Source organism: Streptomyces sp. NPDC001348 (assembly GCF_053597535.1).
Genome location: NZ_JBSFIK010000026.1, coordinates 1 through 57,671, shown reverse-complemented (window position 1 = coordinate 57,671; position 57,671 = coordinate 1). Strand labels below are relative to the sequence as shown.

Annotated in this window: 46 protein-coding genes and 1 pseudogene (1 of these 47 running past the window's edge); 22 read left to right on the top strand and 25 right to left on the bottom strand. The window is 70.4% G+C overall.

The features are described 5' to 3' along the window. Positions 1-87: the final stretch of a DUF397 domain-containing protein gene (locus tag ACWC21_RS25530; RefSeq protein ID WP_450885145.1), read on the top strand. 123 nt of this gene lie to the left of the window's left edge; 87 of the gene's 210 nt are visible here — the last part of the coding sequence; its start codon lies off the left edge, out of view; it ends in the stop codon at positions 85-87. Between the two features lie 308 nt (positions 88-395). Here ACWC21_RS25530 and ACWC21_RS25525 read toward each other — a convergent pair whose 3' ends face one another. After that, entirely contained in the window at positions 396-590 is a 195-nt protein-coding gene (locus tag ACWC21_RS25525) for a hypothetical protein (protein WP_450885144.1), read from the bottom strand. Between the two features lie 189 nt (positions 591-779). On the opposite strand from ACWC21_RS25525, the gene ACWC21_RS25520 reads away from it, so the two are divergent. After that, the gene (locus ACWC21_RS25520) at positions 780-2,921 is read left to right on the top strand and encodes a prolyl oligopeptidase family serine peptidase (protein WP_450885143.1); all 2,142 of its coding nucleotides are present in this window, start codon (positions 780-782) and stop codon (positions 2,919-2,921) included. Between the two features lie 120 nt (positions 2,922-3,041). On the opposite strand, the gene ACWC21_RS25515 is transcribed toward ACWC21_RS25520, so the two are convergent. The 5 genes from ACWC21_RS25515 to ACWC21_RS25495 are packed head-to-tail and all read right to left on the bottom strand — an operon-like array spanning position 3,042 to position 8,623. After that, on the bottom strand, positions 3,042-4,124 hold the full coding sequence (locus ACWC21_RS25515; protein WP_450885142.1) for an ABC transporter ATP-binding protein: 1,083 nt from the start codon (positions 4,122-4,124) through the stop codon (positions 3,042-3,044). Further along, positions 4,105-5,091 (bottom strand): ABC transporter ATP-binding protein, encoded by a 987-nt coding sequence (locus ACWC21_RS25510; protein WP_450885141.1) that lies wholly within the window; start codon positions 5,089-5,091, stop codon positions 4,105-4,107. Before ACWC21_RS25510 ends, ACWC21_RS25515 begins: the two co-directional genes overlap by 20 nt. Before the next feature lie 6 nt (positions 5,092-5,097). Next, positions 5,098-6,078 (bottom strand): ABC transporter permease, encoded by a 981-nt coding sequence (locus tag ACWC21_RS25505; protein WP_450885140.1) that lies wholly within the window; start codon positions 6,076-6,078, stop codon positions 5,098-5,100. Further along, positions 6,071-6,994, bottom strand: coding sequence for an ABC transporter permease (locus ACWC21_RS25500; protein WP_450885139.1), 924 nt, complete (start codon positions 6,992-6,994; stop codon positions 6,071-6,073). Before ACWC21_RS25500 ends, ACWC21_RS25505 begins: the two co-directional genes overlap by 8 nt. 6 nt (positions 6,995-7,000) lie before the next feature. Continuing rightward, the gene (locus ACWC21_RS25495; RefSeq protein WP_450885138.1) at positions 7,001-8,623 is read right to left on the bottom strand and encodes a peptide ABC transporter substrate-binding protein; all 1,623 of its coding nucleotides are present in this window, start codon (positions 8,621-8,623) and stop codon (positions 7,001-7,003) included. A gap of 471 nt (positions 8,624-9,094) precedes the next feature. On the opposite strand from ACWC21_RS25495, the gene ACWC21_RS25490 reads away from it, so the two are divergent. The 5 genes from ACWC21_RS25490 to ACWC21_RS25470 all read left to right on the top strand — a co-directional run bounded on the left by ACWC21_RS25490 (position 9,095) and on the right by ACWC21_RS25470 (position 15,211). Next, positions 9,095-10,123, top strand: coding sequence for an ABC transporter permease (locus ACWC21_RS25490; protein WP_450885137.1), 1,029 nt, complete (start codon positions 9,095-9,097; stop codon positions 10,121-10,123). Between the two features lie 77 nt (positions 10,124-10,200). Continuing rightward, positions 10,201-11,961 carry an ABC transporter substrate-binding protein gene (locus ACWC21_RS25485; protein ID WP_450885136.1) on the top strand — a complete coding sequence of 587 codons (1,761 nt, stop codon included), beginning with the start codon at positions 10,201-10,203 and terminating at the stop codon, positions 11,959-11,961. Positions 11,962-12,073: 112 nt separating this feature from the next. Then, positions 12,074-13,057 (top strand): ABC transporter permease, encoded by a 984-nt coding sequence (locus ACWC21_RS25480; RefSeq protein ID WP_450885135.1) that lies wholly within the window; start codon positions 12,074-12,076, stop codon positions 13,055-13,057. A gap of 46 nt (positions 13,058-13,103) precedes the next feature. Further along, positions 13,104-14,141 (top strand): ABC transporter ATP-binding protein, encoded by a 1,038-nt coding sequence (locus ACWC21_RS25475; protein WP_450885134.1) that lies wholly within the window; start codon positions 13,104-13,106, stop codon positions 14,139-14,141. Between the two features lie 26 nt (positions 14,142-14,167). Beyond that, a complete protein-coding gene (locus ACWC21_RS25470; protein WP_450885133.1) occupies positions 14,168-15,211 on the top strand; it encodes an ABC transporter ATP-binding protein in 1,044 nt (347 codons plus the stop codon). Between the two features lie 184 nt (positions 15,212-15,395). Here the strand turns inward: ACWC21_RS25470 and ACWC21_RS25465 are convergent, their stop codons facing one another. From ACWC21_RS25465 to ACWC21_RS25435, 7 genes are all read right to left on the bottom strand, one after another. Beyond that, positions 15,396-16,511 (bottom strand): ABC transporter ATP-binding protein, encoded by a 1,116-nt coding sequence (locus ACWC21_RS25465; protein ID WP_450885132.1) that lies wholly within the window; start codon positions 16,509-16,511, stop codon positions 15,396-15,398. Between the two features lie 27 nt (positions 16,512-16,538). Continuing rightward, positions 16,539-17,603, bottom strand: coding sequence for an ABC transporter ATP-binding protein (locus tag ACWC21_RS25460; protein ID WP_450885131.1), 1,065 nt, complete (start codon positions 17,601-17,603; stop codon positions 16,539-16,541). Positions 17,604-17,625: 22 nt separating this feature from the next. Then, complete coding sequence (locus tag ACWC21_RS25455) at positions 17,626-18,606, bottom strand: ABC transporter permease (RefSeq protein WP_450885130.1); 981 nt, start codon at positions 18,604-18,606, stop codon at positions 17,626-17,628. Positions 18,607-18,698: 92 nt separating this feature from the next. Continuing rightward, positions 18,699-20,507 (bottom strand): ABC transporter substrate-binding protein, encoded by a 1,809-nt coding sequence (locus ACWC21_RS25450; RefSeq protein WP_450885207.1) that lies wholly within the window; start codon positions 20,505-20,507, stop codon positions 18,699-18,701. Positions 20,508-20,589: 82 nt separating this feature from the next. After that, positions 20,590-21,624, bottom strand: a complete 1,035-nt coding sequence (locus ACWC21_RS25445; protein ID WP_450885129.1) for an ABC transporter permease — start codon at positions 21,622-21,624, stop codon at positions 20,590-20,592. Between the two features lie 446 nt (positions 21,625-22,070). Further along, positions 22,071-23,978 (bottom strand): translational GTPase TypA, encoded by a 1,908-nt coding sequence (gene typA / locus ACWC21_RS25440; protein WP_450885128.1) that lies wholly within the window; start codon positions 23,976-23,978, stop codon positions 22,071-22,073. A gap of 263 nt (positions 23,979-24,241) precedes the next feature. Next, complete coding sequence (locus ACWC21_RS25435) at positions 24,242-26,401, bottom strand: ABC transporter family substrate-binding protein (RefSeq protein WP_450885127.1); 2,160 nt, start codon at positions 26,399-26,401, stop codon at positions 24,242-24,244. 288 nt (positions 26,402-26,689) lie between these two features. Here ACWC21_RS25435 and ACWC21_RS25430 point away from each other — a divergent pair, with 288 nt between their 5' ends. The 4 genes from ACWC21_RS25430 to ACWC21_RS25415 all read left to right on the top strand — a co-directional run bounded on the left by ACWC21_RS25430 (position 26,690) and on the right by ACWC21_RS25415 (position 30,710). Further along, positions 26,690-26,980 carry a hypothetical protein gene (locus tag ACWC21_RS25430; protein ID WP_450885126.1) on the top strand — a complete coding sequence of 97 codons (291 nt, stop codon included), beginning with the start codon at positions 26,690-26,692 and terminating at the stop codon, positions 26,978-26,980. A 159-nt stretch (positions 26,981-27,139) separates the two neighbouring features. Next, positions 27,140-27,961 carry a hypothetical protein gene (locus ACWC21_RS25425; protein WP_450885125.1) on the top strand — a complete coding sequence of 274 codons (822 nt, stop codon included), beginning with the start codon at positions 27,140-27,142 and terminating at the stop codon, positions 27,959-27,961. A gap of 17 nt (positions 27,962-27,978) precedes the next feature. Then, complete coding sequence (locus tag ACWC21_RS25420; RefSeq protein WP_450885124.1) at positions 27,979-29,943, top strand: fumarate reductase/succinate dehydrogenase flavoprotein subunit; 1,965 nt, start codon at positions 27,979-27,981, stop codon at positions 29,941-29,943. Then, complete coding sequence (locus ACWC21_RS25415) at positions 29,940-30,710, top strand: succinate dehydrogenase/fumarate reductase iron-sulfur subunit (RefSeq protein WP_450885123.1); 771 nt, start codon at positions 29,940-29,942, stop codon at positions 30,708-30,710. The genes ACWC21_RS25420 and ACWC21_RS25415 overlap by 4 nt, the downstream gene beginning before the upstream one ends. Here the strand turns inward: ACWC21_RS25415 and ACWC21_RS25410 are convergent. Next, a complete protein-coding gene (locus ACWC21_RS25410) occupies positions 30,691-30,999 on the bottom strand; it encodes a hypothetical protein (RefSeq protein ID WP_450885122.1) in 309 nt (102 codons plus the stop codon). The two genes, ACWC21_RS25415 and ACWC21_RS25410, sit on opposite strands and share 20 nt — an antisense overlap. 41 nt (positions 31,000-31,040) lie before the next feature. Continuing rightward, a complete protein-coding gene (locus tag ACWC21_RS25405; RefSeq protein ID WP_450885121.1) occupies positions 31,041-32,159 on the bottom strand; it encodes a hypothetical protein in 1,119 nt (372 codons plus the stop codon). A gap of 212 nt (positions 32,160-32,371) precedes the next feature. Here ACWC21_RS25405 and ACWC21_RS25400 point away from each other — a divergent pair, with 212 nt between their 5' ends. Then, the gene (locus ACWC21_RS25400; protein WP_450885206.1) at positions 32,372-33,820 is read left to right on the top strand and encodes a hypothetical protein; all 1,449 of its coding nucleotides are present in this window, start codon (positions 32,372-32,374) and stop codon (positions 33,818-33,820) included. Positions 33,821-34,215: 395 nt separating this feature from the next. Here the strand turns inward: ACWC21_RS25400 and ACWC21_RS25395 are convergent, their stop codons facing one another. From ACWC21_RS25395 to ACWC21_RS25370, 6 genes are all read right to left on the bottom strand, one after another. After that, positions 34,216-36,801, bottom strand: a complete 2,586-nt coding sequence (locus ACWC21_RS25395) for a SpoIIE family protein phosphatase (RefSeq protein ID WP_450885120.1) — start codon at positions 36,799-36,801, stop codon at positions 34,216-34,218. Between the two features lie 280 nt (positions 36,802-37,081). Then, complete coding sequence (locus ACWC21_RS25390) at positions 37,082-37,510, bottom strand: ATP-binding protein (protein WP_450885119.1); 429 nt, start codon at positions 37,508-37,510, stop codon at positions 37,082-37,084. Between the two features lie 100 nt (positions 37,511-37,610). Further along, positions 37,611-38,009, bottom strand: a complete 399-nt coding sequence (locus ACWC21_RS25385; protein ID WP_450885118.1) for an NUDIX domain-containing protein — start codon at positions 38,007-38,009, stop codon at positions 37,611-37,613. A 47-nt stretch (positions 38,010-38,056) separates the two neighbouring features. Continuing rightward, a complete protein-coding gene (locus ACWC21_RS25380) occupies positions 38,057-38,254 on the bottom strand; it encodes an SPOR domain-containing protein (RefSeq protein WP_450885117.1) in 198 nt (65 codons plus the stop codon). A gap of 330 nt (positions 38,255-38,584) precedes the next feature. After that, complete coding sequence (locus ACWC21_RS25375; protein WP_450885116.1) at positions 38,585-39,337, bottom strand: GntR family transcriptional regulator; 753 nt, start codon at positions 39,335-39,337, stop codon at positions 38,585-38,587. Between the two features lie 135 nt (positions 39,338-39,472). Then, the gene (locus tag ACWC21_RS25370; protein WP_450885115.1) at positions 39,473-39,655 is read right to left on the bottom strand and encodes a hypothetical protein; all 183 of its coding nucleotides are present in this window, start codon (positions 39,653-39,655) and stop codon (positions 39,473-39,475) included. A 208-nt stretch (positions 39,656-39,863) separates the two neighbouring features. On the opposite strand from ACWC21_RS25370, the gene ACWC21_RS25365 reads away from it, so the two are divergent. Further along, positions 39,864-41,069, top strand: coding sequence for a serpin family protein (locus ACWC21_RS25365; RefSeq protein ID WP_450885205.1), 1,206 nt, complete (start codon positions 39,864-39,866; stop codon positions 41,067-41,069). A 31-nt stretch (positions 41,070-41,100) separates the two neighbouring features. Here the strand turns inward: ACWC21_RS25365 and ACWC21_RS25360 are convergent, their stop codons facing one another. After that, a complete protein-coding gene (locus tag ACWC21_RS25360; RefSeq protein WP_450885114.1) occupies positions 41,101-41,640 on the bottom strand; it encodes a phenolic acid decarboxylase in 540 nt (179 codons plus the stop codon). A 101-nt stretch (positions 41,641-41,741) separates the two neighbouring features. Here ACWC21_RS25360 and ACWC21_RS25355 point away from each other — a divergent pair, with 101 nt between their 5' ends. The 6 genes and pseudogenes from ACWC21_RS25355 to ACWC21_RS25330 all read left to right on the top strand — a co-directional run bounded on the left by ACWC21_RS25355 (position 41,742) and on the right by ACWC21_RS25330 (position 46,120). Next, complete coding sequence (locus ACWC21_RS25355) at positions 41,742-42,182, top strand: MarR family winged helix-turn-helix transcriptional regulator (RefSeq protein ID WP_450885113.1); 441 nt, start codon at positions 41,742-41,744, stop codon at positions 42,180-42,182. A gap of 137 nt (positions 42,183-42,319) precedes the next feature. Then, positions 42,320-43,378 carry a sugar ABC transporter substrate-binding protein gene (locus ACWC21_RS25350; RefSeq protein ID WP_450885112.1) on the top strand — a complete coding sequence of 353 codons (1,059 nt, stop codon included), beginning with the start codon at positions 42,320-42,322 and terminating at the stop codon, positions 43,376-43,378. Between the two features lie 148 nt (positions 43,379-43,526). Continuing rightward, the gene (locus ACWC21_RS25345) at positions 43,527-44,108 is read left to right on the top strand and encodes a Uma2 family endonuclease (protein WP_450885111.1); all 582 of its coding nucleotides are present in this window, start codon (positions 43,527-43,529) and stop codon (positions 44,106-44,108) included. A gap of 265 nt (positions 44,109-44,373) precedes the next feature. After that, positions 44,374-44,760: a CPCC family cysteine-rich protein gene (locus tag ACWC21_RS25340; RefSeq protein WP_450885110.1), complete on the top strand. Its 387-nt coding sequence runs from the start codon at positions 44,374-44,376 to the stop codon at positions 44,758-44,760. Then, positions 44,757-45,488, top strand: coding sequence for a HEAT repeat domain-containing protein (locus ACWC21_RS25335; RefSeq protein WP_450885109.1), 732 nt, complete (start codon positions 44,757-44,759; stop codon positions 45,486-45,488). Before ACWC21_RS25340 ends, ACWC21_RS25335 begins: the two co-directional genes overlap by 4 nt. A 3-nt stretch (positions 45,489-45,491) precedes the next feature. After that, a pseudogene (locus tag ACWC21_RS25330) lies at positions 45,492-46,120 on the top strand (DUF6000 family protein). Between the two features lie 39 nt (positions 46,121-46,159). Here the strand turns inward: ACWC21_RS25330 and ACWC21_RS25325 are convergent. Both ACWC21_RS25325 and ACWC21_RS25320 read right to left on the bottom strand, forming a co-directional pair. Continuing rightward, positions 46,160-47,623 carry a tetratricopeptide repeat protein gene (locus tag ACWC21_RS25325; protein WP_450885108.1) on the bottom strand — a complete coding sequence of 488 codons (1,464 nt, stop codon included), beginning with the start codon at positions 47,621-47,623 and terminating at the stop codon, positions 46,160-46,162. A 3-nt stretch (positions 47,624-47,626) separates the two neighbouring features. Then, positions 47,627-51,202, bottom strand: a complete 3,576-nt coding sequence (locus tag ACWC21_RS25320; protein WP_450885107.1) for a CHAT domain-containing protein — start codon at positions 51,200-51,202, stop codon at positions 47,627-47,629. Positions 51,203-51,310: 108 nt separating this feature from the next. On the opposite strand from ACWC21_RS25320, the gene ACWC21_RS25315 reads away from it, so the two are divergent. Beyond that, positions 51,311-51,742: a hypothetical protein gene (locus ACWC21_RS25315; RefSeq protein WP_450885106.1), complete on the top strand. Its 432-nt coding sequence runs from the start codon at positions 51,311-51,313 to the stop codon at positions 51,740-51,742. After that, on the top strand, positions 51,739-52,656 hold the full coding sequence (locus tag ACWC21_RS25310) for a hypothetical protein (protein ID WP_450885105.1): 918 nt from the start codon (positions 51,739-51,741) through the stop codon (positions 52,654-52,656). The genes ACWC21_RS25315 and ACWC21_RS25310 overlap by 4 nt, the downstream gene beginning before the upstream one ends. A 196-nt stretch (positions 52,657-52,852) precedes the next feature. Here ACWC21_RS25310 and ACWC21_RS25305 read toward each other — a convergent pair whose 3' ends face one another. After that, on the bottom strand, positions 52,853-56,920 hold the full coding sequence (locus tag ACWC21_RS25305) for a hypothetical protein (protein WP_450885104.1): 4,068 nt from the start codon (positions 56,918-56,920) through the stop codon (positions 52,853-52,855). Positions 56,921-57,041: 121 nt separating this feature from the next. Between ACWC21_RS25305 and ACWC21_RS25300 the strand changes: the two genes are divergently transcribed. Next, positions 57,042-57,584: a hypothetical protein gene (locus ACWC21_RS25300; protein ID WP_450885103.1), complete on the top strand. Its 543-nt coding sequence runs from the start codon at positions 57,042-57,044 to the stop codon at positions 57,582-57,584. Positions 57,585-57,671 lie beyond the last annotated feature (87 nt).

Genomic DNA, 57,671 nt, shown 5'->3' with positions numbered 1-57,671 from the left:
CGCGACTCCAAGAACGTCGAGGGCCCCCGCCTCGTGCTGACGCGAGGGGCCTGGGCTCGCTTCGTGTCGTACGCGTCCGAAGGCTGAGCGGAGACGCCTGCTCGACCTCGGCCTCCGGTACGTCCACTTCCCCGCCCAGGGAGCGGGCGATGGCCGTGAACTCGTTCAGGGCGGACTGGAGGTCGCGGACGGTCTCCTCGACGATCACCTCGGGCGGCAGACCGCTGTCGGCGTCGTCGAGGTCCGGATCCTTCGTCCACGGCGGGACGACAGGGACTCGCCCCGACGGTAGGCCGTCACGAAGTCGTCCAGGTGGGCGCGGGTGAGTACGCGACAGCCGAAGGACCTGGCTCGGTCCCAGACCCTGTCGGCTGCCCCGTCTCAGCGCCGCCTCGTCAGAACTTGATGCTGCCGATCATGCTCGCCACATTGGTCGTCAACTCGTTGATCGTCGGGGCGACCGTCGAGGAGGCGAGGTAGAAGCCGAGGAGGACGCAGACGACCGCATGGCCGCCCTTCAGGCCCGATTTCTTGACCAGCAGGAAGACGACGATCGCCAGCAGCACCACCGCCGAAATCGAGAGTGCCACGGCGGCTCACCTCCAAAGATCCCAGGGATGTGGGGGGTCGGACTATGGGGGGTGTAGACGGGTCCAGCAAATCCATACTGTAGCCAGCAGGTTCATACCCACATAGCGGTAGTGATCATAACTATCGGTGCTCGAGCATCGCTGGGCGCACGGCCGCACAAGGGGGCGCATGGCCAATATGGTCAGGGCATGACGACCGAGCCTGTCTCCTTCCCCCGACGGCACGCCCGCACCCAGCGGTTCACCCTCGGCGCGCCGCGCTCGTTCACCGTGGCGCCCGACGGTTCACGTGTCGCGTTCCTGCGCTCGCGCTCCGGCACGGACCGGGCGAACTCCCTCTGGGTCCTGGACCTGGCGGACGGCGGCGAGCGCGTGGCGGCCGACCCGCGCACCCTGCTCGAAGGCGCCTCGGAAGAGCTCTCGCCCGAGGAGCGGGCGCGCCGCGAGCGCAGCCGTGAGGGGGGCGCCGGCATCGTCGGCTACGCCACCGACGCGGCCCTGGAGTTGGCCTCTTTCGCCTTGTCAGGGCGGCTTTTCGCGGCTGAGCTGCGGGCGGGCACGGCACGTGAACTGCCGGTCCCCGGGCCGGTGATCGACCCGCGGCCGGCGCCCGACGGACGGCACGTGGCGTACGTCGCCCAGGGCGCCCTGCGGGTCGTGGGTGCCGAGGGCGAGGGCGACCGGGCGCTCGCGGAACCGGAGTCGGAGGGCGTCACCTACGGACTGGCGGAGTTCATCGCGGCGGAGGAGATGGCCCGTTCGCGCGGGTTCTGGTGGTCCCCGGAGGCGGACCGGCTGCTCGTGGCGCGCGTGGACGACACGCCGGTGCGGCGGTGGTGGATCGCCGATCCGGCCCACCCGGAGCGTGAGCCCAACCAGGTCGCGTACCCGGCTGCGGGGACGGACAACGCGGAAGTGCGCCTGTTCGTGATCGGGCTCGACGGTGGGCGCACGGAGGTCGTATGGGACCGGGCCCGCTATCCGTATCTGGCGCGTGTGCACTGGTCGGACGCGGGGGCCCCGCTGCTTCTGGTGCAGGCGCGGGACCAGCGCAGCCAGCTGTTCCTCGCCGCGGACCCGGAGTCGGGGGCGACTCGGATGGTCCATGCCGATGAAGATCCAACATGGCTCGATCTTTTCCCCGGGGTTCCCTGCTGGAGTCCTTCGGGGCAACTCGTCCGGATCGCGGACGAGGGCGGGGCGCGGGTGCTGTCGGTGGGCGGACGCCCTTTGACCGGACAGCAGTTGCACATCCGTGCGGTGCTGGACGTGACCGCCGACGACGTACTGGTCTCGGCCTCGGCGGGCGAGGAGGCCGAGGCGCCGGAGATCGGCGAGGTGCACGTCTACCGGGTCAACGAGCTCGGTGTGGAGCGTGTGTCCCGGGGGCCCGGCGTGCACTCGGCGGTACGCGCCGGGGGCGTGACGGTGCTGGTCTCCGCCACGCTTGACCGCCCGGGCGCTGCCGTCCAGGTACTGCGTGACGGAAAACAGGTGGCGACTGTCACGTCGTACGCCGAAGATCCCGGTTTGTCCCCCCGCGTGACACTCACCCAGGGGGGCGCACGCCGAATTCCATGCGCCGTGCTTATGCCTACGGACTACCCCGGCGACACTGGCGCGGGCGCTCCCCTCCCCGTACTGCTCGACCCCTACGGCGGCCCGCACGGCCAGCGCGTGGCGGCCGCCCACAACGTGCACCTGACCTCGCAGTGGTTCGCCGACCAGGGCTTCGCGGTGGTCGTCGCCGACGGCCGCGGCACCCCGGGCCGCTCCCCCGCCTGGGAGAAGGCGGTGCACCACGACTTCACCGTCACCCTGGACGACCAGATCGAGGCGCTCCAGGACCTCGCGAAGCGGTATCCCCTCGACCTGACCCGGGTGGCGATCCGGGGCTGGTCCTTCGGTGGTTATCTGGCCGCCCTCGCCGTGCTGCGCCGCCCGGACGTCTTCCACGCGGGCATCGCCGGCGCCCCGGTGACGGACTGGCGGCTGTACGACACCCACTACACCGAGCGGTACCTGGGCGACCCGGCCGCGGACCCCCGCTCGTACGCGAGCAGCGGTCTCGTCACCGACGAGGGCCTGTCCGCGCCCGCCGGGCCGCACCGCCCGCTGATGATCGTGCACGGGCTCGCCGACGACAACGTGGTGGTCGCGCACGCCCTGCGCCTGTCCTCCGCCCTGCTCGCCGCCGGCCGCCCGCACGAGGTGCTCCCGCTGTCCGGGGTCACCCACATCACCCCGCAGGAGCAGGTCGCGGAGAACCTGCTCCTGTTGCAGGTGGACTTCCTGCGGCGTTCGCTGGCACAGGCGGGCAAACCCGTGTGAACCACCGCGAACTGCGTTAACACGCAGGCAACTTCACGGAAGCGGTACCGATATACGGACGCGCGAGGCTGAACAGCGTACGGCCGTGCGGGTGCCGTGAACGGGCCGGGGTGCACCATGTCACCCCGGCCCGTTGCCCTGCTCCTCCAACGGTGCCCCCCGCCCCGTCGGGCACGCGTCCGACACGTCCTCCGCGAAGTGGCACGCCGAGTCGTGCGCGGCCGGACCGCTCGTGTGACGGAACCCGGCCGGGACCGCGAGGGCCGGCACCTCCAGGGCGCAGCGCTCCCGTGCCTTCCAGCAGCGGGTGCGGAAGCGGCAGCCGGAGGGGATGTCCGTGGGCGACGGAACGTCACCCGAGAGGATGATCCGTGCGCGGTGTTCGCGGGCCTCGGGGTCGGGGACGGGCACGGCGGACAGCAGTGCCTGGGTGTAGGGGTGCGTCGGATGGTCGTAGATCTCCGTCTCCGTGCCGGTCTCCACGATCCGCCCGAGGTACATCACCCCCACCCGGTCGGAGATGTGCCGCACGATCGACAGGTCGTGCGCGATGAAGACGTAGGAGAGCTCGAACTCCGTCTGGAGCCGGTCCAGCAGGTTGATCACCTGGGCCTGGACCGAGACGTCCAGGGCCGAGACCGGTTCGTCGGCGACGATCACCTCGGGGCGGAGCGCCAGCCCCCGGGCGATGCCGATGCGCTGGCGCTGGCCGCCGGAGAACTGGTGCGGGTAGCGGTTGACGTACTCCGGGTCGAGGCCGACCACGTCCAGCAGTTCCCGGACCCTGCGGCGCCGGTCGCCCTTGGGGGCCGCCTCGGGGTGGATCTCGTACGGCTCCCCGATGATGTCGCCCACCGTCATACGGGGGTTGAGGGAGGTGTAGGGGTCCTGGAAGACCATCTGGATGTTGCGCCGTACGGCCTTCAGGGCGCGGCCGGACAGCCGGGTGATCTCCTCGCCCTTGTAGCGGATGGAACCCGCCGAGGGCCGCTCCAGGCTGCACAGCAGTCTGGCGAGCGTGGACTTGCCGCAGCCGGACTCGCCGACGATGCCCAGCGTCTCGCCCCTGCCCAGCCGGAAGTCGACGCCGTCGACGGCCTTCACCGCGCCGATCTGCTTCTTGAACAGGACGCCCCGGGTCAGCGGGTAGTGCTTGACGAGCCCGCTGACCTCCAGGACCGGCTCAGTCGTCGAGGCTGCCATGCAGGCACTCCCTCCAGAAGTGGCAGGCGCTCCCCCGGTCCGCGTCGACCTCGTACAGCGGCGGTTCCTCGGCCCGGCACACGTCCCGGGCCATCGGGCAGCGGGGATGGAAGGCGCACCCCGGCGGGATGTGCGTGAGGTTGGGCGGCAGGCCCTTGATGGCGTAGAGCTCCTGGCCCTTCTGGTCGAGGCGCGGGATGGAGTCCAGCAGGCCGCGCGTGTAGGGGTGGGCGGGCGACTTGTACAGGTCGTGCACGGGAGCCGACTCCACGATCCGCCCCGCGTACATCACCGCGATCCGGTCCGCCACGTCGGCGACGACGCCGAGGTCGTGGGTGATCAGGACCAGCCCCATGCGGTACTCGCGCCGCAACTCCGCGAGCAGGTCCATCACCTGGGCCTGGACGGTGACGTCGAGGGCGGTGGTGGGCTCGTCGGCAATGATGAGCGCCGGTTCCAGGGCCATCGCCATGGCGATCATGATGCGCTGGCGCATGCCGCCGGAGAACTGGTGCGGGTAGTCGCGCACCCGCTGGGCGGCGGCCGGGATGCGCACCCGCTCCATCAGCTCGACGGCCCTGGCCCGCGCGTCCTTCCTCGACATGCCCTGGTGGACCACGAACATCTCACCGAGCTGGTCGCCCACGGACAGCACGGGGTTGAGCGCGGACAGCGCGTCCTGGAAGATCATGGCCATTCCGGCGCCGCGGACCTTCCTGCGCTCCTCCTCCCTCAGCTGCAGCAGGTCCTGTCCCCGGAAGACGATCTGCCCGCCGGTGATCCGCCCGGGCGGCACGTCGAGGATCCCCATGACCGCCTGCGCGGTGACGGACTTGCCCGAGCCGGACTCCCCGAGCACCGCGAGCGTCTCCCCCGCGTCCACCCCGTAGCTCACCCCGTTCACGGCCCGGGCGACCCCGTCCCGCGTCCGGAACTCCACGTGCAGGTCCCGCACTTCCAGCAGCACCGCACCTCACCTCAGCCTCGGGTCGAGGGCGTCGCGTACCGCGTCGCCGAGCATGATGAACGCCAGGACGGTGACCGCGAGCGCGCCGGAGGGCCACAGCAGGGCGTGCGGGGCGTTGCGGATGTAGGGGGAGGCGGCGGAGATGTCGATGCCCCAGGAGACGCTGGGCGGCTTCAGGCCGACGCCGAGGTAGGAGAGGGTGGCCTCGAGCGCGATGTACGTGCCGAGCGCGATGGTGGCCACGACGATCACCGGGGCGACCGCGTTGGGCGCGATGTGCCTGAGCAGGATGCGGGGGCCGGAGGCGCCGAGGGCGCGGGCGGCCTGGACGTAGTCGTTCTGCCGGGCGGTGATGACGGAGCCGCGGGCGATGCGGGAGATCTGCGGCCAGCCGAGCAGCACCATGAACCCGACGACCGGCCAGACCGTGTTGCTGGTCACCACGGAGAGGAGCACGAGGCCGCCGAGCACGACCGGGATCGCGAAGAAGATGTCGGTGAGGCGGGACAGGAACGAGTCCCACGTCCCGCCGAAGAAGCCCGCGAGCCCGCCCAGCACGGACCCGAGGAGGGCCACCCCTAGCGTGGCGCAGACGCCGACCGTGACGGACGTACGGGCGCCGTACACGGTCCGTGTGTAGACGTTGCAGCCCTGGCCGTCGTACCCGAAGGGAGCGCCCGGCTGGGAGCCTTCCTGGGCCTTGGCGAGGTCGCACTGCAGCGGGCTGCCGGAGGCGATGAGCGAGGGCCACAGGGAGATGACGACGAGGAAGAGGATGACGAGCCCGGAGACGACGAAGACGGGGTTGCGGCGCAGGTCCCGCCAGGCGTCGGACCAGAGCGACCTCGGTCTGCCCGCCGGGCCGGTCCCCTGTGGGCCTCCGGGGGTCCGCTCCAGCGTCGCCGCCTCGCTCGCCGCCAGGTCCATCGCGCCGCCCATGCCGGTGCCCGCGATGGCGCCCTGGGGCTCGTACGGCTGCTCAGGCATAGCGGATCCTCGGGTCGAGTACGGCGTACAGGAGGTCGACGAGCAGGTTGGCGACCAGGAAGACCAGCACCAGCACGGTCACGAAGCCGACGACCGTCTGGGTGTTCTGGCGCAGGATGCCCTGGTAGAGCTGGTAGCCGACGCCGTGGATGTTGAAGATGCGCTCGGTGACGATCGCGCCGCCCATCAGGGCGCCGATGTCGGTGCCGATGAAGGTGACCACGGGGATGAGCGAGTTGCGCAGCAGGTGGCGCGTGGTGACGCGGTGTCGGGGCAGGCCCTTGGCGATCGCCGTACGGACGTAGTCGGAGCGCCTGTTCTCCGCGATGGAGGTGCGGGTCAGCCGGGTGACGTAGGCGAGCGAGACGGAGGCCAGGACCATGCCGGGCACCAGCAGCTCGGCGAAGGTGGCCTCCGGCGGGACCGACGGCCTGATCCAGCCCCACTGCACGCCGAGCAGGAGCTGCAGCAGCAGGCCGGTGACGAAGACGGGGACGGAGATGACCACCAGGGTGGCCACCAGCACACCGGTGTCGACGGGCCGTCCGCGCCGCAGCCCGGTGACCACGCCCAGCGTGATGCCGATGACGATCTCGAGGACGACCGCCACGACGGTCAGCCGGATGGTGACGGGGAACGCGGTGGACATCAGCTCGGTGACCGGCTGGCCGTTGAACGCCGTCCCGAAGTCGCCGGTGAAGACGTTCCCCATGTAGGTCAGGTACTGCTGCCAGACGGGCCGGTCGAGGCCGAACTCCTGCCTCAGCCGGGCGGCCGTCGCCGGGTCGCACTGCCGCTCGCCGCACAGGCCCGCGATGGGGTCGCCCATCACGTTCACCATCAGGAAGATCAGCAGCGTGGCCCCGACGAACACCGGGACCATCTGGAGCAGACGCCTGACCACGTAGCGCCCCATGGCGGCTCAGCCGACCTTGATCTCGTTGTACACGGGGACGCTGAAGGGGTTGAGGGCCACCCGGGACAGCCGCTCCGAGTAGCCGGCGCTGCCGTTCTGGTACCAGAGCGGGATGGCGGCCATGTTGTCCCGGACGACCCCCTCGGCCTGCTGGAAGGTCCGTACCGCCGTGGCGGTGTCCGTCTCGGCGTTGGCCTGGTCGACGAGCTTGTCGAAGTCCTTGTTCGACCACTTGCCGTCGTTGGAGGAGGCGCCCGTGTAGTAGAGCGGCTGGAGGAAGTTCTGGATGAGCGGGTAGTCCATCTGCCAGCCGGCGCGGAAGGGGCCCGACATCTTGTGCCGGGTGATCTGGTTGCGGAAGTCGGCGAAGGTGCCGACCGGGTTGCCGACGCAGGCCTTGTCGTCGCCGAGCGCGTTGTTGATGGAGTTGCACACCGCGTCCACCCACATCCTGTGCGAGCCGGTGTCGGCGTTGTAGGTGATCCTGACCTGTCCGCCGGGGAGCCCGCCGCCCTCCTTCACCAGCTTCCTGGCCTCGGCCGGGTCGTAGTCGCAGGCGCTCCCGCACAGTCCGTCCTCGAAGCCGCCGTCCGCGCCGAGGACGGGCGAGGTCCAGTCGGTGGCCGGGGTACGGGTCCGGTGGAAGATCGTGTCGGTGATCTGTCTGCGGTTGATCGCCATGGACAGGCCCTTGCGGACCTTCTCCGAGCCGCTCCTGTCCCAGTCCTTGTCGTAGTAGGGGAAGGCGAGGGTCTGGAGGATGCCGGCGGGCGCGTTGATGTAGCGGCCGCCGAGGTCGCTCCTGACGTTCTTCAGCTGGGTGGCGGGTACGTCGTCGACCAGGTCGAGGTTTCCGGCCAGCAGGTCGGTGTAGGCGGTGTCGTTGTCCGTGTAGACCCTGAGGTCCACGCCGTCGTTCCGGGCCTTGTCCGCGCCGGGGTAGCCGTCCCACTTCCGCAGGGACATCTGTGCGCCCCTGGTGTACGACTCGACGGCGTACGGCCCGTCGCCCACCGGTTTGCTCAGCCATGCCGTGTGGTCGGAGAAGAACGCCCGGGGCAGCGGCGCGAACGCCGGGTAGCCCAGGGTGTCGGGGAAGCTCGAGAACTTCTGGGAGAGCCTGACCGTGAAGGTCCGGTCGTCGACGACCTTCAGGCCCGAGAGGGTGTCGGCGCTCTGTGAGCCGCTGTCCGGGTGGACCTTGTCGTAGCCCTGGATGTAGCCGAAGAAGTAGGCGTTGCGCTGGTTGTTCCTGAGGCTCGCACCGTAGTTCCAGGCGTCGACGAAGGACTTGGCGGTCACCTTCTCCCCGTTGGAGAAGGTCCAGCCGTCCTTGACGGTGATCGTGAAGTTCTGCGAGTCCGGGGTGTCGATCCGCTCGGCGAGCATGTTCTGGGCCGCGCCGGTCTTCGGGTCGTACTTCTTCAGGCCCCGGAAGATCATGTCGAGGACCTTGCCGCCCTGCACCTCGTTGGTGTTGGCCGGCTCCAGGGGGTTCTGCGGGTCGCCCCAGGAGGAACTGAGCACGGCGCCGTCGCTGCTCCCGCCGGCGCCGCCCCCGCAACCCGTCGCGGCGAGCGCCACCGCCGCCGCGCAGGCGGCCTGCAGGGCATGCGTGGGTACGCGCATGGGCCGTCTCCTCCATGGACTCCGGTCACTTATCGGTCCATATCAGCAGATAAGACTCATAACGCACGCCTGACCCTCCGCCATGGCGCCTTTAGAGGGACGGATCATCCGGATGCGCGCCGTCCCCGATAGGGGGTTTCGGTGATCGCGCGCGGGGCACGCAATGGATCTCCGTGTAACGATGCCGAAACGTTGAATTACGACCGGTCGATGTACGTATTCGACACACGAGTGTCCGCATATCGAACTCATTGCGCCGTTCGCCCCTTTGGTCCGATGTGAAGCACAGTTCGATCACAGCGCGCTACCCGCGTAGCTACGGAATGGTCAAGTACGGGCAAAGAAGGTAAAGAGCCAGCCAAGTCGCCCGAGAATTTATTGACCTTGAATGAATTGCGTTGAAAAAGTCCGGCGTAGCCCGTAGGGGAGTGCCCTGCGGAGTCATCAGACCCTCCCTGGGCCAGGAGCACCATGACCCTCCCAACTTCATCTACGGCTGTCTCCCTCGAGGTGACCGACGAGTCCGTCGCGAAGTCGACCACTTCCGGCGACCCGAAGGGCAGCGAGGGGCGTTCCCCGGGACGGCTGGCCTGGAAGCGCTTCAAGCGCGACCGCACGGGCGTTATATCCGCTTACGTCGTGATCTTCTTCTTCGTGATCGCGATAGCAGCGCCGCTGATAGCGAAGCTGTACGGCAAGGACCCGTACACGACCTACGCGAGCGCACGGCCGGAGCTGCTCAACCCCTTCTCGTACCCTGCCGGCCCGAACGGCGGCATGAGCAGCGAGTTCTGGTTCGGCGTCGAGCCCCAGCTGGGCCGTGACGTGTTCACCTTCCTGCTCTACGCGATCCGCAACTCGCTCGGCATCGCGCTCGCCGCCACACTGCTCACCAGCGTCCTCGGTGTGGTCATCGGCGTCACCGCGGGCTACCTCGGGGGCAGGACGGACTACTTCGTGGGCCGGGTCATCGACATCCTGCTGTCGTTCCCGTCCACCCTCTTCTTCATCGCCTTCATGCCGGTCGTCTACGGCCTCTTCGTCGCCCCCGACGAGAACATCCCGACCTCGCTGCGGGCCGCCGGCCTGATCATCGTCCTCTCCGTCTTCGGCTGGGCCTCCCTCGCCCGCCTGCTGCGCGGCCAGGTACTCGGCCTGCGCGAACGGGAGTTCGTCGAGGCGGCCAAGGTCACGGGTGCGTCTCCGATGCGCATCGTCTTCAAGGAACTGCTGCCCAACCTGTGGACGCCGATCATCATCCAGTCCACGCTGATGCTCCCGGCGTACGTCACCACCGAGGCGGGTCTCGCCTTCCTCGGAGTGGGCATGATCGATCCGACCCCGGACTGGGGCGTCATGATCCAGCGTGGCGCGATGTTCTACACCGAGGACATCACCTTCATGCTCTTCCCCGGTGTGGCCATGGTGATCTTCGTCCTCGCGTTCAACCTGCTCGGTGACTCGGTGCGCGACGCACTCGACCCCAAGACCAAGCGCTAGTCCGGCCGTTTCAGGACCGCGGCCTAGGCGCCGGGGTGCCGGATCTCTCTCATCACTCCCACTTCAAGGCAGGAAGCATGTCCTTCTCGCGTAGAAATTTCCTCATCGCCACCGGCGTCGCCGCGGCGTCGACCTCGGTGCTGAGCGCCTGCAGCAGCGGCGACGGAGGCGGCTCCTCGCAGAACAAGGCCCCGAAGGTCGACGGCTCCAAGACCACGCAGATCCCGGTCGGCACCAAGGCCGACTCCACCGGCCCGGCTCCCGAGGTCACGGGCGCGGTCAAGGGCGGGACGATCTACTCGCTGCAGCAGTTCGACATGGACCACCTGGACCCGGCGCAGATCTACGTCTCGACCGAGGGCGCCATCACCGTCCCGATCATGCGCGGTCTGACCGGCTACAAGCTGGACGCCAAGGGCAACGCCACCCTGGTCGGTGACGCCGCGACCGACGCCGGCACGATGAAGGACGGCGGCAAGACCTGGTCCTTCACCATCAAGGACGGCATCAAGTGGGAGGACGGCTCCGACCTCTCCATGGACGACGTCCGCCACACCTTCGAGCGCCTCTTCGCCTCCTTCGTCACCGAGGGTCCGCGCTACGTCCAGCAGTTCCTCGAGGGCGGCGACAAGTACAAGGGTCCGTACGACGGCAAGAGCCTGAGCTCCATCGAGGTCGACGGGAAGACCATCACCTTCCGTCTCTCGGAAGCCCGCGCCGACTTCAACTACACGCTCGCGATGCGTGGTTACTCCCTGGTGCCGAAGAAGCACGACACCAAGGAGAAGTACGACAAGCGCCCGTTCTCCTGCGGTCCGTACAAGATCGAGAGCCGCAGCATCGGCAAGCAGATGACCTACGTGCGCAACGAGCACTGGGACCCGAAGACGGACTCGATCCGCAACGCCTACCCGGACAAGTACGTCTTCCAGATGGGCTACGAGCTGGTGGCGTCGACCGACCGCTGGATCGCGGACAAGGGCAACGACCAGTACGCGGTGCCGATCTTCAACGAGGTCGCGCCCGAGCGCATCGCCCAGGTGCTCACCAACCCCCAGCTGAAGAAGCGCGTCCTCACCGCGGTCGACACGGCCACCTACTACTGGCCGATCAACATGACCCGCGTCAAGGACCTCAAGGTCCGCCAGGCCATCAACTACGCCTGGCCGCACCAGCAGCTGCAGACCATCAACGGCGGTGCCTACAGCCAGGAGATCGCCACCACGATCTTCGCCCCGGTGACCCCCGGATACACCAAGTACGACCTGTACGGCGTGGACAAGAAGCCGGGCGGCAACCCCGAGAAGGCCAAGGCACTGCTGAAGGAGGCCGGCAAGGTCGGCCAGAAGCTGGTCATCGCCTACCAGCAGTCGGACACCGCGGTGAAGATGGCCGTCGCCATCAAGAACGCCCTGGAGGCGGCCGGCTTCAAGGTCGTCAACAAGCAGATCGACAAGTCGACCTTCTACACCCAGATCGGCAAGATCGACAACGGCTTCGACCTGTTCGCGGCCGGCTGGAGCCCGGACTGGCCGACCGGTTACTCGGAGTTCTACCCGACCTTCAGCGGCAAGAACATCGGTGACGGCCGCAGCAACTACTCGCAGCTGAACGACCCGGGCGTCAACAAGGCGATCGACGCGGCCAGCAAGATCGCGGACCTGAACGAGGCCAACAAGGCCTGGGGCAAGGTCGACAGGATGATCATGGAGCTGGCCGCGGCCGTCCCCGACTACTACAAGATCCGTAACTACCTGTACGGCTCGAAGGTCGGCAACGTCATCTGGGACGCCGGCAACACCTGCGTCGCGCTCAGCAAGCTCTACGCCAAGAAGTAGGCCGGCACGACCGCATGGGGCGGCCATCCGCATGGCCGCCCCATGCGGCACCTCCTCCCACCCCCCTCTCCTCACTCCCGGCGACGGCGCCCCGTCCGGAAAGTCACGCCTCATGTTCCGCTTCCTAGTCCGCCGAGTCACCGGTGCGGTGGTCATCCTCCTGATCATCAGCGCCATCACCTTCTGGCTCTTCTACGCCGTACCGCGTGACCCCGCGATGATGTCCTGCGGCAAGAACTGCACGCCCGAGAACCTCGCGCAGATCCGGAAGAACCTGGGCATCGACCACCCCATCCCGGTGCAGTACTGGTACTGGCTGAAGGGCGTCTTCGTCGGCCGCGACTACACCGGCTTCGGGCACTGTGACGCGCCGTGCTTCGGCTACTCCTTCGCCAACAACGTGCCGGTCTTCGACACGATCAAGGACCGGCTGCCGACGACCCTGTCGCTCGCCTTCGGCGCGGCCGTCGTCTTCCTGATCCTCGGTGTCGGCGCGGGCATGCTCGCCGCCCTCAAGCAGGGCCAGTTCCTCGACAAGTTCGCCAGTTCGGCCTCGCTGCTCGGCTCCTCCCTGCAGATCTACTTCGTCGGCTACATCGCGATGTTCGTCTTCGTCGCGAAGCTGGGATGGCTCGACCAGCCTCAGGACGACAGCACGTTGTTCGAGGACCCTGGCGCCTGGTTCTCCGGTCTGCTGCTGCCCTGGCTCGTCCTGGCGATCATCTTCACCGCCAACTACACCCGTATGACACGCTCTCAGTTGGTCGAGCAGCTCACCGAGGACTACGTCCGCACCGCCCGCGCCAAGGGCCTCTCCCGCGCGAACGTGTTCTTCCGGTTCGCCTGGCGTGGCGCGATGGGTCCCATCGTCACGTTGTTCGGCATCGACCTGGGCACGCTGATCGGCGGTGCCATCATCACCGAGTCGACGTTCAGCCTGCATGGCGTCGGCCGGCTCGCGGTGCAGTCCGTGGACCAGAGCGACCTGCCGATGCTGCTGGGGGTGACCGTCCTGGCGGCCGGCGCGATCGTCTTTGCCAACATCATCGTGGACGCCGTCTACGCCCTCATCGACCCGCGGATCCGGCTCGCCTGACCTCCGCCCCACCCCCTACCCCTCGCATCACCCCAGGAGCGTCCCCGTGACGAGCACCGATCAGCAGCCGTTCCTCTCCGTCAAGGACCTCAGGGTCCACTTCTCCACCGAGGACGGCATCGTCAAGGCCGTCGACGGACTCAGCTTCGACCTCGCCAAGGGGCAGACTCTCGGCATCGTGGGTGAGTCCGGCTCCGGCAAGTCCGTCACCAACCTGACGATCCTGGGCCTGCACGACCCTGCCCGCACCTCCATCGACGGGGAGATCCTGCTCGACGGCAAGGAACTGCTCACCGCCTCCGAGAAGGAGCTGGAGCGGCTGCGCGGCAACAAGATGTCCATGATCTTCCAGGACGCCCTGGCCTCGCTCTCGCCCTACCACACCATCGGCACGCAGATCGCCGAGACCTACCGCAAGCACACCGGCGCGTCCAAGTCGGAAGCCCGTAAGCGCGCGATCGAGATGCTGCGACGCGTCGGCATCCCGCAGCCGGACGTCCGCGTCGACGACTACCCGCACCAGTTCTCCGGCGGCATGCGCCAGCGCGCCATGATCGCCATGGCGCTGGTCTGCGACCCGGAGCTGCTGGTCGCCGACGAGCCGACCACGGCCCTCGACGTCACGGTCCAGGCCCAGATCATGGACCTGCTCAAGGACCTCCAGCAGGAGTTCGGGACCGCGATCATCTTCATCACCCACGACCTGGGCGTCATCGCCGACATCGCGGACGACGTGCTGGTGATGTACGGCGGCCGGTGCGTGGAGCGCGGCACCAAGGAGGAGGTGCTGCGCTCCCCGCAGCACCCCTACACCCTGGGGCTGCTGAACTCGATGCCGAGTCTGAACGGCCCGGTGGACGTGCCGCTTTCACCGATCCCCGGTTCGCCGCCCTCGCTGCTGAACCCGCCCACCGGCTGCCGCTTCCACCCTCGGTGCTCGTTCGCCGAGAAGGTGGCCGGCGGGAAATGCTCGAGCGAGCGTCCCCTGCTCGAGGTGGTCGAGGGCCGCGGCGCCGCCTGCCACCTCACTCCGGAGCAGAAGCAGGAACTCTTCCCCGACTTCGCCGGAACCCGGCACAACTGACGGACACGAGACGGGATTTCACGATCATGAGCAACACGAACCCCCTCCTGGACGTCTCGGGACTGACGAAGCACTTCCCGATCAAGGGCGGCTTCCCCATCCGGCGTACCGTCGGCGCGGTGCAGGCCGTGGACGGCCTGGACTTCCAGGTGGCCGAGGGTGAGAGCCTGGGCCTCGTCGGTGAGTCGGGCTGTGGCAAGTCCACCACCGGCCGCCTGATCACGCGGCTGCTGGAACCGACCGGCGGCAAGATCACCTACCGTGGGCAGGACATCACGCACGCGGGCCGCAAGCAGCTCGCGCCCATCCGGTCCGAGATCCAGATGATCTTCCAGGACCCGTACGCCTCCCTGAACCCGCGGCAGACGGTCGGCAAGATCATCTCCGGCCCGATGGAGATCAACGACGTCAACCCGGCCGGCGGCCGCGAGGCGCGCGTTCGCGAACTGCTGGAGATAGTCGGCCTCAACCCGGAGCACTACAACCGCTTCCCGCACGAGTTCTCCGGCGGCCAGCGCCAGCGCATCGGCGTGGCCCGGGCGTTGGCTCTGGAGCCGAAGCTGATCGTGGCCGACGAGCCGGTGTCGGCGCTCGACGTGTCCATCCAGGCGCAGGTGGTGAACCTGCTGCAGAAGGTGCAGAAGGAACTCGGCATCGCGTTCGTCTTCATCGCGCACGACCTGGCGATCGTCCGGCACTTCTCGCAGCGCGTCGCGGTGATGTACCTCGGCAAGATCGTCGAGATCGCCGACCGCGAGGACCTGTACGACAACCCGCGCCACCCCTACACCCGCGCCCTGCTCTCCGCCGTGCCCGAGGCGACGGTGGACGAGGAGCCCCGCGAGCGCATCCGGCTCACCGGCGACGTGCCGTCCCCCATCAACCCGCCCTCCGGCTGCCGCTTCCGCACCCGCTGCTGGAAGGCGACGGACAAGTGCGCGTCGGAGGCCCCGCCGCTGGTCCAGGTCGAGGGCAACAAGCCGGGCCACCTGACGGCGTGCCACTACCCGGAGACCGCGGACACCGTCCCGGCGCCCCGCCTCGCCAAGGCCCCCGAGACGGCGGGCTGACACACCCCCTTTTTCCGTCGGCCGCCGCCTACGGAACGGGCAATCACCTGCCCATCGACCCGAGCCCTCTGGTCGTCCGGTTCCAGGGACCGAAGGCCCGTGCCTCCCGAGGCACGGGCCTTCAGGTTGATCAACTGCCCGGCCACACCTTTTCCCTGGGTCGCGCGATTTCCCTGACGCACGGTCACTCCGCCTCCTCCAACGCAGTCAGCGCCGGGTCCAGGACGATGTCCTCCTCGCGGGCCTCGGTCGTGGGGTCCTCCGGGAAGTGGCAGGCCGTGAGGTGGCCGGGGCCGTTGCCGGTGATCCGGACGAGGGGCGGCTCCTCGGCCGCGCACTTGTCCTGGGCCTTCCAGCAGCGGGTGCGGAAGCGGCAGCCGGACGGCGGGGAGATGGGGGACGGTACGTCGCCGGCCAGGCGGATGCGTTCGCGGCCGCCCGACTCCTCGCCCGTCAGGTCCACCTCGGGCACCGCCGACAGCAACGCGTGCGTGTAGGGATGCCGGGGCCGGGCGTAGATCGAGTCCCGGTCGCCGACCTCGATGATCTTGCCGAGGTACATCACCGCCACCCGCTGCGAGAAGTGGCGGACGACGGCCAGGTCATGGGCGATGAACAGGAACGCGATGCCCAGTTCCCGCTGCACCTCCTGGAGCAGGTTGACCACCTGCGCCTGGATCGAGACGTCCAGCGCCGAGACCGGCTCGTCGGCGACGATCAGCTTGGGTTCGAGCGCCAGCGCCCGTGCCACACCGATGCGCTGACGCTGGCCGCCGCTGAACTCGTGGGGGAACCGGTTGTAGTGCTCGGGGTTGAGACCCACGATCTCCAGCAGCTCGCGGACCCGCTTCTCCCGCCCGCCCTCCGGCTCGATCCCGTTGATCTCCATCGGGTTGCTGATGATCCGGCCCACCGTCTGACGCGGGTTCAGCGACGAGTACGGGTCCTGGAAGATCATCTGGATCTCGGACCGGACCGGCGCCAGTTGTCTGCGCGAGGCGTGGCTGATGTCCTGCCCCCGGTACGAGATCGTCCCGCTCGTCGGCTCCAGCAGCCGTGTGACGAGCCGGCCCGTCGTCGACTTGCCGCAGCCCGACTCCCCCACCAGGCCGAAGCTCTCCCCGACCCCCACGGTCAGGTCGATGCCGTCCACGGCCTGGACGTGCCCCACCGTCCGCCGGATCGGGAACCCGCCCTTGACCGGGAAGTGCTTGGTCAGTCCGGCGACCTCCAGCAGGGGTTCCGCGTCCTCCCCGCCCAACGACTCCCGCGGGGCAGGAAGGACCAGGTCCTCTTTCATGCCGGTGTCCTCCAAATGCCTGGAGCTCTAGCCCAGCCGGGGCTTGATCTCGCCGATGAAGATGTCGCGTTTCTGCTCCGCCGTCAGGTGGCAGGCCGAGGAGCGGTCCGGCCCCAGCAGGGGACGTTCCCCGATGCACCGGCCGGTACCCGCCACTCGGTCCCGGAAGGTGCAGCGGGGGTGGAAGCGGCAGCCGGAGGGCGGGGCGAGCAGTGAGGGGGGCGTGCCGGGGATCGGCGACAGCGGTGCCCCGGGGTCCGAGTCGAGGCGCGGCATGGAGTTCAGCAGGCCCCAGGTGTAGGGGTGTTGCGGCGAGCGCAGTACCTCTTGCACGGTTCCCCGCTCCACCGCGCCGCCCGCGTACATCACCATGATGTCGTCGGCCATGTCGGCGATCACCCCGAGGTCGTGGGTGATGAAGACGATGCCGGTACCGGACTCCCGTTGCAGGTCCCCCAGCAGGTCCAGGATCTGGGCCTGCACGGTCACGTCGAGGGCGGTCGTCGGTTCGTCGGCGATCAGCAGGTCCGGGTCGCAGACCAGCGCCATGGCGATCATCGCGCGCTGGCGCATACCGCCGGAGAACTGGTGCGGGTAGTCCTTGGCCCGCTGCCGGGGGTTGGGGATGCCGACCTTGCCGAGCATCTCCACCGCCCGTTCCCAGGCCGTCTTCTTCGAGGCGCCCATGTGCTTCATGTACGGCTCGGCGATCTGGCGGCCCACCGTGTAGTACGGGGACAGCGCGGTCAGCGGGTCCTGGAAGATCATCGCGACCTTGTTGCCGCGCAGCCTCTCCAGCTCGGACTCCCGGGCGGTCGTCACCTCCTGTCCGTCGAGCAGGATCTCGCCCTCGACGGTGGTGAACATCGGGTTGTGCAGGCCCAGGATCGTCAGGTTCGTCACCGACTTCCCCGAGCCCGACTCCCCCACGATCCCCAGTGTCCGTCCTCTTTCGAGGTCGAAGGAGAGCCCGTCGACGGCCCGAACGATCCCGTCCTCGGTCCTGAAGCTGACGTGCAGGTCGCGCACCGACAGGAAGACACCCGCGTCGGCGGGGACGGGGGCCCCGTCCTCCCTGGTCTCAGTGGTCACGGCAGTGACTCCTCCTCGGTGGCTAGGCCAGCCGTACGCGCGGGTCGATGAAGGCGTAACAGGCGTCGACGACGATGTTGCACAGCAGGATCATGGTGGCCGAGAACAGCATGACCCCCAGCAGCAGAGGCAGGTCGCTGAAGAACACCGACTCCACGGCGAGCCGGCCGAGCCCCGGGAGGCCGAAGGTGTACTCGGTGATGATGGCGCCGCCCAGCAGGGAGCCGAGGTCGATGCCGAAGATGGTGACGATGGGGATCAGCGAACCGCGCCAGGCGTAGCGGAAGAAGACGTACCGGCGGGACATGCCCTTCGCGCGGGCGGTCCGCACGTGCTCCTCCTGGAGCTGCTCGATCATCGAGGAGCGTGCCATGCGTGTGTACTGCGAGGCGAAGATCGTCGACAGCACCGTCCAGGGCAGGACGAGTCCGGTGAACCAGCTGACCGGGTCGGCGGTGAAGTCGTTGTAGGCCGGCTTGTCGAGGAGGTGGGTGTGGTAGACGAGGATCGCCAGGGCCAGTGGGCCCAGGAAGTAGATCTGCATCGAGCTGATCACCATCGCCCCGGCCGTGAAGCTCTTGTCGACGAGCGTGCCGCGCTTCCAGGCGGCGAGGAGGCCGGTGCCGAGACCGAGGACCAGGAAGCAGACGGCCCCGCCGAGCGTGAGCGAGACGGTGGTGGGCAGCCGGTCCATCAGGGTGGGCCAGACCTGCTCGTTCGTGTGGTACGAGTAACCGAAGCAGGGCGCCGGGCAGGGCCCCTGGGTGAAGTCGTCGCTGCCCAGCACGAGGTTGTGCAGGAAGATCCAGTACTGCTCCGGGATCGGCTTGTCGAGGCCGAGGACGTGGTGGATGTTCTGGATGTTGGCCTGCGTACATCCCTTGCTGCACATCAGCAGTGCCGGGTCCCGCGGCATTCCGAAGAACAGCAGGAACGCGACGATGCTCAGCAGGAAGAGGATGACGAGCGCGCCGAGCGACCGGCGGACGAGGAAGCGCAGCATGGCAGTGGCAGCTCTCAGACGTCAGCGGACCGGGCGGTGTCCGGCGGCTCCGCGGCGAGGCGGGCGGGCGCCGGACACCGGTCGGGCGGGGATTACTTGACGTACAGGCGACGCGGGTCGATGCCGGCGATGACGTCGTCGTAGGCGAGGCCGCCGATCCTGGAACCGGCGATCTGGACCTGCTTGAAGTAGCCGGTCGGTACGACGTTGATGACGTCCTTCACGAGGTACTTGTCGAGCTTCTCCCACTCGGCCGCGGCCTTGACCGGATCGGTGATCCCGTTGATGCGGTCGATCTCGCTGTTGACCTTCGGGTCGTTGATCTGCGAGTAGTTCGACGCGCCGTCGGCGATCGTCCGGCCGTCGTACAACGGCGCGATCACGGTCGAGGCGGACGGCCAGTCGGCGGCCCAGTTGGTGTTGAAGATGTCGTAGTTGTTGTTGATCTTGCCGACCTGGTCGTAGTACGACTCGGCCGGGATCTCCTGGCGCTGGACGTCGAAGCCGGCCCTCTTCAGACCCGCCGCCATGGCGGTGGAGTACGCCTGTCCCTCCTGGGAGTTGATGTAGCCGAAGGTCAGCTTCATGCCGACCTTGCCGGCCTCCTGGAGGAGTTTCCTGGCCTTGGCCGGGTCACCGGCGGGCTTCTTCTTCCTGCCCCACGGGTCGAAGTTCGGGTCGTAACCGCTGACGGTCGGGCCGATGACGCCGCCGGGGATCTCCATCGCGTCGGCGCCGCCGTAGGCGCGCTGGAAGGGAGAGACGGGCAGCGCGTACGCGATGGCCTCGCGGACCTTCTTGTCCTTCATCGCCGGGTGGCTGAGGTTGATGTTCATCTGGCCGACGAACGGCTGGTAGCCCTTGACCGTGCGGGACTTCATCCTCGGGTCGCCGAGCACCTTGGACAGGTTGCCCGCGTCGACCCCGTTCTGGAGGCTCACGGAGGTCCGGTCGGCGCCGCTGTCCGCGATGAGCGCCTTGGTGGAGTCCTCGTACTGCTGGTTGAAGGTGAAGTCGAACCGGTCGACGTACTGGTGCCGGAGCGGGTCCGTCTTCGGGTCCCACTGTGGGTTCCTGACGAGCACCATCGACTTGCCGGACTTGAACGACTGGATCTTGTACGGGCCGGTCGCCAGCGGTTTCCTGTCGTACTTCTCCTTGGTGTCGCCCTTCTGGGAGACGATCGAGTAGCCCACCAGGCCCAGGGCGTAGGGCAGGTCGGGGTGCGCCTTCCTGAAGTGGAAGACGACGGTTTTCGCGTCCGGCGTCTCCAGGACGCTGTCGGGGAGGTGCTTGCCCTTGTACGGGCCGTCCGGCAGCAGTTTGCGGTAGTCGGCGCCCGGGGTGTCGGCCAGCCACTGCTGGAGGTAGGTCGGGCCCGTGTTGATGAAGGACGCGAACAGCCGCTCGAAGGTCTGGCGGACGTCCTTGGACGTGATCGGGGACCCGTCCTCGAACCTGATGCCGTCCTTGAGCGTGTACTTCCAGGTCCTGCCGCCGTCCGTGGTGGTGCCGGCGTCGGTGGCGAGGTCTCCGACGAGCTCGTGCTTGGCACCGTCGTTGCTGGTGGCCTTGTAGCCGGTGAGCCCTCTGTGGAAGAGCTGGGCGACCTGGCTCTCGTTGGAGACGTAGATCTGGGCCGGGTCCAGGTGGGCCAGGCTGTCGCGGTTCGGCACGCTGATGGTGCCGCCGCTCCTGGCGCCCGGTACCGCGGGGGCGGGGCCCCGGGAGTCCGCCGCGTCCCCGAACTTGATGGACGCCTGCTGACGTTCGGCGTTCTTCTGGTCCTGTTTCCGGTTGTCGCCCGTGTCGCTGCCGCCCTTGCTGCAACCGGTGAGCACGAGTGCCCCGGCCGCGAGCACCGACAGTGCGGCGTATGCGCGGTGTCCGCCCTTGCTGATCACTCAGTTTCCACCCATCCGTGTGTCACCAGTGAAAGGAGGTGCCGTGCGGTGTCGGGCGAGGACGCCCGGGAACCGCGGGTCAGCGCGCTGTCTTGGGGTCGAAGGCGTCTCTGACCGAGTCTCCGAGCAGGTTGAACGCGACGACGAAGACGATCATCGAGATGCCGGGGAAGAACATGTAGGTGATGTCGTTCTGCATGACGAGTTCGGTGGACGCCTTGGCGAACATCTGGCCCCAGTCGGGCGTCGGTTCGACGATGCCCACGCCCAGGTAGGACAGACCGGCCTCGGCGGTCACGAAGTTGGGCAACAGGTACGTCGACTGCACCAGGAGCGGTGTGACGACGTTGGGCAGGATCTCCTTGCGGATGATCCACCACGGGGAGGCGCCGCTGACCCTGGCCGCTTCGATGAACTCCCGTTCGCGCAGGGCGAGTGAGGTGCCGCGCAGGATGCGGGCGAGGCTCATCCAGCCCAGGAACCACTGGACGAGGATGAGGGCGACCACCCGGACGTAGGTCGGTGTCTCGTCCCGGGGACTGACGAACAGTGAGACGACGACCGGCATGCTCGCGATGAAGAACAGCTGGGCCGGGAAGGCGAGCAGGAAGTCGATCAGCCGGCCGATGGTGTAGTCGGCCTTCCCGCCGAGGTAGCCGGCGGCGACGCCGAGCAGGATGCCGGTCACGACGACCGCCACGGTGACCGCGATCGAGATCATCAGCGAGGTGCGGATGCCGTAGAGGAGTTTGGTGAAGACGTCGTAGCCGTTGCCCGGTTCGAGGCCGAACCAGAACTCGCCGCTGATGCCGCCGTTGGGCCGCACCGGCACACCCGCGCTGTCGAAGAGTTCGGGGCGTTCGTCCGCGTAGACCGTGTACGGGTTCTTGCCGTAGAGCTTGGAGATCAGCGGGGCGGCCAGCCCGATCAGGAAGAAGAGGCCCACGACACAGGCCGAGATCACTCCCGTCCGGTCGCGCTTGAAGCGGATCCACATCATCCGGCCGGGGGACCGGCCGGCTAACTCGGCGGACTCGGGTTTCGTCTGCGGCCCTGGTTCACCGTCGACGACGACCGGTGGACCGCCGCCCTCGGTGTCGGTAGGACTGGTCACGGTTCGTCCGTTCCACAGGTATGGGTGTGTGAGAGCTCGGGGTACGCCGGACGGCGCGAGTCCGCGGCCGGACGCGCGTAGTCGAACGGCCGCCTCGGACGGCCGGCCCGTTCCTCAGAGCTGTGTGACCCACCTGGCGTTCGCGGTACCGCACATAGGGATTCCTCCTCATGACTTCACGCGTTCACCGACAGGAGAGGGGCTTCCGTTCGTCCTCCGACACCCCTGACGGAGGATCAGGCACCCCGTGGTGCTCGTGAGTCGGCACTGTCCCCACAGCGCGAGACCCATTGACCCGAGCGCTAACGGACAACTATCTGGCATGCGGCAGACGGCGACCACCGTCTGTAAATCTCAATTCAGTCACAGCAGACGCATAGACCTTTGAAAAAGCCCGGGTACCCCCATGGGGGTACCCGGGCTTCGGGCCGAGGGCCGGCGGGTCGTCAGCCGTGCTTGGCGCGGCTGGCGGCGCGGGCCCGGTCACGCTGGTCGAGCACGACCTTGCGGATGCGGACGGCCTCCGGGGTCACCTCGACGCACTCGTCGTCGCGGCAGAACTCCAGCGACTGCTCGAGCGACAGCTTGCGCGGCGGCACGATCGACTCGGCCACGTCGGCCGTCGAGGACCGCATGTTGGTGAGCTTCTTCTCCTTGGTGATGTTGACGTCCATGTCGTCGGAGCGGGAGTTCTCGCCGACGATCATGCCCTCGTACACCTCGGTGCCGGGCTCCACGAACAGCACACCGCGCTCCTGGAGGTTCGTCATCGCGAACGCGGTGACGGCACCGGACCGGTCGGCGACCAGCGAGCCGTTGTTACGGGTCTGCAGGGTGCCGAACCAGGGCTCGAAGCCCTCGTGGATGGAGTGGCCGATGCCCGTGCCGCGGGTCTGGGTCAGGAACTCGGTCCGGAATCCGATCAGACCGCGCGAGGGCACGACGAACTCCATGCGCACCCAGCCGGAGCCGTGGTTGGACATGTTGTCCATCCGGCCCTTGCGGACACCCATGAGCTGGGTGACCGCGCCCATGTGCTCCTCGGGCACGTCGACGGTCATGCGCTCGACCGGCTCGTAGACCTTGCCGTCGACGTCCTTGGTGACGACCTGCGGCTTGCCGACGGTCAGCTCGTAACCCTCCCGGCGCATGGTCTCGACCAGGATGGCGAGCGCCAGCTCACCGCGGCCCTGGACCTCCCAGGCGTCCGGACGCTCGGTCTCCAGCACCCGGAGGGAGACGTTGCCGATCAGCTCGCGGTCCAGGCGGTCCTTCACCTGACGCGCGGTGACCTTGCGGTCCTTGACGGCCGCCTTCGCGTCGGCGCCCTTGCCGGTGCCGCCACGGCCGACCAGCGGGGAGGTGTTGGTGCCGATGGTCATCGAGATCGCGGGCTCGTCGACCGTGATCAGCGGGAGCGGGACCGGGTTCTCGGGGTCCGCGAGGGTCTCGCCGATCATGATGTCGGGGATGCCGGCGACGGCGCAGATGTCACCGGGGCCGGCCTTCTCGGCGGGCTTGCGGGTGAGCGCCTCGGTCATCATCAGTTCGCTGATGCGGACGTTGCTGATCGACCCGTCGCGCTTGATCCAGGCGACCGTCTGGCCCTTGCGCAGCTCGCCCTGCTCGACGCGCAGCAGCGCGATACGGCCGAGGAAGTTGTCGGCGTCCAGGTTGGTGACGTGGGCCTGGAGCGGGGCCTCCTCGTCGTAGGTCGGGGCCGGGATGTGCTCCAGGATCGTGGAGAAGAACGGCTCCAGGCTGGTGGAGTCCGCCGGGACCGTGCCGTTCTCCGGCTTGGTCAGCGAGGCGATGCCGTCACGGCCGCAGGCGTAGACGATCGGGAACTCGATCTGCTCCTCGTCCGCGTCCAGGTCGAGGAACAGGTCGTACGTCTCGTTGACGACCTCGTCGATGCGGGAGTCCGGGCGGTCCGTCTTGTTGATGCACAGGATGACGGGCAGCCGCTGCTGGAGGGCCTTGCGCAGCACGAAGCGGGTCTGCGGGAGCGGGCCCTCGGAGGCGTCGACGAGCAGCACGACGCCGTCGACCATCGACAGACCCCGCTCGACCTCGCCGCCGAAGTCGGCGTGGCCGGGGGTGTCGATGATGTTGATCGTGATCGGGTCCCCGCCGTCCTTGGGGTGGTACTTCACCGCCGTGTTCTTGGCGAGGATCGTGATGCCCTTCTCACGCTCCAGGTCGTTCGAGTCCATCATTCGGTCGTCCACCGAGTCGAGCTGGTGGGCGGCGAAGGCACCGGCCTGCTTCAGCATGCCGTCGACGATGGTGGTCTTGCCGTGGTCGACGTGGGCGACGATGGCGACGTTGCGGATGTCGTGGCGCGTGGCCATAGGTTGGCGTACTCCCGGAGTGTGAGGATCGCCCTGCGCGGACGTCTGTGTTGCGCGGGCCCTGCCGGGCTGGACACGCCACGGCCACACCCCATGGTACGGGGCTCTCCGGGGGTTCGGGTTTGCGGGTACGTCTATGCAGCTCAGACCACTGATGGGCGCCCAGGTGACCTACCCAGGGGCGCGGGCCCGTATCGACAGCGGCTCCGCCGCGGGGCGCGACAAGCCCCAATGCACCCGCACCCGACCAAGGCGCCCGCCCCCTACTCCTTGGTCGCACTCGCAGTCGCAGTCGCAGAGGCACTCGCACTCGCACTCGCACTCGCACTCGCCTTACCGCCGGAGGCCTTCGCCCCCTTCTTCAGGAAGCCCATGTCCTCGTAGACCGGGGTCTGGAAGCCGAAGGCGCCGGCGTTCGCCAGGGCCTTGCGCACGCCGACGAGCTGGGGGCGCTGGTAGAGGGGGATCGAGGCGGCGGCGGCCCAGATCCGGGAGTCGGCCTCGCGGATCAGGTCCCGGGCCTCGTCGTCGTCCAGCGTGGCTGCGGCCTGGTCGAAGAGCTGGTCGACCTGGTCGGTGCCGACCCGGGTGTAGTTCTGCTCGACGTTCAGGGAGCCGTCCGCGGCGGCGACCGGCTTGGCGTAGATCGGGCGGGCGTCGGTGGCGGGGAAGGGGGTGGAGGGCCAGGAGTACAGGGCTAGGTCGTACTGGCCGGAGGCGACGTAATCCTTGAAGAAGCTGTCGTCCGGGACCTTCGTGATGTCGGTGCGGATGCCGACCTTCCGCAGCATGTGCGAGATCCGGTCGGCGACCGTGCGGAGGGCGTCGGAGCCGGGGCCCGAGGGGATCACGAAGCGCAGGATCAGCGCCTTGCCGTCCTTGGCGAGCGCTCCGGCCGCGGCGCCCGCCGGGGCGGCGGTGCCCTGGGGGGCGTACGCGCCCTGCGCTCCGCCCTGCTTGCCGGTGTGCTGCCTGCCGTCCTGGGCGAGGTGCTTGTCGCCCCCGTCGCTCCCGGTGTGGTCCTGGTGGTCGCGGGCGTCCTTGTTGTCCTCGCCGATGATGTACGCGCCGTCGTCGCCGCCCTGCGACTCGTCGCCCTTCTTGTGCTCGGGGCCGGCCGCCTTGTCGGGCTTCTTCTGCTCCTTGACCGGCCCGCCGAGGACCCACCCGGCGTCCGCGAGCAGCGCCTGTGCCGCGGCGGTGTCCTGGCCGCCGAGGACGCCGCTGCTGTCGGTGTAGCCGGCCTCACCGGCCAGGGCGAGGTGGCTGCCGACGGGGGCGGCGGGCAGGCCGAGGGGGCCGAGGACGGCCTTGGCCAGTTCCGTGCGGTCGATGGCGCGGGCGACGGCGCGGCGGACCCGCTCGTCGGCGAGGGGGCCCCCGGAGCCGTTGAGGGCGAGCTGGGTGTAGGCAGGCTCGAGGGACTTGCGGACCTCGAAGTCGCGCAGTCCCTGCTGCCGGCGCAGATACGTGGTGACGGACTCCCGGAGCTTCTTCGCGGAGGTGCGCCCGGGTCCCGTCAGGGGCGCGCCGGCGCCCTTGGCGTGGGTGGCGAGGTTGACGCGCTGGGCCTCGGCGGGGTCGACGTCGGCGAGGTCCACCTTGCCGTCGGCGAGGGCGGCGGCCCGCTTGTCGCGGGGCACGGCGTGCAGCACGATCTCGGACAGCTTGGCGGGGTGGCCCCACCAGCGGGGGTTGCGGGTGAGGACGACGTCCTTCTTCGCGGTGTCGACGTCCTTGACCTTGAAGGGGCCGGCGGTGACCTTGAGCTTGCGGCGGGCTCCGTCGTTGAAGGCGTCGGGGGTGCCCATGACGTCCTTCGGGTACAGCGGGGAGAACAGCGACTTCCAGTCGGCGTAGGGGCGGCTGAAGGTGACCCGGACCTCGAGGTCGTTGGCACCGCGTTCGATCTTGGCGATGCGGTCGTAGCCGGCGTTGCGGGCGGTCCAGTAGGCGCTGTCCTTGCCGGACAGGGCACGCCACTGGGCGGCGAAGTCGGCGGCGCCGATCTCACGGCCGTCGCTCCAGACGGCCTGCTGGTTGAGCCGGTACAGGACGACCTGGCGGGGTTCGGTCTCGATGACCTTGGCGGACTCCAGGTAGTCGGGGTTGCGCACCGGACGGCCCTTGGCGTCGAGGCGGAACATCGACGGCAGGACGGCCTGCGCGACCCGGGTGGTGCCGGCGTCGGCGTCGGCCTGGAACGTGTTCAGGGTCTCCGGTACGTCGTCCACGGCCCAGCGCAGGGTGCCGCCGTCGGCGACCTGGGCGCGGGCCGCCGGGGCGACGTCCTGGCCGGCCAGCGGGGTGCTCGCCTTGTCGTCGGAACCACAGCCGGCGAGGAGGGGCACCGCGAGTGCGCCCGCGGTGAGGAAGGCGACCGAGCGCATGGCCGCGCGCAGTCCGACGCCGTCGTGGGACATCTCTGCTTACCTCCGGGAGCCGCGGGGGTTATGATCACGTTTGTCGGTATATGGAGCTGATCAGATCTATGCACCCACTGAAGAGGAAAGGATCCGGCAACACAGGGCGACACAGCGGCGACGGGCGGTAAGCCCACCCGTGCGGCGCAACACACCCGCAAGACGCACCCGTACGCCCCCGGCCAATCGGTGCACATCTCTTCACATCACGAGGTGTGACGCGCAACACTCGCAGGCGCATGAACGTTGCCGCAGAGCCCGCGGGACCCGTGGAAGTGAGGGCAAGTCATGTCCGTGCACGACGAATTGACGTCAGTCCAGCGCTGCCTCGACGACCTCTACCGGTCGCTGGGACGGCTGGAGAAGCAGCTCGGCAGCAGTGGCCTGGAGATCCGCCGGGTCCGGACGGACGCCAACCACCTGCGCGAGAGCGTGGCGCTGCTGCGCGACGCGGCGGCGGCTCCGGCCGCTGCCGGCCGGCCCGACCTCGTCACCATCTCCGACACCCCGTACGACGTCAGCCTGTGGACCGACTCGGACGACGAGGGCCTCGGCGCCCGCGACCGGCACGCACCCTGACCCGACCGCGAGCGAGCCGGAGGGGCGCGCCGGTGTCGAGTGGCCGAGCGCGCGGAGGCCCGAAGGGGTGAGCACGGTCGGTCACTCGACACCGGCTCAGGCGCCCCGAAGGCGACCGGAGCCGAATGGAAACGGAGCCGATGGAAGCGGAGCCCTGCTTTGGCCACTGGTACGGAATCCCAACCCGACAGCGGCGGCGTACGCACTCGCACGCGCGCCGCGATCGCCGCCCCGCACCTGCGGACCGACCGCTGGTGGCTGGCCCCTGCCGTCACCGCGGCCGGTCTGTTCGCCTTCGTCGTCTACTCGACGTGGCGGGCGTTCGCCAACGCGGACTACTACGCGGCGCCGTACGTCTCGCCCTTCTACTCCCCCTGCCTGGCGGAGAAGTGCCGGACCATGCACGCGGGCCCGAACGCCGACCTCTTCGGGGGCTGGTGGGGCATCTCCCCCGCGATCATCATCCTGATCTTCCCGCTCGGTTTCCGCCTGACCTGCTACTACTACCGCAAGGCGTACTACCGCAGCTTCTGGGCCTCCCCGCCGGCCTGCGCCGTGGCCGAACCGCACCGCGGCTACACCGGCGAGACCCGCTTCCCGCTGATCCTGCAGAACCTGCACCGGTACTTCTTCTACGCCGCCCTGCTGGTCGCCGGGGTGCTCACCTACGACACCGTGCTGTCCTTCCGCGACCAGCACCACCACTGGGGCCACATGGGCCTGGGGAGCCTCGTCTTCCTGGCGAACATCGTGCTGATCTGGGCGTACACGATCTCCTGCCACTCCTGCCGGCACATCGTCGGCGGCAAGCTCAAACACTTCTCCCGACATCCCGTGCGCTACCGGATGTGGCAGTTCGTGGGACGGCTGAACGCCCGCCACATGCAGCTCGCCTGGGCATCGCTGGTGAGCGTGGCGCTCGCCGACTTCTACGTCTACCTGGTCGCGTCCGGGGTCTTCGACGATCCGCGCTTCTTCTAGCTGAGTGAGGCTTTCTGATGTCCGTGGTCGACCGTCAGGAGTGGGACGTCGTCGTGGTCGGCGCGGGCGGCGCCGGACTGCGGGCCGCCATCGAGGCACGTGAGCGGGGCGCCCGCACCGCGGTGATCTGCAAGTCGCTGTTCGGCAAGGCGCACACGGTGATGGCCGAGGGCGGCATCGCCGCGGCGATGGCCAACGCCAACGAGCGCGACAACTGGCAGGTCCACTTCCGCGACACCATGCGCGGCGGCAAGTTCCTCAACCAGTGGCGGATGGCCGAGCTGCACGCCCAGGAGGCTCCGGACCGGGTGTGGGAGCTGGAGACCTGGGGCGCCCTGTTCGACCGTACGAAGGACGGCCGGATCTCGCAGCGCAACTTCGGCGGCCACGAGTACCCGCGCCTCGCCCACGTCGGCGACCGCACGGGCCTGGAGCTGATCCGCACCCTGCAGCAGAAGATCGTCGCACTGCAGCAGGAGGACCACCGGGAGACCGGGGACTACGAGTCCCGGCTGAAGGTGTTCCAGGAGTGCACGGTCACCCGGGTGCTGAAGACCGTGCCCGACAGCGGCTCCACCGCGGGCGAGAGGGTCTCCGGGGTCTTCGCCTACGAGCGCGAGACCGGCCGTTTCTTCGTCCTGGAGGCCCCCGCCGTGGTGATCGCGACCGGCGGCATCGGCAAGTCCTTCAAGGTGACGTCGAACTCGTGGGAGTACACCGGCGACGGGCACGCCCTCGCCCTGCTCGCCGGGGCGCCGCTGCTGAACATGGAGTTCGTGCAGTTCCACCCGACGGGCATGGTCTGGCCGCCGTCGGTGAAGGGCATCCTGGTGACCGAGTCCGTCCGGGGCGACGGCGGGGTGCTGAGGAACTCCGACGGCAAGCGGTTCATGTTCGACTACGTCCCGGACGTCTTCAAGGAGAAGTACGCCGAGTCGGAGGACGAGGCCGACCGCTGGTACGAGGACCCGGACCACAACCGGCGCCCTCCGGAGCTCCTCCCCCGCGACGAGGTCGCCCGGGCGATCAACGCCGAGGTGAAGGCGGGCCGCGGCTCCCCGCACGGCGGGGTCTTCCTGGACGTGTCGACGCGGATGCCGGCCGAGGTGATCCGGCGCCGGCTGCCCTCCATGTACCACCAGTTCAAGGAGCTGGCCGACGTCGACATCACGGCGGAGCCGATGGAGGTCGGGCCGACCTGCCACTACGTGATGGGCGGCATCGCGGTCGACTCCGACACGGCGGCGGCGCGCGGGGTGCCGGGGCTGTTCGCGGCCGGTGAGGTCGCGGGCGGCATGCACGGCTCCAACCGGCTCGGCGGCAACTCCCTCTCCGACCTGCTGGTCTTCGGCCGCCGGGCGGGCTGGCACGCCGCCGAGTACACGGCGGCCCTGGCCGCGGCCCGTCCCCCGGTGGACGACACCCAGGTCGACGCGGCCGCGGCGGAGGCGCTGCGGCCCTTCTCGGCCGAGGCCGAGAGCGCGGAACCGGCCGGCGGGCCGCCGGAGAACCCCTACGGCCTGCACCAGCAGCTCCAGCAGACGATGAACGACCTGGTCGGCATCATCCGCCGCGAGGGCGAGATGGAGCAGGCGCTGAAGAAGCTCGGGGAGCTGCGGGTACGGGCGCGGCGGGCCGGGGTCGAGGGGCACCGGCAGTTCAACCCGGGCTGGCACCTCGCCCTCGACCTCAGGAACATGCTGCTGGTCAGCGAGTGCGTGGCCCGGGCGGCGCTGGAGCGCACCGAGTCGCGCGGCGGGCACACCCGCGAGGACTGCCCGGCGATGGAACGCGACTGGCGCCGGATCAACCTGCTGTGCCGGCTCACCGACCCCACGGGCGGCCTGGCGGCGACGGACCCGGTCCGCGGCCAGATCACGCTCTCCCGGGAGACCACCGACCCCATCCGTCCCGACCTGCTCGCCCTCTTCGAGAAGGAGGAGCTGGTCAAGTACCTCGCCGAAGAGGAGCTGTACGAGTGAGCAGCTACGAGGCCCGCTTCAAGGTGTGGCGGGGTGATGTCGGGGGCGGCGGCCTGGAGGACTTCGAGGTCGAGGTCAACGACGGCGAGGTGGTGCTCGACATCATCCACCGCCTCCAGGCCACCCAGGCCCCCGATCTGGCGGTGCGCTGGAACTGCAAGGCGGGCAAGTGCGGTTCGTGCTCCGCGGAGATCAACGGGCGGCCGAGGCTGATGTGCATGACCCGCATGTCGGTCTTCGACCGCGAGGAGACGATCACCGTGACCCCGCTGCGCGCCTTCCCGGTGATCCGCGACCTGGTGACCGACGTCGGCTTCAACTACCAGAAGGCCAGGGAGGTTCCGGCGTTCGTGCCGCCGCCCGGGCTCGCCCCCGGCGAGTACCGGATGATGCAGGAGGACGTGGACCGGCCGCAGGAGTTCCGCAAGTGCATCGAGTGCTTCCTGTGCCAGGACACCTGCCATGTGGTCCGTGACCACGAGGAGAACAAGCGGGCTTTCGCCGGTCCCCGCTTCCTGATGCGGGTGGCCGAGCTGGACATGCACCCGCTGGACGCGGCGGCCGAGGCCGGCCTGGACCGCAAGACCACGGCCCAGGACGAGCACGGGCTCGGCTACTGCAACATCACCAAGTGCTGCACGGAGGTCTGCCCGGAGGGCATCAGGATCACGGACAACGCGCTGATCCCCCTGAAGGAGCGCGCCGTCGACCGCAAGTACGACCCGCTGGTGTGGCTGGGGTCGAAGATCAGGAGGCGGAGTTCGTAGGGGGCAGTTCGGGGGTACGGCCGGGGCGCCGGGCGAGATTCCCCACCAAGAGACTCCCCATGAACATCAACCAGCCGATGACCGGGAGGGTGTCGAACCTGGCGCGGAACACGCCGAGGAACATCCACAGGGAGGCACCGACCGCGGCGAAGAGCTGGCAGTACCCCCACAGCTTGGGCCGCAGGATCCGGTGCCGACCCAGCGGGACCACCCAGCCGGTCGTGACGGCCGCGATCCCCAACACCGCCATCAGCGTCACGAGCAGCGCGCCGACGACTTGCAGGAACATGTGCATGACGATCAGCATCCCACCGGTTCCAGCCCGGCACGTCAATGGTTTGCCCAATCCTTCCGGTAGGCGCTCCAGTCGTCCCCCGTCGCCGCGAAGTCCACGTAGAGGGCCACGCCGAAGCGGGCGCGGTCGGCGTCGGTGCGGGACAGGCCCAGACGGACGCCCCGGACGGCGGCGGGGACCGTCTCCGCGTGGTTCCAGTGGCCGAAACGGTTCTCGTGGTAGAAGGGCAGGCCCATCAGGAGGTCGGTGGAGGGCGGGGTGACCTCCAGGGCCAGGGAGGTCTGCTCGGCGACATAACCGCCGTACAGGCTCTGCAGCGGCTGCATGGTGTCGTACGACATCACGGCGATCTGGTCGACACGGCGGGCCACCTGGCCGAAGTACGCCTGCGACCACCACTTGGGGTGGCCCGCGAGCGTGCCCCAGACGGAGTGGAAGGCAGGCAGCGGGTCGATCTGGTGGGCGGCGACGGAGAGCAGGGCGTGCCGGTCGCGGGTGACGCGGTGCAGGTCGTCGAGGAGGCCGAGGTAGTCGCGGTCGCCTGAGTGCAGCGGCTCCAGGTCGAAGTGGACGCCCTCGAAACCGGCGGCGAGAACCCGGCGGGTGGAGCGGACGACGGCTGCCCGGGTCGCCGCCCGCTCCAGACGCATGCCGTCCGGGGACTCGGTGGCCAGGACGTCGCCGAGCCAGGCCTGGACGCGAACGCCGGGCAGTTCGCGGTGGACGGCTGCTATCAGCCAACGCGCCTGCGGGTAGTCCGATGGGGGGAGGGTGCCGTCGTGTTCCAGGGGGCCGGAATGGACGTACAGGTCGCGGATACCGGTGCCTCGCAGGCGGCGGGCGAGGGCTTCGACGTCCCGGTCGTCCTTTCTGCCGTCGATCCAGGCGTGGCCGAGCCAGATGGCGTCCCTGCCGCGGGTGTACGTGCCGTCGGCCGTGTCGCCGCTGTAGTTGACGCGGAGGGCGGCCTCGGCGGTGAGGAGGGAGAGCAGGAGCAGCAGGATCAGGGCGAGGACCGTGCGGCGTATCCAGCGGCGCTTCCGTCCGGGGCCGGGGGTGGGCGGGCCCGGTGGGACGTCCTCCGGCCCCTGTGGGGTGTCCTCGCCGTCGGCGGCCACCGGTCGGGTTCTGTCCTGCGTCGGTTCCGCGTCCATCCCCGTACTCCCCGTCCTCGGCGCCCTCGGCGTCCCCGTCCCCCGACCGCCCGCCCCGGTCGCGGCGCCCCTCACCTGCCCATACGCTCCGAAATGTGACGTCAACCTTGATCCGGGGCCGGCCGCGGCGCGCCACGTCGCACACAGCCGTGCGGGTGGCGCACGCCGTGCTGGGCGGGGTGGCCGGGTTCGTGTGGCTGCTGTCGCCGGGGATGACGATCAGCGCCGAAGATCCGGTTCCCGTCGCGCACGCCGCGCCTGTCGTGGCCGCCGGCGCCGCGGCGCGGGACGAGACGTCCGCCACCGATCTGCTGCTGCCGCTCGTGGTGGTGGGCGCGGCGGGAGTGCTGGCCGGGTACGGGTACGTACGGCGCAGCCGGCGGGCCCGGACCCGGACGACGCCCGGGGTGGTGTCCGTCCGGCCGCCCGTGCCGACGGCGGGTGACTTCGAGCGGCAGGCGCGTAACGCGCTGGTCGTCGCGGACGACAGCGTGCGCACCAGCCGTGAGGAACTCTCCTTCGCCGAGGCGCGGTTCGGTGCGGCGGCGGTGGAGCCGTATCTGCGGGCGCTGCGGGCCGCGGAGACGGAGCTGGCGGCCGCGTTCGCGATCCGGCGGCGGTACGAGCAGGGCGTACCGGCGGACGAGGCGGCCCGGCGGCAGGCGCTGGTGGGTGTCGTGGGGCGGTGCGCGGAGGCGGGGCGGCGGCTGGACGCCGAGGCGCCCGCGTTCGACCGGCTGCGGGCACTGGAGGAGGGGGTGGGCGGAGCGCTGGAGGTCGCCGAGGGGCGGTTCCGGGAGCTGGCGGCGCGGACGGGCGGGGCGGCGGTGACGCTCGGCGGGCTCGGCGGGCGGTTCACCGCGTCGGCCGTGGAGCCGGTGACGGGGCATCTGGAACAGGCCAAGGACCGGCTGGTGTTCGCCACCGGTCACCTCAACGCGTGCCGACAGACGGCCGACGCGGGTGATCCGGAGCGGGCGGCCCGCCATCTGCGCGCCGCCGAGGGGGCCATCGCCCAGGCCGGTGTGCTGGTCACCGGTGTGGAACGGCTCACGGCCGGGGTGCGGGAGGCGGCGGGACTGGTGCCGGCGGCGCTGACCGGTGCGGAGGCGGCGATCGCGGTGGCCCGCGAGGCCGGGGCGGCCGACGTTCCCGCCGGGGAGCTGCGGGCGCGGATCGCCCGGGCCGACGGTGCGCTGGCCGCCGTACGCAGGGAACTGACCGGGGGACCCTACGACCCGTTGGACGCCCTGCGGCACGTCGCGCGGGCCGTCGAGCCGCTGGGGGGTGGCCGGACCGGAGTGGTGTCGGCGGCGGCGCTGCTCGTGGCCCGCGGCGTGGTCGACGCCGCGGACGACTTCGTCGGCACCCACCGGGGGGCCGTGGGGGCCGAGGCCCGCACCCGGCTGGCGGAGGCCGTCCGGCTCCTGGCCGACCGCGGCCCCGGGCTCGCCCTGGCCGACCGGCTCGCCCGCGAGGCCCGCGACCTCGCCGAGCGCGACGTCCGCGCACACGGGACGCCGTACGCCGAGACCCCTGTCACCGGCCTCAGCGGCGCCGTCCTGGGCGGCATCCTTCTGGCCGAGGAACCCGACGCGGGCCCCCCGGCGAGCTTCGGCGGGCCGGAGACCCGGGGACGCCGGACCCTGCCGGGGGCTTGAGCGCCGGGGATCCCGAGCCCGGGCTGCCACACTGACCCCTGGGGGCTCCGCCCCCAGACCCCCGGCCTGTGCCCACCCACCACCCGTGCGGGCCGACCGGAAGGCGCGGCTCCCCTCTCACCCCACCCGGCACTACTCAGCCCGTCCGGCATCACTCAGCCCGTCCGGCGTTTGAGGACGAGGCCGTTCAGGCCGAAGGGGTCCGGGGCGGAGCCCCGGCGGGGTGCAGGGGCGGAGCCCCGCAGGGGTCCAGGGAGCGCAGCCCCGCAAGGGTTCAGGGGGCGCAGCCCCGGCGGGGTCGAAGGGGCGGAGCCCCTGGGGACGGGAAGGGCAGGGGCGGCGGGGGCGAGGAAACCCGGGCCTCAGCCCTGCGGCCGGCACACGGCACCGGCCGCTCAGAACAGGCTCAGCAGGGCCTCCGCCGGGTCCGTCAGGCCGGTTCCGCCGTCGGGCAGGGGCAGTTCGAACCAGACCGTCTTGCCCCGCGGGGTGCGGCGGGAGCCCCACGCGGCGCTGAGCAGCCCGACCAGCTGCAGCCCCCGTCCCCCCTCGTCGGTGTCACGGGCACGGCGCCGGCGCGGCTGCACCAGGCCGGAGTCCCAGACCTCGCAGACCAGGGTGCGGTCCAGGAGCAGCCGCAGCCGTATCTCGCCCTCGCCGTACCGCAGGGCGTTCGTCACCAGCTCGCTGACCAGGAGCTCCGCGGTGTCGACCAGGGGCTCGAGGTCCCAGCTGAGCAGCTGCCCGCGCGCGTACTCCCGGGCGCGGCCCACACTGCGCGGCTCGCGCGGCAGGGTCCAGTCGCCGACCGACTCGGCGGGCAGGCCCTGGACACGGGCCATCAGCAGCGCGATGTCGTCCTCGCCGTGGTGGGTGTCGAGGGTGTTGAGGACGTGGTCGCAGACGTCCTCCAGCGGCTGGGAGGGGTCGGTCAGCGCGCCCACGAAGGCCTGGAGGCCCTCGTCCAGGGGATGGTCACGGGATTCGACCAGCCCGTCCGTGTAGAGCGCCAGGAGCGCGCCCTCGGGGAGTTCGACCTCCACCTCCTCGAAGGGCTCGCCGCCCACGCCCAGCGGCATGCCGGGCGGCACGTCCAGCATCAGCGCGTCCTCGCCGGGTTCCACCAGCACCGGCGGCAGATGGCCCGCGTTGGCGAACGTGCACCGCCTGGTCACCGAGTCGTAGACGGCGTACACACAGGTCGCGAGGTAGACCTCGGACAGGTCGGCGTCCCTTGGCTGACGGGCCGTCCGGGTGGCCTGCTGGACGCCGCCCGGAGTGCCGAGGCCACGGGCGATCTCGTCCAACGCCGAGAGCACCTCGGCCGGTTCGAGGTCCAGCAGGGCCAGGGTGCGGACCGCCGTGCGCAGTTCGCCCATCGCGACCGCGGCGCGCAGCCCCCGCCCCATGACGTCTCCCACCACCAACGCGGTCCGGGCACCGGGCAGTTCTATGACGTCGAACCAGTCGCCGCCGACCTCGGTCGCCGCGTTGCCCGGCAGGTAGCGGCAGGCGATGTCCAGGCCGGAGGCCTCCGGGTCGCCGGGCGGGAGCAGGGACCGCTGCAGTATCAACGCCCGTTCGTGCTCGCGGCGGTAGAGGCGGGCGTTGTCGATGCAGACGGCCGCGCGTGCCGCCAGCTCCCAGGCCAGGTCCCGGTCGCGGTCGCCGAACGGCTCGCTGCCCTTCGTACGGGCGAACTGGACGAGTCCGACGACCGTGTCGTGGGCGACCATCGGGACGGCCAGCGTGGACTGGACGAGGCCGCCGTCCTCGGCGGGGACGGACTGCGGCCGGGCGGTGCGCAGGGCGTCCGCGCAGGGCGAGTTGAAGGGGTAGTGGTGGACCGCGCCGACCGCGACGGGCGTCCCGCCGCCGACGAAGGGCGCGTCGGATACCGCGCTGGCGAAGGCCACGCGGCGCAGTTCCGCGCTGCCGTCGGCGAGTCCGGGCGGGGTCTCGTCGCCGACCAGGAGGCCCTGGTAGAGGTCGACGGTGGCGAGGTCGCAGAAGCCGGGGACGACGACGTCGAGGAGTTCGCGGGCGGTGGTCTCGAGGTCGAGGGAGTTCCCTATGCGGGCGCCCGCCTCGTTGAGCAGGGCGAGATTGCGCCGTGCCGCGGCTGCCTCGCGGGCGGCGTCCCGGCGGGCGGTGATGTCGGTGCCGAGCCAGGCGACGCCGATCGGCCGGCCGCTGCCGCTGTGCACGCGGTAGAGGTTGATGGACCAGTGCCGCCGCTCCTCGGAGCCCGGTACGAAGCCCGTGACGTGCATGTCCGTGATGGAGTTGCCGGTCTCCAGGACCCGGCGCAGGGTGGCCGCGACCCGTTCGGCCTCGCCGCGCATCAGGTAGTCGTGGACGCCGCGGCCCCGGTGGTCGTCGGGAGTGCCGCCGAACGTGTTGGCGAACTGTTCGTTGGCACGACGGACCCTCAGTTCGGTGTCGATCAGAAGAAACCCGAACGGAGATTGACCGAAAATCGCCTGCGAGGCGGCGAGATCGGTCTCGATGCTGCGCAGGGTGCGGACGTCGACGACGATGCAGACGGCGGCCTTGTCACCCTCCGCTGTGCGGGTGGGCATCACATAGACCTCGGCGAGGCCCTCCCGGCCGCACTCCCCGTCCGCGGTGTCCGGCATCCGGAAGGGGACCACCCCGGTCCACTCCCGCCCGTCGAGTATCTCGGCCATCTTCCGCTGACCGCGCTCGCGCAGATCGGGATCGATGAAGGCGTCGACGGGATCCATGCCGATGGCGCGTCCGGCCGGAATGCCGAAGAGCTGCTCGGCGCGCAGACTCCACTGGTCGACCAGCCCCTTGGGGCTGATGGAGAAGGACGCCACCTTGATGTAGTCGTAGATGGAGCCGGGTGGGCTGCTCTGCCACATGGCGTCGCCGGGCCGCCGCTCGTCCGCGGCCTTGGCCCTCGCGCCGTCCGACGGGTCCTCGGACTCCGTGGCCTTCGCTGGTATCTCGCTCACGCGAACCGTCCCCTCCAGCTCACCGCGTCCGGCACCGGTCACCGGCTGCGGCTGCCCGCAGTATCCAGCACTACGGCGCCGCACAACACGGTGTTCACGATCACAGCACGTTCCCGGTGGTTTTCGGTCCGGGCCGTGACAACACTTCCAGTCTTCTAACCAGGCAACACGTCGTCGAATCACGCGTTACGGCAACCGTCCGGGACCGAACCGGACTCAGGACGGCTCCGTCCGGCGGGTACACACCGGCGCACCCGGGTTCGGGCAGGTATAGCCGGGCTCATCCCGGCACGGCCAGTTCGAACCAGACCGTCTTGCCGGTCTCTCCCGGCCGGGTGCCCCAGCGGCGTGAGGAACCGGCGACCAGTTGGAGACCGCGGCCGCTCTCCTCGTCGGGGCGCGGGGCGCGCTCGTGCGGCGGGTCCGGGAGCGGGTCGGAGACCTCCACCAGCAGGGTGTCGCCGAGGTCGGCGGGGCGGACCAGACGTACGCCGACGGGGCCCGTGGCGTGCCGCAGGGCGTTCGTCACCAGCTCGCTGACCAGCAGCGCCGCGAGGTCCGCGAGGCTGTCGAGGCGCCATCCGCGCAGTTGGTCGCGGACCGCCGCGCGGGCGGCGCGCACGGCGCCCGGTTCCTCGGGAAAGGTCCACTCGGCGCAGTCGCCATCGGTGTCGATCACGCCGATCACTTCCCAGGCCAGCAAGCCCACCCATGTCCTGTTTCGTGGGGTTAATGGGCACATACCCGATATCCGGTGCCGAGTACCGCCCGGAGAGTGCGGAGTGCCGCCGAACGGCGCCGCGCGGGGGTCACAGCAGACGTGCGACCACTTCCCTGACCGCCGGGACGTCCTGATCGAGCCAGTCCACGTCCCAGAGCCGGTCCGGCGTGAGCCAGCGCAGTTCGTCGTGGTCCTGGAGGGGCTCGGGGCGCGGAGAACCGGTGCGGGGGCGGGCGGTCCACACCTGCAGGACGTACGGGTCCCGCAGGGGCCACTCCCCCGGTACGCGCTCGACGACTTCCACCTCGACGCCGAGTTCCTCGCGCAGTTCGCGCACCAGCGCGTCCTCGGGCGACTCCCCGGGCTCCACCTTGCCGCCGGGCAGCTCCCAGCGGCCGGCCAGCTCGGCGGGCGCGCTGCGGCGCGCGGCGAGCAGCCGGCCGCCGTCGAGCAGGGCGGCTCCGACCACCACGGTCCGTTCCGTCATGCGCCGCAGCCTAGGGGGTGTCCGGCAGTCGGGGGCGGCCGGGACGGTCAGCCGCGGGAGCCGTTTCCGTTGTGGCCGATGCGCTCGACCCAGTAGATCTGCTTGTGTCCGCGGTCGTCGAGGCTGTCGGCGATCTTCTGCGCCTCCGCGCGGGTCGCGTACCGGCCCACGCGGTAGCGATTGCCGTTGTCGTCCTGCCGTATGACGAGCCAGGGCAGCGCGACCGTGCCGTTGACGTCGTTCATCGCACCCCACCTCTTCTTCCGGACCTCACCCGGCCGTCTCCCGTCCCCGGCTCCCGCCGTGCCCCGCCCACTGAGGAAACCGCAGTACGCATATGCGCGAGCGTACGCCTAACCTTCACGCAGCGAACACGCCTTTTCACCAACAGGTACGCAACCGGCCAGAACGCAGGGGGCGCACGATGACGAATGCGCCGTCCGCGCGCTTCGATGCGTCGGTTTGACGGGGAGTCCGGCACACGGCGATCACCTGCGAGAACGGCGGAATCCCAACGGCCCGCGGACGGGCGGGTGTCCCGTGACCGGGCGATGCAACTGCCCCAGGGGTGTGCGCTACTTCACTGGGAGGTGGTACGCGACGTTGTAGCGGTCGGCGGGGATCACGACGTCGGCGGTCTCCACCGGGCGACCGGAGGCGTAGTACGTGCGCTGGACGACCAGGACCACATGGCCCGGCACGCCGCCCAGGGTGAGCAACTCCTCGGCCAGGCCCGGGCGGGCGCCGACCTCCTCGGTGACGTTGTCCACGATGACGTCGATGGCGCGCATCCGCTCGACGACGCCCATGCCGCCGAGGGGACCCTCCTCGGGCAGCATGACGGGGGTGCGGCCGGTGACCGCGAGCGGCTCCCAGGAGGTGGAGAGCATCATGGGCTCACCGGCGTCCCGGAAGACGTACCTGGTGCACATCACCCGGTCGCCGGGCCGCACACCGAGCCGGTCGGCGATGGCGACGCTCGCCTCGGCCTGTTCGCTGCGGGACTCCCAGGTACCGCGCGCGGCGGCATCGGCCTGCTCCTGCCGGAAGGGCGTGGCCCCGGCGGGCGGGCGGAAGCCGGAGCGGGCGATGCGCCGGGGCGCGGGCCGCTCGCGCACATACGTCCCCGAGCCGGAGCGGCCCTCGACCAGCCCTTCGGCCATCAGCACCTTGCGCGCCTCGAGGGCGACCGTGTCGGAGACGCCGTACTCCTCACGGATCCTCGCCTGGGAGGGCAGACGGGCGTGGGGCGGCAGCAGACCGTCGACGATCTTCTTGCGGAGATCACCCGCGACACGCAGGTACGCCGGCTGCTCACCGAAAGTCACGGGCCGCTCCCATCAGGTTGTACAGACAGCAACAGCGTGGCAACCGTGGGTTGTGCCGCGCAACCAAAGGCCAGAGAATCACTCGATGTGATGACATCCGCCTGGTGAGTGCTTTACGCAGGCACTTTCTCCCCGCTATAGCGCCTGCCACACCTCCAGACCCGTGTCGTCCGAGGACGGCGGAGCCGTGGCCAGCCCCAGAGCCTTGCACGCGGTGACCGTGCGGTCCGGGTCGATCAGTTCGAAGCCCTTGTCGTAGTGCGCGTAGAAGACGTCGGCGTCGACGGCCTTCGCCCACTCCGTCCGTGCCTCGTCCACCTCACCGGCAAGGGCGGTGACCGTGTCCCGCAGGCCGGGTGGGGCCGGGAGGCGGAGGGGTGGACACGGGTACCGTGCTCCTGGGTCAGGGGCGGCGGCAGCGCTGAAGTGGCAGCTGGGAACCACAGCTGAGAACCACAGCTGAGAACTGACGACTGGACTGACGTACGACTGCGCGCATCGTAGGCGCGTGACTGGTGGGGGTGGAATGCGGGTCGCGAGTGCGACGGTGCGTGCGGTGAACCGGCTCACCGCACGATGGGCGGGGGCCGCCGACGGCGGCACGGCGGTCTCCGCGGCCGGTGTCTGGCCGCTGCTGGCCTTCCTCGCCGACGGGGCCACCGGTCCCGCACGGGCGGAACTGGCGGAGGCCCTCGGGCTGCCCGCCGAGGAGGCGGCAGGGGCGGCACGGGAGTTGCTCGCCGGGATGGGCGGCATGCCCGGGCTGGACTGCGCGCTGGGGCTGTGGACCGACCGGGCGCTGGGACTGCGGCAGGAGTGGCGGGCGGGACTGCCGGCGGGCACCCACGGAGTGCTCAGCGGCGATCTCCCGGCCGACCAGGAGGCGCTGGACGCCTGGGCGGTCGAGCGGACCGGAGGGCTTGTCGAGCGCATGCCGGTCACCCTGACGGAGGACGCCAGGATGGTCCTCGCCGGCGCCCTGGCGCTGCGCACCGACTGGCGGCGCCCCTTCGACGAGCGGACGCTGCGCCCCGGCACCGGGCCGTGGCAGGGCCGCCGCCTGCTGGGCCTGCACCGCCGGGGCGTCCGGCCCGACCGGGCCGGGGTGGCGAGTACCCCCGACGGGTGGGTCACCGCCCTGGAAGTGCCCGGCGACAACGGCATCGACGTCCATCTCGTGCTGGGCGAGGAGCGGATGACGCCGGGTCGGGTACTGGCCGCGGGTGTGGCCGTCGTGGAGCGGGCTCTGACGGTGACCGGGGGCGGTCGGCTGCCGTACGGGCATGCGGGCCCCGGCCTGCACGTCGAGCGGCAGCCCGCCGTCTCCCCGGAGCCGATGACGCTCGACGTGACGACGGCGGCGTTCGACGTGCGGACGGAGCACGACCTGCTCGCCCGGCACGGCCTTTTCGGCCTCACCACGGCGCGGGACACCCGGTACGGCCACTTCCCCGGCATCAGCGCCGACCCGCTCGCCATCGGCGCGGCCGGGCAGTCGACGGTGGCGCAGTTCGGCGCCCTGGGCTTCCGCGCCGCCTCCGTGACGGCCCTGATGGCGGCCCCCGGTTCGGGACCGCCCCGGTACCGCTACGAGACCACGGTCGTCCGCGCCGTCCTCGACCGCCCCTTCGCCTTCCTCGCCGTGGACCGGGAGACGCGGCTGGTACTGGTGGCGGGCTGGGTGACGGAGCCGGCGCCTTACACGGTGGGGGCAGGGCCGTACTCACATTGACGACGGTGAGGTGTCCGGTCTGGCACTCGCGTCAGTCGGTACGGTCGGACCATCCGCCCGGGAGGTCTCCGGGGGCTGTGGCGATGACGGTGTCGTCGTCGGGGCCTACGAACTCGAAGAGGGTGATCTTGGCGAATTCAGGGACCACGCAGATGGGGTAGACCGGCCCTTCGTCGCGGTACGTACGCATCTCGTTCAGGTGGTCGTTCTGGTACAGGACGGTGCGCTCGGGGTGCTCCTCGACCCAGTGCGGGAAGAAGATCACACCGTGCAGGCGCCGCTTGCCGGGCATGACGTTGACGGAGACCGACGTACCGGTGGGCTCGTTCCACGAGACCTTGTAGTGGTCGTCGTCCAGCTGGACGAGATCGACCTCCTGATCCTTGACCCATCGGCCGCCCACCATGCCGGAGTGGATCCGGTAGTCGATGGTGGTCGCGTTCTTCACGTACATCTCGTACTGCCAGCCGTTGGCGTAGGTGTAGATGAAACGGTGGCCGACGATGCCGGAGAGCTCCTGCGGCGGGACGGGGTTCTGGACGGTGGTCTCGTGCGCTCCGTTGCTGGTCATTCGGGTACCTCCTTGCTGCACTGCATGCCGCGGTGGCGGCCTATTCATTTTGTCACAAAATTATTTTGTCGCAAAATAGAGTGCTGCGGCATGATGAGGTCATGGACACCGCGACTGATCTCGGCCGCCTGATCGGGCCACTGCGGCGGGCCGTACTGCTGCGTACCCGCCGCGCGGAGGACCTCCCGGACCTTCCCGAGGCACAGATCGAACTGCTGCGGGTCCTGTCCGACGCCGGCCCGCTCGCCCCGCGCGAGGTCGCCGCCCGGCTGCGGGTCGCTCCCTCGACGGTCAGCAACCTGGTCCGGGTCATGACCGCATCGGGGCTGATCGAGCGCAGGCCGTCGGCGACCGACTTCCGCACCGCGATCCTCGCGGCCTCCCCCCGCGCCCTCGACCTGCTCAGCCGCTACGACCGGGTCAGCACCGACGCGCTGCGACACGCCTTGGCCGAGCTCGCGCCGGACAGCCGACAGGCCATCGCGGAGGCGCTGCCGGCCCTCACCGAACTGCTCGGCGCACTGGAGGACGGGCGCAGGTGACCGCCGCCGCGAGGCGCACGGATTGCCCGCGTATATTGGGTGAACGGGTGTTTTGACGTATCTGCTGGCCAAGTGAGCCCGCCGCCATCCCAGGGAGTGGACGGCACGCGCTTCGGTGCCAGCGCGAGGAAGTACCGATGAGGCTCAAAACCGTCCTCTGTTCCGCCGCCTCCGTCCTCTCCGCCCTGGCACTGCTCAGTGGCTGCGGCGACGGCACCGTGGCGGCGTCGGGCGACCCGCCGCTGGTCGGTGTCGACTACCCGCGGTCGGACACCGACTTCTGGAGCTCTTACATCAGGTACACGCCGGAGTTCGCCAAGCAGCTCGGCCTTTCACTCAAGACCACCAACTCGCAGAACGACCTCGCCACGCTCGGCGGCAACGTACAGACGCTCATCGTCCAGCGCGTCAAGGGCGTGGCGATGGCCCCGCAGAGCACCTTCGCGATCGCGCCGATCCTGGCGCAACTGGAGGCGAAGAAGATCCCGGTCGTCACCGTCGACACCCGCCCCGACACCGGCCACGTCTTCATGGTGGTCCGCGCCGACAACCGCGCCTACGGCGAGAAGGCCTGCGAATACCTCGGCGCCAAGCTGGGCGGCAAGGGCAAGGTCGTGATGCTGGAGGGCGACCTCTCCTCGGTCAACGGGCGCGATCGCACCGAGGCGTTCAACGAGTGCATGGCGGCGCACTACCCCGGCGTCACGGTGTTCGGCGAGGCCACCAACTGGGACGGCGCCGTCGCCGCGCAGAAGCTGCAGGCGGACCTGACAGCCCACCCGGACATCAAGGGCATCTACATGCAGTCCAGCCTGGCCCTGTCCGGCACCCTCCAAGTACTGAACCAGCAGGGCCTCCTGGTCGGCCCGACCGACAAGCGGCACGTGTTCGTCGTCTCCAACGACGGCGTACCCAGGGAGCTCAGGGACATCACCAAGGGCAACATCGACGCCACCGTGTCACAACCGGTCGACCTCTACGCCAAGTACGCGCTGTACTACCTGAAGGCGGCGATCGACGGAAAGACGTTCAAGCCCGGCCGAACCGACCACGACAGCACCATCGTCCGGGTCCGCAAGGGCCTGCTGGAGGACCAGCTCTCCGCCCCGCTCGTCACCGCCGACGGTGGCACGTACGGCGGCGTCCCCAGTCTGAAGAGCACCGACCCCTCCCTGTGGGGCAACAGCTCCGGCTGACACCGCGCCGCCCCGTGCCGCCTGGTCCTGGACGACCGTGAGCACGATCCCGTCCCCCGGGCGGCGCGTCGTGCGCCGCCCGTAAGGCCGGCGGTCGCCGGTTGACGATCTCGTGGCCCGGACCTCGCCGAGTCGCTACCGTTTAGCCATGACCGCACTGCCCGACTGGATGCGCCCGCCGCGTGAGGAAGGCTGGTTCGCGGAGGACCTGGACCGCCTCCCCGAGGCGCCCCGCCACACCGAGCTGATCGACGGAGCCCTCGTCTTCGTGATGTCGCCACAGCGGTGGTGGCACGGCCACCTCGTCACCATGCTCACTGTCGCCCTCATGGAGCAGGCACCCAGCGATGTCAGCGTCGGCCGGGAAATGACCGTAAAGCTCGACGAGCGAAACCGGCCCGAGCCCGATCTGCTCCTGACGACGGCCGCCTACGACGGCGACCGCACCTGGTTCACGCCCGATGAGGTGCGACTCGTCATCGAAGTCGTCTCACCCGAGTCCGCGCACCGGGACCGCACGGTCAAGCTCCGCAAGTACGCGGAGGCCGGCATCCCGCACTACTGGTGCATCGAGGACGAGGGTGGCGCCCCTGTGGCCCACGTCTACGAACTCGACGAGCCGACCGGCGTCTACGCGCCCGCCGGCATCTTCCGCGGCACCCTGAAGCGGCCTGTGCCTTTCGAGATCAGCCTGGATCTCGACAAGCTCACCCCGCCGAGCGGCAAGTAGAAGTCAGCCCGGGAAGCAGAAGGGGTGGGGCTCTGGCGAGCCCGCCCCTTCGCGCGATCACACGTTGAAGCGGAATGCCCGAAGCCCGATCCTGACCTGCGGCGGAGCACTTTCTATGGCTCTGACCTGGGTTTTCCTCGTCGGCATACGTGGGCTGCCGACGGCCGTTCACGGGTGTCCTGCGGACTGGGCTGCGGACTGGCCGGGCGGGCGGAGGCCGAGAAATCCATGGCGCACCGGCGGGGCCGGCAAGGAGACTGCCCAGGTGAGCGACCGCTGCCCCTGCCCGTGCTGCGGGCACCGCGTGCTGGACGCGGTGCCCGGCTCGTACGAGGTCTGCCCCGTCTGCTTCTGGGAGGACGACGGGGTCCAGTTCCGCTGGCCGACCATGGCCGGAGGGGCGAACAAGGTCTCTCTGCTCGAGGCCCAGCGGAACTACCGGAACTTCGGCGCCTGCGACGAGTACGGCCGCCGGTTCGTCCGCCCGCCGGCCGAGGACGAGCCGCTCGACCCCGCCTGGCGTCCCATCGACCCGACGCGCGACTCCTTCGAGGACTGGGCGGCCGAGGACCGCGCCCCCTGGCCCGATGACCACTCGGTGCTCTGCTGGTGGCTCCCCACTTTCTGGCGCCGGGACCACTCCGCGTCATGACCTCTCACATCGAGACACTCGTCCGGCAGCTCGACGGCAAGGCCGACGAGTCCTACGACGCCCGCGCGGAGCTGATCCGGATCGGCGTCGACGCCATACCCGCCGTCATCAATGGCCTGCCTTCCCTCGGCGGCTTCGGTCGGCTGACCGCCATCGAGGTCTTCGAGGAGGTGGGCGATCCCCGTTGCGGCCCTGCTCTCATCGGCCTGCTGGACAGCGACAACCCGACCGTCCGCGAATGGGCGGCCATGGCCCTGGCGAGCCTGGAGATCGATGGCGCCGTCGAGCCCCTGCGCCGCGCCTATCGCGCCTGCCTGGCACGGGCGACCCCACCGGACCGGACCGAGTCCGTCGGCATCCGCTGGGCGCTGACCGAACTCGGCGCACGCACCCCCGTCGTCCCGCCGCTCACCGCGCGCCTACGACCCACCGCCGCGGACGACGCCCCCGGCTGGCCCTCGACCCACTTCACCGAGATCATCAACGACCTGGCCGACCATGCCCAGGTGATCCTCTACTCCCAGTACTGGCGGGTGGACGCCGGCCGCACGTACGGCATCTCCGGCACTGGCCTGGACTGGGAACTCGACTGGACCGCGCCCTGGGAACACCTGGTCGAAGAGTCCCGCACCTGGTCTCTGCTGGAAGCCTCCGAAGCCCCCACCGGCGACAACGTGTTCGTCGCCCCCACCTGGATCGACCGCACCGACCTGCGCCCGGAGAGGTGACCGATGCCGTTCCAGCACCCCGAGGAGATCGGCTACGGCCATGTGGTCGAGAGCTACGTGACGAGGATGTACGCGGGCCTCCCGCGCTACCTCGTGGTGAACAGCGGGCGCTTCCTGAGCCCTCGATGGTGGCACACCACCCGCTTCACCCGACACCTGCTCAATGACGCCGCCGCGATCACCGACGAGGAGCTGAAAGCCCTCCTCGGGACGAATGGCGTTCGCGCCTCACCGCCGCCTGGCTGATCGGCGTCGACCGCCGCGAACGGTTCCGGGCACGCCTCGGCGACCTGCTCCTGGCCAGTGAGGTCTGCTACTCCGGCAGCGCCTACTGCTTCGCCCTGGCCCGCTTCGGCACACACACGGACGCCGAGATCCTCACCGCCTACCTCGACCGCTACCTCCCCCGCACCGACCTCCACTACGACCAGCCCGCAGCCCTCGGCGCCCTTCTCCGCCTCGACGCCCACCTCGGCACCCACCGCGCCGAGCGCTTCACCCAGCCCGACGGCCTCTGGGACCACTGGGTCAAAGGCGTGGGACGCCTTGGCTACCCCAGCCACACCCCCGCCGAGGTGCGCCGCTGGACGGACCTCCAGTGCGGCTTCGCCAACGGCTGGACCCGGCCGTAGCCGCCAACGGCCCGACCGGTTTGCTCCGGCTGTGCCTACTCATCGCCAATGGGGGTTGTGCAGCGTGAGGGATGCCCGGTGAGCGGCCAGTGCCCGTACCAGAGGATGTCCGAAGCCCAGCTCCTCGATGATGTCGGCCAGCCGGGCCTCCAGCATTTCCTGGTACTCCGGCCCGCGTTCCAGGCCCAGCAGCAGGGAGAGCACGCTCAGTGCCGCCATCAGCGTCGCGTGATGGTTCCGTCCCAGGCTGCGGTCGGCGTCCGCCAGGGTCTCCCGCGCCGTCGCCAGGGCCGCCTCGGGGTCCCCCTGCAACTCCAGGGCATGGGCCAGGTGGTATCCGGCGCTGACCACGACCGGGTGGCCACGGCCCAGGGCGGCCGCGCCCCGTCCGATCGCGTCCCGGTAGCCGCCGACGGCTTCCTCATAGCGTCCTTGTTCGAGCAGGATCCTCGCGCGATCGGCAAGCGCGACGATGGCCTCCGGGGTGAACTCGCCGTTGGTGCCGGCGAGCAGGGCGACCCGTTCGTCGACCTCGGCGAGGACGGCCTCCCGGTCCGTGCCCTCCCGGTCCGCACGGGCCTGGAAGAGAGCGGCACGGAACGCGACGGTGTCCGGGTCGTCAGTGCCCAGCGCCGCCTCTGACTCGGGCAGCAGCGCCTCCCACAGAGCCACGGCCTCCTCGCGGCGTCCGGCGCGCTCGGTGATGACGGCGAGGTTGTTGCGGGCCATCAGCGTCCGCCGGGCCGCGGGCCCGTGCACCTCGGACCAGTGGGCGATGAGCCCCTCCACGATCCCGGCGGCCTCGTCGTACTCCCCCAGGGCGAGACGCATGGCGCCCAGGTTGTTGCGCAGCCCCCACACATCGGGGTGGTCCGGGCCGAGCTGTGCGGCGCGCGCAGCGATGACCTTCTCCAGCAGCCGCGCGCCCCGCCGCGGGTCGCCCGCCTGGTCGTACACCGAGGCCAGGTTGGCCCGCACCGTCAGTGTGGCCGAGGCGTCCGGCCCCAGGTTCCGCTCGGCGGTCCGGACGCCTCGCTCGGCCAATGGGACGGCGGCCTTGCCCATGTTGTTGTTCAGCAGCAGCACGACGGCCCGGCTGAGGAAGGTGGCCCCCCAGGGGGTGTCGTCCTCGGGACCGGTCAGGGCGGTCCACCGGGTGATGTGCGGCAGCAGTCGCAGGCAGCGCGCGGTCTCGCCGGGCGCGCCGGGTTCGCCCAGGTGCGCCTGCAGGAGGTGCAGGGCGAGGTCCCGCCCCTCGCCGTCGAGGGCGGTCAGGAGCCGGTGCCGGGTGGCTTCGGGAAGGGTCAGCGCGCCATCGTGACGCTTTGTCAGCAGCCCGGCCGCGGCAAGCCCGGACAGCGCACCGGGTCCCGGTACGGCGTCCGTGCCGGACAACAGCTCGACGGGGACGGGATCGCCGTCGAGCCAGGCCAGCACGGACACGAGGACCAGTTCGTCGACGCCCAGCCCGTCCAGCGTGGCGGACTGATCCGGTTCGGTCATCGGTCAGGCCCCCGTGTGGATGTACGACGCCCAGATGGTGGGTGTGGCGCGGAAGTCGCCGCGCAGCTCCCGTACCGCCGCGTGCAGTGCGAAGGCGGCCTCGTCGGTGAGCGGCGGATGCGCTCCCGATCCGGTGAGCCGGTCGTAGAAGACCTGGGAGATCCTTCCGGCCGTGGCGTCGCTGACCGGCCACAACGCGCCCGTCACCTGGCGGAATCCGGCGAGCTGGAAGGCGCCGGTCAGGTGCAGGGCCTCATCGGTCAGATCGGGGCTGATCTCGAAGGTACTGCATGCGGACAGCATGGCGAGCCGGCGTCCTGGCAGGTGCAGCGCCGCGAGTCCGGCGACGGTCAGGGGGTCGATCCGATGGTCCGCCAGCAGCAGCCGACTGGTGCCGGGGGAGTGGACCTCGGTCATGGCATGGCAGGCCAGATGTACGGTGTCGTGCTCGGCGAGCGCGCTGAGCACCGCCTCCTTGGTCGCATCGGCCCCCTCGATCAAGGTCGCGTCCGGGATCAGGGACCGTACGGCGGCCACTTCCTCCGCCACACCGTGCAGTCGCGAGGCGCCGGGCGCTGCGGCCTGGGCGACGAGCAGGGTGCGGGGCGGCGTGGACCCCGTGGGTGTCCGGCGCACGTAGGCCAGGGCGCGCAGGCTCGCGGTGTACGAGGAGACCACGCGGTCCAGCGCGCCGTCGCCGGACGGGGGACCTGCCGCGTGCCATGGCAGGTAGCTGAGGAATCCGACCGGACACCACCACATGCGCGGCCAGGCGCCCTCGGGGGAGGATGCCAGGCCGAGGGCGTCGAGAACCGGTTCCACGGCTGCGGTCCAGAGCCAGGCCAGGGCGTCGCGCACTTCGGCCTGTGCGTTCCTGCGCACCCGCAACGGGTAGGTGTCGACGGTCGCGAAGTGGCGGGCGGTCAGGAAGGTGAGGACGCGCTCGCTGGCCGATTCGCGGTCGAGATCCGGGAGTTCGAGAACCCGCACCGGTTCGACCGGGTCGCCGGTGAGCAGGAAGGCGTAGCCGCCGGAGGTGACGGAGGCGACCAGGACCACCGGGCCGTCGGCGGCGAGTGCGGTGAGGTCGGGGTCGTCGTCCGACGCGGCCTCGCCGCGCAGTCGGGTCCAGCGTTCCGTCAAGCGGGCGCGTTCGGCGGCCAGTTCACGGTCGAGTGCGCGCCGGCGCTCGAAGTCCTCACCGGCCGCAGCCCGGTCCCGTGCGTCCAGTGCCCGCAACTCGGCATCCACCACCCGGAGTTGTTCCGCGCGTGCAGCGTCGAGCAGATTCACGTCGCGCCGGATGTCCATGGCGTCACCGGACAGCAGTCCCCGGGTGCGTTCGAGCAGGATCACGAGGCGATCGGGCGCACCGGCGGCCAGCCCGGTGGCGATCACTCGCTCGGTGAGCCTGGAGAAGGTGCGCAGGGTGAGTTCACGGTCGGCCCACAACGGCGCCGAGGCGACGGTCCGCTGCAGCAGGGAGACGGTCGTGGACAGGTGGTCCAGGGCGTCGGGTGCGGCGACGTCGGTCGCCTCCAGCTGCAACAGGGCGGCGCGCATGCGCACGTCCGCCCGGCCGGCCGGGTTGTCCCGGACGCGGACGAAGCCGGCGGAGGCCTCGGACCGCAGAGCGGCTTCCGTGGAGGGGCCCGTCTCCAGGTCGGCCAGTTGGCGCAGCGCCAGGGCGCGCTCCAGCTCGGCGGAGACCACGGCGGCGGGTACCGCCTGCTCACCGAGGGCCAGCAGCCGGTCCGTCAGGGCCAGGGCGGCGCGCAGCCTGCCGGGGTCGGACTCCCCCGCGCCGAGCAGCCGTTGGGCACGGGCGTACTCCTGCAGGATGAAGGACTCCGTGCAGTCGCCGGCCGGCACCAGGGCCAAGGCGGTCTCGCCGACTTGTACGGCCTCCTCCAGTGTGCTCAGCGGCTCCTTGGGGATCAGGGTGTAGGCGTCCGTGAGCATGGCGAGCAGGCCGCACAGCACCGCCACCCGCTTGGGGCTGGTGTCGGTCAGCGGCTGCCCCGGGCCGGACCACAGGCCGGGCAGAGCGGCGACGCGCCGCTGGGCGTCGAGTGCCTCGCGCAGCAGCCCGGCGTCGCCCGTCCGTGCCGCGTAACGGTGGAGGATCATCGCCTGCAGCACGATGAGCTTGGCCTGCTCGGCGTGGTCCTGCGCGGAGAGCTCCGCGACGGCCCGTCTGCTGGCGTGCACCGCCTCCCGTTGGCACTCCTGGTCCCCGGTGATCTCGAACAGGACGTTGTGGGCCGCGGCCAGGTTGGCCCGGGCGACGGACTCCTCGAGCCGTTCGGCGTGCGCGGCGTGCACCAGCGAGGTGCGGGCCAGCGTGATCGCCTCGCGGGCGGCCCCGACGTCATGGGCGCGCTGGGCGATCAGGCGCAGGGCGCCGGAGGCGTTGTTGGCGGCCTCGCCCAGGGCCTCCGGATCGTCGGAGGCAGCCAGCACCCTGCGGCACAGGGCGACGCACTCGCGCAGCTCGGCCAGGCCGGAACCCGCCTGGCCCTGGTACCCCCGGAGGATGGCGAGCGCCCGCAGGGCCGGTATGTCGGCGGGCCGGTCCGGGCCGGGGTGGTCCACGGCCGACGCGCAGAACGCGGCCAGTCGGCCGTATGTCGTGCTGGGCGCGTGCAGCATCATGCCGAGAGTCGAGCCGAAGTTGTCCAACGCGAGCCTCCCGGCGGGACCGGGCCGTCCCGCGGCCTCATGGAGGAGCGGAAGTGCCTCGAAGGCCGGTTCGTGATCGGCCAGTAGTTCGCCGAGTATCACGAGTGCGCCCGCGAGGTTGGTCCTGTGGCCGCCTTCCTCGTCGTCCTCGAGAGCCAGCGCCTCGCGGAACCAGCCGACGGCCAGGCCGGCCGCGGCGGGGTCCCGCAACTGCCGGGCCAGTTCCGTCGCGGCCAGGCCGGTGTTGGTGAGGGTGAGCGCGCGCACCGGGTCGTCGGGCGGCAGCGCGCGCAGGGCGGCCTGCCCCACCTCGACGGCCTCACGGCATACCGCCGGGTTCTTGGTTGCGGCCCGGTGCATGCTGAGCAGAGTCGCCAGAAGGGTCAGGACCCGCGGCAGATGAGGATGGGACGGGGATCCGGACTGCCGGGCCAGTCGCAGCAGATCCAGTGCGAGCGCCAGATCGGCGGGGTCGTCGGAGCGCAGATAGCGGGCCCCAGGTTCCTTGTGCAGCTCCCACCACACATACGGATCCGTGGTGAACCCGCTCTCCGTGGAGAAGTACTCCCACGGGTCGTTGCCGGTCGCATAGAACAACCGGACGATCTCGGGCACTTGATTCGGATCGTGGGCGTAGGCCGGGCCCAGCAGCTGCGCCGCCGCCACCATCTCCACCAGGCGCCGGTCCGGCGGCCGCCGTGCGGCGCGGTGCAGGAACAGTAACCCCGCGGTCCTGAGCACCTGCGCATCGACGCCGTCGGGCCTGCGATGCGTCAGGAGCGCCACCGTCTCGCTCAGCGCCTCCCGCGACAGCACATCCCCGCCGGCGTGGCCGCGCTCGGCATCCCTGATCCTCGCATCCACACGCTCCAGCAACCGCTCGCGCACGCCCGGCATCCCCCGATCCCCCAGCGGACCGCAGCCCACGGTATCGCCGTGCAGACTCTATGCCCGGATGTCGGAGAACATCCCTCCAGAACGGGGAAGTCAGCCTAAACTGACGGAGTGGCAGACAGCGCGCGTCCCGCCCTCGCCCCACAAGCCCTGGTCGAGCTCGCCGAGCGTGTGGAACGCCTGTGCCGGGAACACGGCCGGGACGGACAGCTGGCGGCGCTGCTGGAGGAGGCGGGCGCCGCGGACCTGCTCGACGAAGCGGTCGCACTGGTCATCTCCGCCGACTACGACCCGCGGCGCATGCGGGAGGCGCTCGACCGGATCGAGCGGGAACTGGCGGCGCAGGGCATCCACAATCTGACCCGTACGGACCGGGTCTTCAGCCCGCTTCCCAGCGTCCAGCCTCCCGGACAGTCGCCGTCCGGGTATGTCTGTCCGCTGTCCCGGTGCACCCGTGGCCAGGCGACGCAGGGCCGTTGCGCCCTGGCGGACCGGCGGCTGAAGCGACTGCCGCTGGATGGAGCGGGGCTCGGGCGGCCGTGACCACGCTGCTCCAGGAACTGTCCAAGAAGGCCGCCGAACGCTGGGCGGCCGTCCTGCTCGGGCCGGGGCTGATCTTTGTCGTCTGTCTGCTCGTCGCACACCACCAGGGCTTCGGCCACGCCCTGGATCTCGACGGGCTGCGGGTGTACGTGAAGGGTGCCAGGACGGACAAGGCCTACCGGGAGCCGGCGGGCCTGCTCGTGAGCGCGGGCCTGCTTCTGCTCGGCGTGGCGGTCGCGGGTCTGCTCGCGGCCTCGGCCGGCCGGTTCGTCGAACGGTGTCTGTTCCCCGAACGTCCTTCCTGGTACGTGACCGTCCTGACCCGCTGGCGTGCCTGGTGCTGGGACCGCGCCGACGCCTCCCTCACCCGCGCCGTGACCAAGGCGAGCCGGACGCTGGCCCGGAACCGGCTCATGGGCGTGACAACGACGCGGACCTTTCCGGGGGTACGGCGTCGGCAGTCCCGGCGCGACAGGATCGCCACGGCCCGACCCACTCAGCCGACCTGGCCGGCCCAGCGGATGGTGGAGGCGACGGACCGCGTGCGCCGCCGCTACGGCCTGGAACTCGCGGAGGTCTGGCCGCACATATGGTCCGTGGCGGGCGGTGAGTCGCGTGCTGACATCCAGACGGTCCGGGACAACGTCGCCGCCGCGGCCCGGCTGATGGCCTGGGCCTGGGGCTACGCGGCCGTCGCGGTCGTCACGGGCTGGTTCCCCGCGGCGGTGCCTGCCGCGGTGCTGATGCCGGTGGCTCTGCGCCGTGCCCGCGATGCCGTCGACGTTCTCGGCACGCTCGTCGAGGGTGCGGTGGACCTCCACATACGGGAGGTAGCCGAGCGGCTCGGGGTGCCCTGTCCCGATGCGTTCGGGCCCGGCACGGCCGCCGCGGTCAACGCGATCCTGCGCGCGTGAGCGATAGCCGTGCTCCGGCCGCGATCCGCACGCGGCCGTCGCCCAGCACGCCTGCGCGGTCTCTCCGACCATGCCGCCCCGGCGGCTGACGGCGGCTACCGCTCGGCCGGACCGATCCGACGGCCCGTCAGGCTCAGCCGGCCATACTTCGCGCACAGCGGTCGGCCGTGTCGCCCGTCCATTCGAGTCCTCCGCCCTACCTGGCCACGCCCTCCCACGCCCGCGTGAACAACAGCGGCAGCGGGGCGTACGGCACCGCGGCCAGGTGTGATGTCGACCGGTGCTCCCTGGCCAGGGGCAGCAGGCCGAGCTTCGACGCCTCGACCGGGAGGCGAGGCGGCTTCCGCTCCTGCCAGGCGCCGGGCAGGAACAGGGAGCGGCCCGCTCGCGACCGGAGGGCACGCAGCACCCGGCCCGACGCGTGCAGCTCGGCCTCCGCCTTCCTGAGGCGGCCGGGCTGCCAGCCGGTCCACGCCTTGACGTTGCGGTCCGACGGGTCCGGCAGCGCCAGCAGCATCAGGTAGAGCGACGCGGCGTCCCTGCCCAGCCCGAAGGCCTCGGCGCAGTCCTCGACGAGATGCGGCACCGACCGCGCGGGGTCCTGTTCCCAGCCGGGGGACCGCTCGCCGTCGGTGAGCAGGTGTGTTCCGAGCGCGGCGAAGTCGTCGCTCAGCAGCAGCCGCAGGTCCGCGACGGCGGGCAGACCCGAGGGGCTGGGCAGCCACTGAGAGGGCAGTACGGAGTCGAGGTAGGTGTCCAACGCGTCCAGCAGAGGATCATCGGGTCCGTCGAGCGCCGCCGGGTCCACACGCAGATGACGTATGGCGTACGCCGTGTCGGCCACCTCCGTGACCGCCGGATGAGCGGTGAGCGCCTCCGTCGAAGGGGGCGGGCCCATCAGGTAGTTGCTCTGCAGTGAGAAGAGGGTGAGCGGACCGGGGCCCGAGGACAGCTCCTCGCGCAGCCGGGAGATCGCCGCGCCCGCCGCGGGGCGCGACGGGTCGCCGGCCGGGGTGCGGTAGGCGAGCCAGGCGGCGATCCTCGGCAGGGCCAGCAGGTGCGGTTCGCCCGCCAGGCCCGCGCGGTGGGGCGCCAGGCAGTCCGCGCCGGTGGCGAGCCGGCCGAGGAGGGCGGGCAGCCGCAGGTGGGGCCACCAGCTCCGGCCGTCCCCGTGGGGCTGCCGCCCCAGGGCCGCCTCGCCCTGGGGCGGGAGGGTCTCCTTGGCGGCGAGGGGCACCAGCGCGGTGGGTACGGGCAGGGGGCTGCCCAGTTCCGCCAGCCACCACTCGGCGGCCCGGTCCACGTCGGGCCCCGTGACCCACAGCTGCTCGGGGTCGTCGGGGAGGAGCTTGTCGTACAACGTGGTGAAGAACCGGGGGCCGAGCGCGTCGGTCAGTGCGGCGACCGCTCGTTCCGCCTCCTTCGACCGGATCTTCCAGGACTCCAGGTCGGTGGAGTAGTGGCCGGAGAGGTAACCGTCCTCCTCGTCCAGCTGGTAGGGCGCGCAGGGTACGTGTGCGGTCAGCAGCGCGGTGGCCTCCGCCTGGGAGAGGCCCAGGCGCTCCGCGAAGGCCCGGGCGAGCTCCGGGCGCGCCGGTGCCGGCCCGTGCTCGCGGTACAGCTCCGCGAAGCGCGTGAACCAGGCGCCCGGACGGACGGGCTCCAGCACATGGGCCCGCGTGAGCTTCACGCCCGCGAGAGCCAGTGGGCCGTCCTCGGGGTGGGCGCCGTCCGGGGAGTACTCCCACAGTGTGCGCCGGGGGTCTCTGCCTCCACCGGCCAGGACGTAGGCGACGGACGTGTTCGTCCGGAAGACGGTCCCGGCAAGCGGGGCCTTGACGTCGGCACGGTCCTCGGGAACCTCGCAGTGGACGATCCGCCAGTGGCCCGGCTCACCGGTGACGAAGGGGTGGGCGGCGTACGTCATCAGCGACCGGGCCGCCGAGCCGCCCTTCGGCGAGGAGACGACGCACAGGGCGAGTGCCGCGGCGCACGCGTGCGTGTGCCGGAACCGTTGCCCGTTGCTCGGCAGGCGGTCGAACGTGGTGGTGGCCTGCCCCAGATCACCGCCCCAGACGGCCGTGCCCTTCTTGGCGAGCGCCATGATCTGACGGCTGATCCTGTCCTCCGGCTCCTGCTCGCCCGCGCCGGCGGTCGGTGACGCATCACCCTCGCCAGGGGTGAGGCAGCCGACCAGCCGCTCCAGTCCCGCACGGCAGTTGACGGCCATGACCAGGGCGCGGGCGGCCAGGCTGTGAATCGGCTCGCCCAGTTGTGGCAGCGCTTCCAGGATCGGTCCGCGATTGGGTCCCCGGACGCCCTCCCGCTCGACGAAGTAGGGCTGAAGCCTCCCCAGCAACTCCTCGACCTGCGCACGCGAGACGGTGTCGGGCAGCTGGGCCATCAGCAGCGTCACGACGTCCACGGCCGCGAACTCGGCCGCCGCCTCCGCGTCCTTGAGGAGGAGGTCCACCGCCACGCCCACATGCACCAGCCGGCCGAGCAGCAGGACCAGTTCCTCGAAGTCGACGCCCGCGCGCAGCTTCGCCCGCTCACGGCCGAACCAGGCCCGGATCTCCTCGTGTCCGATCGGGTTGTCGAACAGCTCGGGGATCCGCTGCCAGCCCTTGGTGTTGTGCGGCTGGTACCAGCTGTTGGAGTCCATGCCCTTGATGGTCATCTCCAGGTCGGCACGCACCCTCGCCCGCAGCTCCCGGGCGAAGCGCTCGTCCGCCTGCAGGTGCTCCAGCTTCGGCCGGCGGCTGAGCTGGATGCTGTACAGCCGCGACGGGCCGAGCAGCTCCGGAGGGTCGGCGACCGGGACCCCGTGCTCCAGAAGCAGGTCGATCAGGTCGAGAGGCGTCTTGCCGTCGCTGTGCTCGTTCATGCGCCGGTAACGGAACTGCACGGGGACACCGTCGGCAGCCAGCCTGGGCGCGATCCGCTCGGCGAGCTCGTACATGACGGGCCAGGGGCCGTCCCCGTCGCTGTTCGCCAGGACGCACGCGGACAGCCAGGCCGCGGCCTCGCCGGCGGGCAGCCCGGGGGCCTCGCCGGTGAGCAGCGCCAGCGCACCGGTGCGCTCCAGCAGTTCCCGCCACACCCGGGAGCTCTCGCCGAAACGCCGGGGACGCAGCCTCAGCACCTGGCGGGCGGCCTCGGGCGCATGCTTGCCCAGCAGGTCCATGGCCCGGCCCTTGAAACAGTCGGTCCAGAACTTGACCTCCGACAGCGAGACGCCGCCGACCGCGAACATCTCCCCGAGCACCGTGGCCAGTTCCGCCTCCGGTTCGAGACCGGCGGCCCTGGCGAGCTTGCGCACATCGACGGCCAGCTGCGGATACACCTCGGACGACGCCTGGACACGGCGGACCACCACCTGGCGGAACCGCGAGAGATCCGCCTCGGTCGCCTCTCCCTTCACGGCCAGCTCGCGAGCCCAGGCCCGCAGGACCGTGGCGGACAGGGCCTTGCCCTCGGCGTATGCGAGGTACCTGCCCAGCAGCCACTCCTTGTCGGCCTTGCGCGCCTGCACCCGCTCGGCGGTCCGGGCGCGCCCGAACCAGGCGGCGGCTGTCGCATGCTCGCCCTGGCGCAGGGCGAGGTCGGCCATCTCGTCGAGGAACGTGACCAGCAGCGCGGGGAGCGAATCCTCCACGTCCTGGAGGACACTGTCGACGTCCGCCTTGTAGACGGACCGCCACTGCTGCGTGCGTTCCTGCAGGAGCAGGATCTTCTCGGTGGCCGGCTCCTCGAGGCCGGGGTGGGCGGCGACGATCCGCTCCGGGAAGGGAAGGGCACCGTCGGACGGGTCCGGTATGCCGGTGGAGAAGAGGCCGTCCGGCTCCCATTGCTGCCCGCGCATCAAGCGGTCGCGGTACGGGAGGAGCTGTTCGGGAAGCACCTGGGTCAGCGTGCGGCCGTCGAACCCCGTGTACGTACGGGCCCACAGGCCACCGTCACCCGGCTCGTCGGTCAGCTCGACGGACTCGCTCTCCAGGGCCTCCCGCCACAGCGGGTCCGCGTCGGCCAGGGCACGCGGCGCACGGACCCCGTCCGACGCCCACTCGCCCGCCTGCAGACGGCACGCCTCCCGGTGCTTCCGCAGACGCGTCCGCGCCCCCAGCAGGGCTACGAGCCCGGGAGCACCCAAGATCGCATCGGGGAACTTCTTGAGCGTCCGCCCCTGCGGATTGCGGTAGACGACCTCCAGATCGTCCGTCAGTTCCGCTGTGTAGCCGCCCTTTTCGACACGCCTGCCCATGCCCGGCCTTCCCCCGCAGTGCTGGTTCGATGATCGAACGTTACGCGGTGCCACTGACAACGCCGCTCACAGGCCTGGCATCCCGCGACGCACTGTCCGAGGGCCCTGTCACCTTCCGCCCATGACCACATCGGACGCTCTGCTCCGCCGCCTCGAGCAGGACTCGTCGCTCGCCGCCGCGCTGGCCTGGCCAGGCGACTTCGACATGGGCCGCCGGGATCCCGTCGAGGATCTCGTCCTGCCGTCCGGCGGGCCGCTGCACCCGGTGGCCGGATGCGGCGCCGGCGGCACGTACTTCCTGTGCGGGGAGGCCGGGGACGAGGAGCGGCCCGTCCTGTACGCCGATTCCGAGGGGCAGGCCACGTTGATCGGCGCCGACCTCGTCGAGGCCGTCACGCTCATCGCCGTACTGCCTTCGTGGCGCGACCTGGCGAAGGGCTTCCCGCTCAGCGGGCTCGGCGCGGACCTTCGGGCCGACCACCCGGACTTCGACGCCGAGCGCGACCGCCTCCTGCACGCCCTCGGGCTCGCTCCCGTCTCCGAGGAGGAGGCCGCCGCTCGGCTGCTGGCCGTGGCCGCCCGCACGGCTCCCGACTACCTGCCGCGCGTACCGGACGACGATCACCTGCCGTACGAGCCGCTGTTCCCGAGAAGTCCCGCTTAGGGGTCCTTGCACTATGCCCGCCCGGGTCGCGCGGCCTGGCACCGCACCTCGCCGCGTTGCCGAAAAGCCCTGGTAGCTCCTCCCCCA

Excerpts from the sequence above, each read along its gene's own strand:
- ACWC21_RS25435 (WP_450885127.1), bottom strand. The coding sequence starts at position 26,401 with ATGTCCCACGACGGCGTCGGACTGCGCGCGGCCATGCGCTCGGTCGCC.
- ACWC21_RS25365 (WP_450885205.1), top strand. The coding sequence starts at position 39,864 with ATGCGGGTCGCGAGTGCGACGGTGCGTGCGGTGAACCGGCTCACCGCA.
- ACWC21_RS25300 (WP_450885103.1), top strand. The coding sequence starts at position 57,042 with ATGACCACATCGGACGCTCTGCTCCGCCGCCTCGAGCAGGACTCGTCG.
- ACWC21_RS25385 (WP_450885118.1), bottom strand. The coding sequence starts at position 38,009 with ATGACGGAACGGACCGTGGTGGTCGGAGCCGCCCTGCTCGACGGCGGC.
- ACWC21_RS25420 (WP_450885124.1), top strand. The coding sequence starts at position 27,979 with ATGTCCGTGGTCGACCGTCAGGAGTGGGACGTCGTCGTGGTCGGCGCG.
- ACWC21_RS25485 (WP_450885136.1), top strand. The coding sequence starts at position 10,201 with ATGTCCTTCTCGCGTAGAAATTTCCTCATCGCCACCGGCGTCGCCGCG.
- ACWC21_RS25515 (WP_450885142.1), bottom strand. The coding sequence starts at position 4,124 with ATGGCAGCCTCGACGACTGAGCCGGTCCTGGAGGTCAGCGGGCTCGTC.
- ACWC21_RS25430 (WP_450885126.1), top strand. The coding sequence starts at position 26,690 with ATGTCCGTGCACGACGAATTGACGTCAGTCCAGCGCTGCCTCGACGAC.
- ACWC21_RS25305 (WP_450885104.1), bottom strand. The coding sequence starts at position 56,920 with ATGGGCAGGCGTGTCGAAAAGGGCGGCTACACAGCGGAACTGACGGAC.
- ACWC21_RS25380 (WP_450885117.1), bottom strand. The coding sequence starts at position 38,254 with ATGAACGACGTCAACGGCACGGTCGCGCTGCCCTGGCTCGTCATACGG.
- ACWC21_RS25410 (WP_450885122.1), bottom strand. The coding sequence starts at position 30,999 with ATGTTCCTGCAAGTCGTCGGCGCGCTGCTCGTGACGCTGATGGCGGTG.
- ACWC21_RS25325 (WP_450885108.1), bottom strand. The coding sequence starts at position 47,623 with ATGACCGAACCGGATCAGTCCGCCACGCTGGACGGGCTGGGCGTCGAC.
- ACWC21_RS25345 (WP_450885111.1), top strand. The coding sequence starts at position 43,527 with ATGACCGCACTGCCCGACTGGATGCGCCCGCCGCGTGAGGAAGGCTGG.
- ACWC21_RS25360 (WP_450885114.1), bottom strand. The coding sequence starts at position 41,640 with ATGACCAGCAACGGAGCGCACGAGACCACCGTCCAGAACCCCGTCCCG.
- ACWC21_RS25400 (WP_450885206.1), top strand. The coding sequence starts at position 32,372 with ATGACGATCAGCGCCGAAGATCCGGTTCCCGTCGCGCACGCCGCGCCT.
- ACWC21_RS25470 (WP_450885133.1), top strand. The coding sequence starts at position 14,168 with ATGAGCAACACGAACCCCCTCCTGGACGTCTCGGGACTGACGAAGCAC.
- ACWC21_RS25355 (WP_450885113.1), top strand. The coding sequence starts at position 41,742 with ATGGACACCGCGACTGATCTCGGCCGCCTGATCGGGCCACTGCGGCGG.
- ACWC21_RS25490 (WP_450885137.1), top strand. The coding sequence starts at position 9,095 with ATGACCCTCCCAACTTCATCTACGGCTGTCTCCCTCGAGGTGACCGAC.
- ACWC21_RS25520 (WP_450885143.1), top strand. The coding sequence starts at position 780 with ATGACGACCGAGCCTGTCTCCTTCCCCCGACGGCACGCCCGCACCCAG.
- ACWC21_RS25500 (WP_450885139.1), bottom strand. The coding sequence starts at position 6,994 with ATGGGGCGCTACGTGGTCAGGCGTCTGCTCCAGATGGTCCCGGTGTTC.
- typA (WP_450885128.1), bottom strand. The coding sequence starts at position 23,978 with ATGGCCACGCGCCACGACATCCGCAACGTCGCCATCGTCGCCCACGTC.
- ACWC21_RS25335 (WP_450885109.1), top strand. The coding sequence starts at position 44,757 with ATGACCTCTCACATCGAGACACTCGTCCGGCAGCTCGACGGCAAGGCC.
- ACWC21_RS25455 (WP_450885130.1), bottom strand. The coding sequence starts at position 18,606 with ATGCTGCGCTTCCTCGTCCGCCGGTCGCTCGGCGCGCTCGTCATCCTC.
- ACWC21_RS25480 (WP_450885135.1), top strand. The coding sequence starts at position 12,074 with ATGTTCCGCTTCCTAGTCCGCCGAGTCACCGGTGCGGTGGTCATCCTC.
- ACWC21_RS25505 (WP_450885140.1), bottom strand. The coding sequence starts at position 6,078 with ATGCCTGAGCAGCCGTACGAGCCCCAGGGCGCCATCGCGGGCACCGGC.
- ACWC21_RS25405 (WP_450885121.1), bottom strand. The coding sequence starts at position 32,159 with ATGGACGCGGAACCGACGCAGGACAGAACCCGACCGGTGGCCGCCGAC.
- ACWC21_RS25350 (WP_450885112.1), top strand. The coding sequence starts at position 42,320 with ATGAGGCTCAAAACCGTCCTCTGTTCCGCCGCCTCCGTCCTCTCCGCC.
- ACWC21_RS25465 (WP_450885132.1), bottom strand. The coding sequence starts at position 16,511 with ATGAAAGAGGACCTGGTCCTTCCTGCCCCGCGGGAGTCGTTGGGCGGG.
- ACWC21_RS25495 (WP_450885138.1), bottom strand. The coding sequence starts at position 8,623 with ATGCGCGTACCCACGCATGCCCTGCAGGCCGCCTGCGCGGCGGCGGTG.
- ACWC21_RS25320 (WP_450885107.1), bottom strand. The coding sequence starts at position 51,202 with ATGCCGGGCGTGCGCGAGCGGTTGCTGGAGCGTGTGGATGCGAGGATC.